Here is a 57,671-nt window from a genome sequence, read left to right as displayed (position 1 = left end):
ATCCCTTTTTTACGCTATATCTCATCAATCTTTATGCTGCACTCACTCACATATAATTCATTCAGAATTAAAGATAAATCATCTAGCCGCCCATATATCTCCATCGATTTCTTAAAGTCCTCATCTTTACCCTGTGCCAATGAAACATAAACCGGATTTCTTTTTCCCACTGACCTGAAAATATTAATCAATTCTGCTCTTTCGGATTTATTTAAATGAGCAAGGTTAAATTCAAGTGATTTTGTTACTGGCCTATAATCAACTACACTGTCTCCGGCCTCAGTCCTTGTAACCTCCGAACGGTCATCTAAAGAAGAAACAACTCCAATTGACGCGCCATAATTAGTTTGAATCGATTTACCCGCAACTAATCTTGAAATTTCAATGAATCCATCAGGATTAGTTGATGAATCAATGGTTATGTTAATATCATGCACTTGATGATTAGGTGTTTGAATTGAAAAATAATTTCCCCCACCATAAGCAAAAGATGAACTATTATTGGTATCAAAACCTTCAGGAGGATCGAACACTTGCCCAACGGTAACAGGTGGGAATGATTGTTGCAATTTTCCTGTGGCTAATTGACCTATATTATTATAACCCCATGCCCATAAAGTATTAGCGGTTTTAGTGGCCATACTATTATTAGCACCAGCAGCAACTCTATTCCAATCTGTTCCTGGTATTTGTATCGGAGATGATCTATGCTGCGCTAAATTATTCCCTAATTGCCCTTCCGTGCCCTTACCCCATGCCCATAATGTACCATCGGTTCTAGTTGCTAATGAATGGAAACTGCCAGCAGAAATTTTATCCCAATCTGTTCCTGGTATTTGTACTGGAGACGATCTTGGTATAGTATTATTTTGTCCTAGTACTCCAGTACCTCCAGCACCCCATGCCCATAGAGTCCCATCAGTTTTGGTTGCTAATACAAAAGAATTTTTTAATGATATCTTATTCCAGTTTGTACCTGGTATTTGTATCGGAGATGATCTATCAATAGTATCATTCTGTCCTAAACTTCCCGTAATATTATTACCCCATGCCCATAGAGTACCATCGGTTTTTGTTGCAACAACGGAAGAAATAGTCCCAACAGCAGCATCCCTCCAAGCATTACCTAGAATTTGAATAGGAGATGATCTATCTATAGTATTACTTTGTCCTAATTGACCAGAAGCATTACTACCCCATGTCCATAAAGTACCATCTGTTCTGGTTGCAATAGAATTACCTAGTCCTGCAGATATTTTATCCCAAGTAGTACCTGGAATTTGAACTGGGGATGATTGCGGAATTCCGCCTATACCATATCCTAATCTACCTGCACCACCATTTCCCCAACTCCATAATGTGCCATCAGTTTTTACAGCATGTACATGTTGATAACCAGCGCTAACGGCACACCAATTAGTTCCAGGAATCTGCACAGGAGATGATCTATCAATAGTATCATTCTGCCCTAGTTGACCAAATTCATTACACCCCCATGCCCATAAAGTGCCATCGGTTTTTATAGCAACCGAGTATGCATTAGTTTCGTTGCCGATATCAAAGGCACACCAATTTGTACCTGGAATTTGAATAGGAGATGATCTGCTTTCCAAGTCACCAGGCACAATATAATCTAGTTGGATACTGGTATTTGCATCAAAATTATTTAAAGCGAATCCAACAAAATCATTATCTATTGCCTGATCGAATGACACGGTAATACTTGCATTACTAGTGTTATTTGATCTCCAGGTGGATGATTTTCTATCACTCTTTAAATTTGAAACTGGATAATCGACAGCCTCACTATCAACAATTACATTAGCCGTTTTAACTTTATCCTTACCCAATATCAGCATTTCTTCTCGCCTCGATTTCAACTCTAATTGGATTTACAACAGTCTCCCAACAATAATTTTTAAATGTCTCTACCATTGCCATAATCTCAGCATTGGATTCAAAATTGGCAAGGCCGGTTTCAATATCAAGTGTATATTGTTCGTAGTTTTGATTGGGTAATTCTTCAAAATTTCCATTGACATTATTTCCTACGCCAACCTCAATTATTATTCTTTTGCTTGGGCTATATAGCATTGTTACAATTTCTTCTTTTTTGCCAAAATGAAAAGTTTTATCCCTCACTTTTTTCTCCTTATTATTATGATGTGATACTATTATTTATTCTTTCCAATCTCTCCACCTTGGAACTTAATTGCTGAACAGCTCTAACCAATGGGGCGGTCATTGCCATATAATCCACTCCCCAATATCCATTTGGATTTAGATAATGTAAGCAATCGTCATTTCCTTCTACCAACCCCTTCATATCCTGGGCTATAAATCCATGATATAAAATATCGGGATTGTCTTTCTTCCTGAATGTAACCGGATTTAATTTGTTGATAAAATCCAACCCTAATCTTTCGGGTGAAATATCAAATTTAAGTCTTTTATCGGAAACTGAATAAATGGTTATATTTGATCCACCGCCACTTGTCGAAACACCAGATACCGAACTTAGGACATTGAAGTTACTTGATGATACAGTTGCAGTTCCAGAATGAGAGCCAATGGTTCTACAAAATGAAGTAGAGTGGTAACCATCTACCATATCGGCGTTAAGATTAGACACTAGTGAGGTATCGGTAATCGTCATTTTTCCAATAACGCCTAATGCAGTACCGCTTCCGGTATGAATGGCAGTTACACCTCGACCAGAACCAGAAGCCGTTCCGGTCACACCATTGGCAGCACTTGATCCGCTACCAAGTACAGCAGCATAACCGGATGAAGATGCACCAGCCCATAATCCAAAGCCACCCGATGCACTTGTGGGATTAGCTACTAAGGAGGCATTTTGTCCTTCAGTTAATCCCATTCCTTTAAACGCACCCCTTCCGGTAATCTCAATATTAGAACTTCCCGAGATAGTGCCAGCGGTAACAGTTCCTAAATTAGCGGCAATGGCTGATAAGGTGGAAACGTTGATTTTATCGGCGGTAATTGAATTGGCGGCAATCCTGGCTGCAGCTAAAGTGCCAACAGTTATTTCGCCAGCATTAATTGTTCCCCCCTTGCGCCAAGTTCCATCGATCTTGAACCACATAGTATTAGTGGATGAATTATAGTGTGCATCCCCATCATTTCCACCTGTTGGGTTACTTGTGGATGTGCTGAAATAATTAGATGTTGCCGTTGCAGGTGGGCCATTATCAACTTGTAAGTAATCTATATTATATTCAGGTGGAATGGTTACTTGATTTTTCCTTGTAACCTCACTGTCCAAATAGATATCACGTGGATTTATTGTTGCAGCCATTTAAATTAACACCTCCAGGTTAACGTTACCATTCCCCAAATTAATTTGAATCCCAACCACCTGACCTGTTTTCCCACTATCTAACCCAAATCTATTTGTTGTTATTGTTACAAAATCCCCTAAGTTCATTGTCATAAATTTAGGGGTAACAGTTAGGGATAAAATGAATCTAGGGGTGGAATAGATGGAAAGGTAATGATCCGCCAAATCTTGAGCATCCGATTCTTGTAATAATAAAGTGGGGATTGCTTCAACCTCTACCAATTGCTTATAGTTAGATTTAACTGTTGCGTTTTCAGCCTTAACTTCTAGCCATTCTTTAGCCAATAAATCTTTATGGGCTGCAGGTATTCTAGTATCGAGTACCGGCTGAACAGTCCAATTTTTGCAATATTGAACTTTGAAACTACCCTGAACTTTTATTTTCTGGGCGACAGATAAAGAACCGGCAATAATATCTTTACTTGTGATTTCAGTAGGGGTTCCTGTTGGGGTTAATGTTACCTTATGCAGTTGTAATTTACCCAGTCTATTAACCATCAATTGAGCGCCAACAGATTGTGCGATTTGATTGCATACGTTTAAAACAGTATCGGATAAATCGATATAGATACCTAGTGGTTGGGGATTGGCTAAATCAAAAGCATTAAAATTTGATGAATCGATATCCCCACCAGAAAATCTTAAATCACTGTGACCATATGTAGTTACAATTCTATTGATTATATTGGCTGCTGTTGTATTCCAGTTTGTGGGCTTATCCCCTTGAACGCTACAGGTAACTTGCCCAAATGGATCTTGAGTAAGTACAAAAGTACCCGTTGTGTTATTGGCGGTAAATCCAACCGGAACTCCATTGTCCCTAACTTCAATAACTCCCTCAGTTGCCCCTTGATGATATTGATATTTTAAAGTTGCCTCATCGGCCAACAAAGGAGATATGTTAAAAACCTCCCCAAAACATAACGGCAACAATGAATCCTTATTATTACCGCTGCCCCCTAAGTAATTCTCAGTTAAAGGGAATTCTAATCGTTGTAATTTATCCCTAACTTTAATGTTTAAAACATCCCTTGATTTGGAATCAATATCATCGGTGACACCGTCCAGCACCAATTCAAAATCTACTTTATCAAATCTAACGTCACCAACATAAACTTTAACGGAACGATTAGCCCATATGTAATCTAAATAAGAATCGATTGAACCATCGGCATTCATCAATTCGATATCGCCAACGGTAAATCCACTTCTACCATCCAGTGATAATCTTTCTGTCATTGATATAGAATCACCAATTACAATTGGGTTATAACCAGGGTACGGTCTACTTGATAAATTTAAAGTTTTTTCTGCCCCATCCTTAACATCGACATCAACTAAAACACACTTATATGTAGAATCGGATTCTATCCAATCTTGGAATGACATTATCTTCCCCCCGCAATTTTGTAACGTGTATTAACCCAAACTTGATTTTTTACACTTTGCATTGTGCTGTTTATAATTCTTTCCGCATTATCGATATTGGATTGAACAGTTGTTCTTATTGATGCATCTGTCTGCCTATTTTGTTCTCTTCGCAATTCCTTAACTTCCTGAATTAATTCTTTGATTAAACCTGATACTGATTCAGGAATGACTGCTTCCCCTTTATGCAACATGGCTATTCCGTCTTTCGGTACAAAATCAGTTCCTGACTTAAACATGGCTAGATTATTCTTTCTAACCCAGTCTTCAATCTCCTGAACACTCCATCCCATTGCATAAGCTAATCTTTGACGGCTAATTCCATTTGATACTGCAGCATCATAAACGGCCATTAAGTTACCGGAATTGGCATTCACAAATTCCCTAATTTGACTATCCGATATATAACTTCCTGATCTAATATTGGTTAGGTCTTTTTGGGTAACGCCTGGAACAGCAGATATAATTTGACTATCAGAAACCCCTTTACTTTTTGCCCAATCTAATTTTTGACTGTTGGATAAATTAGGATCATTGGCTACCGCTTTGATCTGCTCATTGGTTATATTTTGATTGCCAGTTGTGGCAGCCATTACTTCGATTAAATCCCTAATGGCATCCTCTACCGACTTGACACTGTCATTTACATCAAGTAGACCTGATACTTGTTCTTTTAAAACCTTAAGTTGCTCATCTGCATAATCAACTTGCTCTTGAGCATAACCCTCTGCTTCTTCTAGTATTTTTCTTACCAGATTAAAATCAGATACATAGGTAGCACTCGAAGCATTGTAAACTTGAGATGCCTTGAGGAATTCCTCCGCAACCCTTGGCAATTCTTCAAAGGCTTTTTGATCGCCTGATCTCATCCCTAAAACGGCTCGATTAAATGCAATTCTAGCTTCATCTAGTTTTTGGGCAGGGGTTAATGGAGACAAAGCCCCTTGTCCTAGTGATTGCCTAAATTGAGATAAGTTATTGATAATCTGTTTGAATGAATCCCTAATAGCAGTTAATGAGGATGATCGGGAATCATAAGCCTGTTGAAGATCATTCTTTAAATCGTCAATATTTTTAACGGCTTGGGCGAATCCATCAGTTAAGCCTTCGGTCGATTCATTAACGGATTCAATCGAATCATGTACTTTATCAAATAAAGGAGCTAAAACTAGAAGCTCGGCGAATAGTTCTTGTGATATTCCGTTTGCATTACCATATGATTGGACTAGGGCGGTAAACTCTTGCCTTGTCATTTTGGCATTCAATCCTAGCCTATTTAATTCTTCGGTTAACTTTTCTTGATCTCTAGCTGCTCTAACGGATGCATCAAGGAATTCAGATTCAAAATGATTTGCAAGATTACTGAAATTTTCTATTCCACCAAATAACTTGAGGAACGTTTCTTGAAAACCGAAACCAGCATTCTTGACTAAATCCCTTCCTTCCTGTAAGGATTTACCTAGTATGACAGTTGCATCTACTAGGGTGATAAATTCACCTGTTAATCTTTGGAAAGTTTGGAATAGGGATTCGCCGGATTTATTGAATTGTTCGACACTTGGCAAGACTAGCCTAGTCATTGATTCGCCAAAGGAATTGAACAACTCTGTTATTTGTTGTTGCGCTTTTTCTTGATCATTATGATCAATTCTAATATTAAAACCTTCTCTGAATGCATCTAGGGCGGATGCATCAATCTGTAATTCTTTTGTGAAAGTTCTGATCGAATTCGAGAAACCGAGAAGAGTATTGTCAAGTAACTCCTTTAATTCTTGATCAATTTCAGTTGAGATGAACTTAGATTTATTCGATGTGAATAATCCACCCTTAGACTTAAATTTATCTCTTATAGTGGCATCAACCGAATCAGCATCAACCTCCCCGATAAAGTTTCTGGCATTGAGTTTATAGGGGCCTCTACCAAATAGAGCATTTAGGCTACCGCCAATAATCCCACCTAAAGGCCCACCTAAAACAGTACCGATAGCAGATGTGATAGTGCTATTCATTCCAAATAGCTTCTTATCGCCGCCTATCTCTTTGCCTAAGTAAAAGCCAATGGCATTTGCTAGAAGTGGGCCTGCAACAGTTGCAAATTGAGTACCCATTAATGCAGCTTGACTGGAGACACCTGGAACTGTACCGCCACCCATACCGGAGATAAATGCCCCAATAGAACTTGATCCTGGAATAAAATTACTTAAGGTGGAGCCAGTGCTAAAAATTGATGATAATTGATTAAAAAAACCACCAGAACCACTAGAACTTTTACCCTTAAATAAATTCTCAAATCCACCTAATAATTTACTGGATGCTATCTCAGCCGCCATTCTGTAAAGGGTAGACCCTAATGACTTAACTAATCCCTTTAGTCCTTTGTCGAATGGATTAAAAAGGAAATCTGCAAATGCAGTTTGCATATTTCTTGCTGCTTGGACTACATACTGGTTAGAATCCCTTAGTGTATCTTTCGTGCCTTTACCGAGTTTTGACCATTCTACAGTTGCATTAGTGGCTGCCTGTTTCCACTGTTCAAAACTCAATAATCCATTGTCATGTAATCGTTTTAACTCTGTCAATTCATCTTGTAATTTGTCGAGTGGAGTTTTTAGAGATTCGATTACCTGTTGTGACTTTTTAAGTTCCTCATTCCATATTCTTGCGCCTTCGGTTTCCTCAATTTGCTTGTCATGCAATGCTTCAAGGTGGGCAATGTATTCTTTTGATTGTTCGGATAATCCGAGTTTAGCCGCTTGAAGTTTAGTCAATTCAAGTTTCGTCAAACCCGCTTGCTCGGCTTCTTGTTTTAATTGGGCAATGAATTTTTCAGATTCTGAAATTTCAGGCTTTCTGGATTTTCCACCAGTAGGCTTACCTCCACCAGTACCACCGCCAGTTTTAGGGGGAGTGATTACTTCTTGCGTTGCTTGTTTCGTTTCCTTGGCTGATTGCTTGAGCTTATCTAATTCTTCTTTGGCCGTTTCAATTTGATAAAGAAGAAAATCCTCTTCTTTTTTATTGAATAATATTTTTTCGCCAAATATAGGGATATTCTTTTTATCCCTTAACGAGTTTAATTTATTTGTTAAATCATCGATTTTTTTAACTTGACTATCTATTTCGGATACTTTAGCGCCACCACCAAATACACTAGCTAGGACATTAGCTGCTTGAGTGCCCCACTTGACAGTTGTAGTTAAAAACTCAATCAAACCAGTTTCGGCAATGGCAATTTTCAAATCGAACATTGCATTATTCAAGCGGTTTAATTGAGCGTTTAAACCTTGAGAATTTGCAATTGCTTGATCGCCAAATGTTTTTGTGATTTCAGATGCAAGGGCAGGTAACAATTGATGAGCCATTATCTGACCAGAAGATATCATCTTGTTGAGCTCACCGACAGTAAGCCCCATTGCCCTAGCAGCCATCTGCATTGCGCCTGGGATCACCTCGCCCAATTGGCCCGAAAGTTCTTCTAGTGAAACTTTTCCTTTAGAAACAATTTGTTGCAGTGCTAATAATGCTCGGCCAGTATCATCAGAGCTAAGACCCAATGCACCCGCAGCTTGAGCAACAGCAACAAATAAATCTTGAGTAGCTTTTCCTTCTAATGCGGTTCCCCTTGCGGCCGCGGCCAATCTAGAATATTGCTCAGATGAAGTTTTTAAATCGATCCCTAACTGGGATGTAACAGTTTTTAAAAATTCAAAAGATTTAGTTGCATCGCGAACCGACCCCGTGCCAACCGTTAAAGCAGAAAAAACTCTATCTAGTTGAATACTTGCATCTGCAATAGATTTAACTGTCGATACAGAAAATAAACCCGCAAGGCCAAAACCAAGGGTTGATTTTAAATTTGAAAATCCAGATTGAAGTGATCTCTCTAACTTAGTAACAGAATTATTAGTCTGTTCTATGTTATTGATTACAGACTTAAATGCTGATTGCGTTAGATCATTTCCGACTATGTCTATTTGAGCTTTCGTTGCCATACTTTCTTCTTATTGTTTTTATTATTTTTGTTGGCTTTATTGTTGGGACATTTCTGCCTTCTGCTTTTCCAACCTGTAATCCCTTATCATCAATAACAGATGAATCATTTCTTCAACTTGTTCCACTCTATAATATGCAAATGGTATATCTAGTTTTGATGCGTCGAATCCCCCACCTAAAAAGTTCCAAATTTCAACCGCTTGGATGATTTCAGGTGGGGGGACATAATTTTTAGTATTGATTTTTTTTGTCTTTAGTTGCCCGATTTCTTGCCACGCGATGAACTCTTCAAAGGCTTTCCCAATTCATTTTTCTTATTCTGTTTTTCAATGCATTTTTGTGTGAATGCGTTTAGGGCTAGAGTTGCAAGTTCAATGTCATTGGCAATGAAAATATCGAATAGCTCAGAGCTGAAAGGCACTTCAACTTCTGGGTTGCCATCTGAAAGGAAGTGGGATTCATTCATCCCCGCCCAATTGAGGATTTGTTTTCTCGCCAAATCTTGGGGCGTTAGGTCGGTTTCAAGATTGGCTAGGATGAATTCTAGTGTGGGCAACTCGAAAGTAAACGTTATTCCTTGATGCTCAAGAGTAACTTCGCGTTCTTTCTGGATTCTTTGGATTAAAGATAAGCTCATGTTTTTCCTTATAAATTATGATGCGATCTAATTATTTATATGGATTTTTTGTTTGAAAAAATTTTAAAAAATCAAGGGTAAAAAATAAGTGGAGTTATAATTCTGCAAATTAATAAAGGAGAAAAATGAATACGACATATTATGTTTATGCGGTAAGTCATAAAGTAACGGGGAAATGGTATATCGGATCAAGGACTGCTAAGGGATCACATCCAGAAGAACTGTTTAGGCCGATAGAAAAATATATTGAAGGTAAAAGTAAAGGACATAGAAAGGGTTATTTCACTTCATCACGATTGGTAAGGAAAAATATAAAACTTGATGGGGGGATTAAAAACTTTAAGGTTGAGAGTGTAAAAATTTTTGACACTAAAGATAAAGCACTATTTTGTGAAGCATTACTTCATAAATTATTTGATATTGAAAATGATAAGGATTACTTGAATAAACACAATCAAGGTTCAAAATTTACTACTGCAGGAATAACTCCTTCTGCTGAGACACGAAAAAAAATGAGTTTGGCTAAAAAAGGAATGTCTGAAGAAACACGTAAAAAAATGAGTTTGGCTAGGAGAGGAAAAAAATCTCCACGGTATGGAAAGAAATTGTCTGAAGAGACCAAGAAAAAATTGAGTTTGGCTAGGAGAGGAAAATATGCTGGAGAAAATCATCCACGGTATGGAAAGAAATTGTCTGAACAGACCAAGAAAAAAATTAGTGAGACAAATAAAGGGAAGTATGCTGTAGAAAATCATCCACGGTACGGAAAGAAACATTCTGAAGAGACCAAGAGAAAAATGAGTTTGGCTAATAAAGGAGAAAATCATCCAAATTATGGAAAGAAACATTCTGAAGAGACCAAGAGAAAATTGAGTTTGGCTAGGAGAGGAATTCCTGATCGAATAATCACTTGCCCTCATTGCAATAAAACAGGAGGGGTTTCTAATATGAAACGGTATCATTTTGACAATTGCAAATTTAAACCAAGTAGAATATGAAAAAGGGGATTAAGTTTCCCTAATCCCCTCATAGTTAAGAATTAATCTTAATTAAAATTGATTTAAAGCTCGTACCAAAACTCCGGCGATTGTAAGGATATCCTTACTTCACCAGTGGCTACCTCGTTGGCACCCCCAGAAACCCCGCGGCCGCCAACAATATATCCATTTACTAACATGGCGGTATCATTCGGAAACTCAAATGCTACAGGGCGTAAAGTTCTAGTTTTAGCCGCTTTACGGATTTCAACAGTAGCCGGATCAAATGGATCGGTATAAACGCTCATGCTAACAACTGGCGCAGCATCAACTCCGAAGAGGGTAGTCTGCTGTTCGTCGTGAATGGTTAGAATTTGTTGCTCTTGTGGCGTCGGTTCTGCAAATTGTAGATTTGTTGCCGTTGTCATCGGGATCCATGTTGCAACCCTCGAAACATTACCAGAACTGACCCAATCATCCCATTTGCTAGAATCAATCTCAACGGTTACATTTGCTGCGGTTCGCGATTTGACTTTGGCAATCACATTTCTAGCTTGCGGACTACCAACAATTGTGGAGTCCAAAACTATAATATCGTCTGTCGTAAAATTATTCGTACACTCGATAACAGTGTTCGTATTTCCCTTCGTTATTCCAGTTATTGGTGCTGTATTGCTCAGCTCTGATCCTATTTTTGCTGCAACTCTAAGCATTAAAAATGCCATTTGTATTACTCCTTTATTATTTTTATTATTTTTTAACTTATTTAAATCTCTAAATCCGGCTCACTTGCCAATGAATGAAACGTCACGCTAAATAGCATAGTTGCATTGATTATCAATTGGTCAGCTTCATCGTTCTTGGAAATTTCACATTCAACGCAATAACTATTCCCATCCAATTTTGGGTGAGTGACAATTGCCTTTTCTACCTTATTCATTAAATCGTCGATGACATTGTCAACCCCTTCAAATCCCTTATGCTTCAATTCAACCGTTACAAAATAAGTTCTTCTTAATAACCCATTTATTGTTGCTGGTTCATTTTGAACTTTTGGAATTTCTAGGATGGCGCAAGGTAATTCATTCTCACTTACGTTCTTGAATCTGGAATAAAAGCATCTTATGCCAGCGTCAACAATTGCATCCTTGACAATCTTACTTAACTGAGTCCGTATGTTTTCCATTTTCTTTCTAGTAATAAAATAGTGATACCTGTTCCATCTGGTTGACTGTCTGCTATTTGGTAGGTATCACCATTTGGAAAAATCAATTCGGTTCCGTTCTCAAGTTCCAATAATTCCACATCGGAACTTTTAACGGTCAAGTTAGCCACTTGTGAACTTATACCATCTGCATCTACATATTGGTTGGAGAATATACCCCTAAGAGTTACTCCCCCAACCTCCACATCAACACCAAAATCGATGAAATATAGATTTAGATTTTCTAACATTAATCTTCGGTTAGCGTTACATCTGCAGGTGCTTGTTTCGTTTCCACCAAGTAGAAAGCATCGCCCACCGCATTGGCCATTGAAGCCACATCAACCCTAATACAGTCATATCCATTTTCATGGTCAAGATTGAACAATGGAACTTCAATAACATATTGAAGCAATTGGGTATTTGTGGTATTAGTCAAGAAATGATTATCACTTGCCGTTGCTGAAACTAATACTTCGGTATTAGCTACATCCTCGTTTTTGTAGTAACTGGTGAACGGCAATACTTTTTCACCAGCAGCTAAAACATTAGAAGATTGATAAAGTGCAACATTACCAGCGGTTACAGTACTCCCGTTTTTGATATTCAAAACAACCGATACTTTTTCAACGTTACGAAGGCTAATGTATTTACCGTCTCCGGCAGTACTCGTTAAGGCTGCAGGTGGGCAAGCGGAAATTACCTTGATTTTTTCTGACAATTTCATTATAGTTTAATCTCCCCTAATATTAGCTGCGTTCAGCGATAGTAACAAAAAACGATCTGGTGTTACCGTTTTTAGGTTGAACAGGGGCATCCAACAAAGGAGCACCATCCAATCTATAGGTCAATCTGAATGCATTGACACCTTGATCAAACCACAAATGAGCGGATTGTGCAGACTGTAAACCACCTTTGCTGATTGCATAGTAATATGACATATTAGCAAGAATGATATCACCTGCATCTCCAAGGGCTGAACAAGAATCACTAAGGATAATTGGGCGTCCTAATAGAGTACCTTGTGGGCTTATTTTAAAGTTGTCATGCCAAACTGCTCTATCACCAATCGTTAAAGTAACGATTTCACCGAATACTTCAGGATGCATAATCCAAACTAGATTCCCATTTTGAGTAATCAAACGGGACATCATTTTAGTTAGATTTTTTGCAACAACGGTATCGGCTGCTTGTGTTCCTTCTTTCGCAATAGCAATCGTTCCTGCGGATTGCAATATACCTACAGGTTTCACACCGCCACCAGTACCATTAATGACAGCATCATTAACGCTATAGGTAACTGCTCTACCCATTGCTTCACTGATATGTGTGCCCATTGCTGTACTATCTTCTAGCAATTCATCCGATGCGGGGCACAGTGCAACTAACTTGTTAACTTTAAGGTTAAGTTTACCTAAGTTAGCTTTAGATTGAGTTGCAGCAACACCTTCATCAGTCCAGGCGGCTGTCACACCTCCAAGATGAGGAAGATTTTTATCATATGAAAATGTCATTGAATTGCCACTAACTGGTACATTATGAGCTTCATTGATGAGTGATTGTTCATTTTGAGCAACCGTTGCAATCTGAGCTGCGAATTCCTCAGGGATAGCAAAACCACCATCCGCACCCGATGCAGTGTTAGCAAAGGTAGAAAGGGCATCACGTTTTAAATCACCGCTCAAAGGCAATCCACGGCTAAGGGTGAAAACTGCTTTAGTAAATTCAGTGAAATTTCTGAATCCACGTTTAGGATCATTTTCAATATTTTCAGTAACTTGGGCTGCATAGCCAAAGGATACTTGTGGTGTTGCTGATCTCATTTTGGATAGAATATCGGATTGAAATGAAGATATATCCGTTCCCGATTCGATTGCTTGAGTTGCCAAATTACGCACACCGTCAAGATGATTAAAGTCTTCAGCTAGTTTGTTGATTGCGGCTACTCGTTTTCTCTCGTTATTGATGAGGATGTTAATACCCTCATGATTTGATTCTGGATTTAATTCCATTTGTCTTTTTTCCTTATTGTTATTATTGTTATTATTTAATTCTGGTTTGGGCGAATCCTCCGACCTCCCAATTCCAACTTGTAAATCAGCCGGAACGCCGACGAATGAAACTTCGTATGGCATCCATGAAACTGACCTATAAGTATCAGCGGTTTCCTTTATAGCCTTTCTTACTATATAACCCACTGATACCGCTGGAAAAACAGAGCCTAAAATATTTCTCCAAATATTCTCAGACTTGTCATTTTTCCCAATTCTTATTTTTGCCCTACCTTTTCTTGACTCTGGATCTATCCAAGCATGGATGATCTCACCTACTAGATTGTCAACTGTTAAATCATGCTCAATAAATATTTTTCCCTGACTATTCAATCTGGATAAATCTACACTCTCGGGTGAGTGGTCTAAGATTTCGTAATAATCCCCCATCCAGACTGGGGATTCAGATGAAAATGACAATTCAATTTCTCTAATATCATCTTTTTCATCTGTAACTTCAAAATCTATAACATCCAGATTTCTAAAGTGTTTTTCTTCTTTTGTTATTATTGTTTTTTCGTCCATTTCTTGTTATTCTTATAATGGGGTAATTTATACCCTAATTATTTATATATTTGATTATATTACTATTCTTCCCCACCATCATCTGCGGGAATACTTACGTTTTCAATTTTTAATCCTAATTTTTCACACTCGTTAGCAAAGCGATTCAAATCTTGCAGTATATAATTCAAATCCATTCCTTGTTCAGCCGCAATATCATATGGGGAAGCTAATTTACTATTAAATAAAAGTATTTTAGCTTCAGCGTCTTTTTTAGGATCAACCCAACTCCATCTCCTACCCAAGAAAGCATGGCGCATAAATTTCTCTTTTTTGGCTATTGGTAATGATTTGCCATCTTCTAGTGTCAGTTTATTTTTCAGTAATGCGGATGTAATAAAATTATTGAATATTGGCTCCATCAACTGAGCGATAAAAACTTGTTGCAGCGTCATCCAGTGATCTCGTTCCTCCACAATGAAAGAACGTATTGAAGAATAAGAAACCCCATCAGCATCATTGCATAATAAGTTATATGATATGCCCAAACCTGATGCAATCCACCTTGAGATTGATCTTACGAAATCATTAAAATTTTGATGGGGGTAATCTGGATCGAAACTTTTAAAATCATATCCAGGAGGTAAAACTCCAAATTCACCAGCAACAGCCTGTTGAATGAATTCTCCACTTTCTTCATCTTCTTCTGCAAGGGGAGACAAATCACCTGTTGGGGTTGTATAAAATCCCATCTTGGATGCGCCAACAGCAGATGCCACCAATGCAAATTCAATATACTTTTTCAGTATATGAATTCTGGTCATTACCGCTGCCGCCCAAGGAATTCCCCTTACTTGCTCGGGGTATTCTTGTACATAGATGTGTGATATTTCACTTGCGGAAACTCTTATTGTTGGGGATGCTGGTAGGCATTTATCTTTATAAAGATGATATGCAATTGGTCGTCCCCATGAGTCTATTTCCACACCAGATAAAATAGCATTTTGATTATTGTGGGCTTCTCTATCTATAAAGGCTAATCGATTAGCCGATATCAACTGAACTTGATACCCATAAGTTGATTCATTAAATATATGACGAATTAATACTTCACCATCTCGGGCAACTGACCTTACCACTAATCTTGATAGTTCAGGTAATGACAATCTGCCTGTTACCTCGGGCTTGCTTGACCATTTATCAAAATGGGATTCAATGGCATCATTTGCAATATGGTCTATCCCAACACTATCTTTTACTTTACTCTGAAGCTGAAACCCTTGGCTGCCAACAACATTACGTTCTACTGTATCTAGCCATTTTTTAATTAATGGATCATTTTGGGCTAGGTCGTTTGACCTCGATCTTAAAGTTAGTAAATCGCATTTGATGTCGTCATTTATTGATGTAACCAATGCAGACCAGGAAGCGGTTAATCGATTCAGCCTTGCAGCATCAAACGCCCTTTTATTCTTTTTGGGCGGATTTGATGGAAGTGTTACCACATTATCATTATTCAAATTTTCATTATTTTCATTTTCAACTGTGGTTTCTAGTTTTCTTTTTTTTGCCATATCTTAAAGATAAGTTAGGATTCTTTTGGGCGTGGATTTACCAGCTTGTTTTCTCGTATCTAAATCAGCATGATACTTTACCCAGTTATAGAATTTAATGAATTCATCATAGCTTTTAAAACTCATGCGTCGATCATTAATAGTATAGTCTTGAGTAAAAGCCTGTGCACCATGATTGAGCATCGCTTCATCAAGCTTGATTAGCAATTGCTGATAAGTGGTTAATTCTTCCGCCATATTCTTTTATTATTGTTTTGTTATCAATTATTTATATGTTATTTTTAGTAATTAAAACCCCAATGATCCCATGAATCCCCCACGCCTTACCCTTGGAGTTTTTCTTACTTTAGGCTTAGGTAAAATTTCTTCAACTTCTATTTCTTCAATTTCTTCAACTTTTTCATCTATGACTTCAGCATCAACAACTTCATCTAATCCCATTTTTAATCTAGCTCGCTCAAACTCATGATCACTTAGCCTATCTAGTTGCAAATAGTAGGCTGCAGCCAAATTATAAACGCATAAGTCAAGCGGCTCGTTAGCTGCCTTGGGGTCTTTTTTAACCCAAGTGAATGTTTTTCTTCCCCTATGCATCCTCATTTCTCTATATTCAGCAACTACTCCTTCAAAAAATTCAACTGGTAAATGCCTCGAAAAATGAATGACACCATACCCTTTTTTATTGGCTAATCGGGAATAGATAAAATCTTTGGCTAAATTTGGAGAAATTAAAATTAATCTCAAACCTTTCTTGGCAAATCTACCGTTGTAATTTATGTCCACCATAGTGGATTTTTGAATGATTGAACTTCCTTGACTAGATGCACCTTTAATTGCATATATATGGTGGGCCTTATTTCTACGGCAAAAATCATAAACGTCTTGTGTATAGTGACCGCCTGAATCGATGAATGTGCAGGATATTTTCAGGCTCTTACCGGATGCATGAGGAATCGATCTCAAAAGGTACTCTTTCAACCTTGATTGTGTAGTGGAGTCGGCTGGTGATCCGTGGATAATATGATAGTCAACTACATAAGATTCTAGATTTTTCGACCATCCAACAATTGAAACTTCAAACCTATTATCTTGTGTATCAACAGATGCAGTAACGAATGTGGCTTCATTGGGGACTATGCCTAGTGGATAATCTTCTGATCTATCAATTAGGGCTTGACTTGATAAGGTATCGGCTGCTTGATGCCATGGGCGAGCCAATCTTGTGTTATAGAAAACCTGCATTAAGGTATAATCGGCTTTAGTGTCGATCAATACTTTAGCGTTAAGCCATTCATTATAAAGTGCTGTCCATGGAAAACCGCCATATGGCTGAAACATCGAAGATAAATGAAAGCTCTCTGTTTCCCCATCGTTCGATTTCGGATCTGACCATAGACCGTTTTTAAACATTAGGGGCTTGTCATGCTCATAATGTAAACCGCCACATGATGAACAGGGATAGAACGCCTCCCCTTTTTCATCAATCTTCAAATTTTCAAAAATCAATTCTTGTTGATATTGACAGTGAACACATTCTGCTAGGGCTACTCTTTGCGTTCCTTGATAATAAAGTTCGGAAATTTTGCATTCGTCCTTAACGGTCGGGCTTGAAAAATAATAACTTTTTGCATCTCTAAATGTCGTCTGCCTCCCCTCCACCAACTTGATTATATTGCCCTCATCCCCAACATTATCGATATATCTTGACACTTCATCACATATCGCATACTTAGCAGGCAACTCTGAAAGGTTAGAAGCTGAACCTGATGAACCTAGGAATAAGCCTCCCCCTTGAAAATTTTTAATGCTTGCGTTATTGATTTCGGTTTTACTATTTGGAGAAACAAATAAATCTTTAATTCTTGGGGTAGCTGCAATTACTTTATTGATTCTGTTGATGATTCTTTTATGTAACGTTCCAGTTGGCTGCAACATCAATATGTTAGATGGGTGTTGAGCTACGATATAACATAACCAATTCAGGGATAATTGTGTTTTCCAAACTTGGGATGCAGCCATTACAACTACTCTTCTGGTGGGGGATGAAACATCTAAATGTCGCATTACATCCCTTACATGGGGCGTATAGGATGAATTGTATTTTCCATGATGAGCTGCCCCTGTCGATTTTGGAATGATGCAATGCGTATCGCAAAATTCCTGAAAGTTTAAATCTGGATCGGGTGAAATTCCATCCACTAAAGCGTTTATGGCGGATTGATATCCATCATATATAACTAGCGGTGGTGGAATATTTTTTAGTCGTGTTAGTAGCTTCAAATTTTAGCCTCTAACTCTTCCACAAATTCCCTTAATTGTTCCTCAATGGATTTTTTTAAAATTTTAGTTATTTCTTGGGCGTTGGAATTATTGGATAATTCTGGGGCTAGCTTGACGGATAATGCCAGTAATCTATCTCGTAAAGTTCTTGATGCCTCAAAAATGGCCTTAGCTGTTTCCTCCCTGACTATTAAATGTTTAGTTGCGAGTGATAGTTCAATCTCAGCCATTTGAGCTAATGCGGCTTCCTTCTTTGCCTTGGCTATGATTAGCTCATCCATTGCATTGTATGCTTCTACGTCATTGTCATTTATTACTCTTGGTATTCTTTTAGTGGAATCAGCCATATAATTTTTATTGTTGATGTGATTTACAATTGTCGAAGTGCCAACGTTGCATATTAGAAACTCCACCAGTTTTATTACAATGTGGGCAAGTTATAATTTGCTGCGGTTTTCCTTTATGAGACTCACTCATTTTTTTTCTGGTTTCATCGGACATATTTTTCTTTGCCAAACTCATTTTTCTTCGTGTTTCATCGGAAAGTTGTTTTCCTTTATGAGACTCACTAATTTTTCTTCGTGTTTCATCGGAAAGTTTTTTCCCTTTCTGAGACTCACTAATTTTTCTTCGGGTTTCATCTGAATGTTTCTTTCCATACAATGGATGATTTTCTCCAACAAACTTTCCCTTATGAGAATCCCTCATTTTCTTACGTGTTTCTTCAGAATGCGTTCTTCCTACATGATTGAACTTTTCACCCGCATTTATTTGATTTAAATATTCATTATCGTTCTTCAAGTCAAATAATCGATGAAGTAAAGCTTCACACAACAATACTTTTTCTTTAGTGTCAAAAATTTTTACACTTTCAACTTTAAAGTTTTTTATTCCACCATCTAACTTTATAAGCCGTTTAACATATTTTGATGAAGTGAAATATCCCTTTCTATACCCTTTACTTTTCCCTTCAATATATTTTTCTCTCGTTCTGAATAATTCTTCTGGGTGACATCCATTTGCAATTCTTGACCCGATGTACCATTTCCCCGTTACTTTATGGCTTATAGCGTATACATAATATGTCGTTTTCATTTCTTCATCTGTTATTTAAAAAAATAATATAACTTAGTTTTTCTTTTTCACCCTTGAATTTTTAAGGTATTTTTACTCAAAACTCTTTTTGAATAATGTTCCAATCTAGATAAAAAATTTATTTTGATGGCTTCTACAGCAGTATCCATGACTCTTCTTGCTTTCATCATCGCGGGTATATTGATAGTCGACACAGCTTTTATTTTTTCACTGTGTTTAGTTTGCCCCCTGCGACTTGCCATATACTGACCCTTAATTCTTTTAAATACAGTCCTACCTTTATTACCAATGAACACACGTTTTCCCATTGGCCTAACACCGCCACTTCTTTTTATTTTGACATGCAACTGATTTTGTGTTCCTGCTTTTTTTCTTTTCCTTCCTTGAGCCAGTGAAACTTTTCTCTCTACAAATCGAATCATATTTAAACTTGGTCTTCGAGTTGTAGACGTAATACTGGCTTTCCACTTTATCCCACCATTTAAAATTGAAGATTTGGATGGTTCAACTCTTACTTTGAAAGTCTGTGCGATTTCTGGTCTTGACAAATTATAATTTTGGCCGATTGATCTGATGAGTTGCGTCTTGCCCACATTAGCCGCATCCTTTAATGCTGGTCGAATGATCTGTTCTTGGATCTTATCTGGCATCTTTTTTAAATCTTTGATCAAATCTGGAAATGAATTTTTGATGGAAATTTGCATTTTTATTATTCTTGTTTTTCAGTAACTCATTGATATTTATATGAAAAAGTTAATACCGGATTTTGATTTAGGAGCAAAATTTTGGGACTCTGAAGCACCGCAGGGGCCAAAATTTGCCATAGTACCTAAGACTCATTCTCATTTAGATTCTTAATTGAAATGGTAGTCCACCTTGATCCAACCTAGTCCCAACTCTATCCAACCTTGATCCACCTTGTCCACCTTATCCATTCATTATACAATTTCATATAATGTTTATTCTGGATAGGGCACTGGGGGAACGCTTGTATCCTCTCCTGTCACCGCTGGTTCCGGCTCAATCTCAACTAGAAAATATCGAATAGTTGCACCATTGAATATCAGCTCTACCTTATCCTGGTAATCAAGTGATTGGATATTGATTTCGTCAACATAATTCTGCAACTGGGCAACTAATAAATCTGCTGCCTCCCCTATTGCATATTTGATATTATCCTTGGTTAATCGATATTGCGATGAAGCCACATGGGGATAATACTCCTCCACTTCTTCACCTCGTGCAATCCTAAATCCTATCATTGCTTATCCTTCCCTTCCCTTAGCTTATCCAGGAGATACCTTAGTTTCTTCTTGTCCCTTGCTTGTTGGTAGATGATTATCAGGGTTGCTATTACATATATGATGATTAGATATTCCATTTCTTCTATCCTTCCTTATCCTTTAATCCCTTTAAGTGATCTCTAATAAAAATCATATCCTCACCCGTGGCACAACCAGATTTAACTCTTTCTTGCACCTGCTTAAATTGATGTCGGTACAATTCTTTTATCAATTCTTTAAATTCCTTTTCTTGTTCCACCTTCAACTCCACCCTTACCATATATTAATGTTGTGGTCATATATTTCCGCTTCCAAGTCATCCAGGATGTTGATGATTTCTTCCACTGTTAAATCTTCTAAATCTAGCCAATCGGTATCGACATGATCGTCGATTATTTCATCCACTAAGGATTGATTATTCTTTAAAAAATCATTGACTTGATCGTCAAATTGATTATTCTCTATTTTTGTCCTAATCGCTCTAAATGCATCCAAACTTATTACTTGCCCCATATCTTCTCCTACCAAAAAATAAAGACATATAGATATTTATATGAAAACGATTTTTAAGTGGAGAAGATGAAATGACTAATGAAGTTATTGAAATTAATGAAATAGAAATTAAAGGTAGGAAACAACCACCTTATATAAGGGATGAAGATGGGGTTTTATGGTGTCATGTGATGGAAGTAGCTGAATTGTTGGGTATCAGTAGAAACTCGGTGAAAAAAACTTGTGGAGTTTGGGTAGCCCAAAGGGATTTTAAGGTGAGGAAAAATTGGGGGAGTTATTATAAACACGATGATATCATTGATTTCATTGATGCTTACTTATCCCCAATGGTGGATGCAAAAGACAAATATACGATTACTGATTGGGTTAGGGCGGATGAAGGTATAACTCGAAAAATGGCTGGTTTAATAGTTGTTGAAGTTTTAGTTGAGGGTATAAAAAGGGGGGATGATGTTGTTAAAATGTTGATTGATGGTGTGGCTGTCATTGACAAAATAAGGGATCACAATATGAAATTCAAAGGGTGATTTAGGTGGTTGTTGGTGGTTGGGGGACTGGAATTAAATTAGTCCCCTTTTTATTTGTGGTTTTGGATGAGACGATATTTAATTTTTTTTGAAAAGCGTCTTGTTTACCTTGGGATTGCCTTGAGGATTGATCGGGAATTGAAATGGAATTGTGCCAAACAGAAAAAGCGAATAATGGGGTGGTTATATTACTTTAAAGGGTTAAATGTTTGTCCTGACCCTTTAAAGTAATATAAGTCTTTGATTATTAATGGGAAAAAAAAAACCGCTAATTTTTACCGACCTATTATATATATAAACCCCCCCTTTTTCGAGCGGTTTTTTTTTTCCCAAATTAAATCAATAACTTACGTTAATTGTTCCTTGATTGTTCCTTGATTGAACCTTGAGGAAATATAACCCCCCATTATTCGCTTTTCCGGTTTGGCACAATTCCATTTCAATTCTATTTCAATTCTAATTCAATTCCATTTCTACAGTTCCTTTCCCGTCCAATCCAACCATAGATAATCATCTATACATCATTAATGATCCATAAGAAAATTTAATGATTCGATCTAAAATCATAACCTATTGATTTTTCACTATATCATTTTTCTATATGAAAAAAAGTGATAAAGAATGCTTTCTATATAAGAAATTCTTCTAAGGAAAAATGAAAATAAAATATAAATAAAATATGAAGGAATAATATTTTATTTTTGAATCACAAATATTTTAAAAAAACAAGGGGTATTTTAAAAAAGTAACTTATACTTAAAGTATAAATAGATTTGTAAACGCTTAAAACATGGCTTGGATGATATACATTGGGGAATGTGAATGCATTAATAATTTCTCCTTTTAATTTTTAATGCGCCTCATCCAAGCCATTCCCCGATTAAGCGGTAAACTTTAAAAGGAATATTAATGGCACAAATAGAAAAAATGATTGATGAACACATTGACCGATTTAATCAAGAAAAATTAAAATCCACCCTAAACCCCTCCAGATTTACCAACAACCCATTATTTGATTTATGCCCTGAGAGTGTAACACCCAATGATACTCCATCTATCGTAACTGGATATGATCCGTCTCCGATGGGGTGTGGTAAAACAACTTTAACACTCCAAAAAATACAACACTTACACTATGCTCCTATCCTTGAGGATGAACCTTTTGACCCTAAAGTTTTATTAGTTGCGCCCACTTTAGAGCTTGCAATTGAGATTGAAAAGAAAGCTAAAAAATTAAAAATTCCAACGGCTGTTATTTTTAGCGATCATCAATATAATGGTGTGCCTGTTAAAAACGTTAGAACTACTTTAACCGAACTCATTAATAAAGGCACATTGCCAACCCTTACCGTAGTATCCACAATCCATTATTTCATGATGGATGAAGGTAGAAAGTCTTTTTTTACTCATACCTTTATCGACGATCTAAGCGATATCGATGATAGTGTTACATTTAATTTAACTTCCAATTTCCCCATTTTGAAAAAATATATTGAAGTGGTGGAAAGTGAAGAATACCCACTTGATTATAAAGCGATCTTTAAGCATTGCTCAAACTTAAGACATGATGATTATATTGAAGAGAATTTAAATGTTATGCACCAGGTATATAACTCTTTTGATTGGGTGGTGGATAGGGAAAAATGGGATGAACTGGAATGTCAAGACCTTGACGATAAAAAGAAATATAAATTAACCTTTCATCGTCAACCCAGAAAGACTATATTTGCCCCCAACACCACCATTCTACGCTCGGAATTCGATAAATCAAACGCATATATTAGAATGCGCCGATTGGGCTTTCATCTCCGAAAGATAAGAGTGACTGCTGAAAGTATCAACCCCCCAAAAAACGATATACCATTTACTATCTATATAGTACCTTTTTCTAAGGGTAACGCCCCGATTTCCAACAATTGGCTGGTTGCGCCTAATGAGACGACAGGCAAACCCCCGATTGAATACTTGAAAAAATGGATTTCGGAAAATATGGAAGGGGCGATTGTAACCATCCAAAGCAGTAATGAAAAATATCTACCCGATAACGTAGATAAAATTTCGATTAAAAACGCTGGCTTAAATTCGTATTCTGACCGGACTAAAATAGCTTGCGCCCATGCTTACCGTCATGATTTTGAGCATGAATATTTTTATCGAAAAAACGGGATTAGTCCATTGACCGCTATAGGTTTTCAAAGATTGGATGCTGACTTGCAAACCCTAGGCCGTTCTGCTCTTCGCAATTTACAACCTAATATGGAGTTATATTTATTTGTCCTAGATACTTATGCGGCTGAGGCTGTTAGGGCATATGTCGTCAACAATTACCCTAAAGGTAATGTGGTGATTCTTCATGATTTGACTGATTTTACTAGAAATTTACCAGAAGCTGAAACTGTCGATAATTTCGAGCAAAGATATAGGGATGGAACACTCCCCCATTTTTGTCATCAAAATTTGCAAAAATATTGGGACAAATCAGAAGCCTTCAGTTTCAAAATGCTGCGGGATATCAAAGCCCAGGCCAAGGATAAACAAGAACATAAAAAATATATTAAGGAAAAAGATAAAGAAAGGGATGACATTAGAAACCCTATATTGATTGAGGAATTAAAGCAAGCCAGAAGAGATAAAAAACTTGAAGAAATAAGGGAATTGAAAACAGACTATACCTTTCAAGGTTACGCTACAAAATTCGACACTGAAGGTATTGATATTCCTTATATACCTCATCATGGCCTATTTGAAACTTTTAAGGCTTTAACTGTGCAAGTCGAAAATAAAGACCATGCCCCTTCATTTTGTGCATTTAGTACCAGTGGAACGGGGAGGAAAAAGGAAGATATGATTTCCTCCACCTTCATTGTTTTGGATATCGACAATACTGAAGAAAATAAAGCTAATGGAGTGTTTATTCCAATCGATCCTTATTTAGATTACTTCAATAAAAACAAGCATGTAGGAGCAATATATACAACCCATTCTGGCGGTTTAAGAGTGATATTAAGCTTAAAAAATGGGCAACAAATGGATGCAGACTTATATCGTCAAGTAGCAAAAAAATATGCTGAAATGGTGCAAGCGGAATTTCCAGAATATAAAGTGGATTTGGCCTCATTGAATCCGTCCCAAATATATTATGCCCCATCCTATAAAATGGAAAATGTTAAGAAATTTAAACTTAAAAGAATTGGCCGGACTGATAGGGATGGGGGAATCGATATTGATCAATTCATAGCCGATGATTATGTGCCAGAAATTGAAGTTAAAAAATATAATCCAACACCAGTTAGAAATAACAACATTGGAATGATAGTAGATGAGTTAATGAGCGGAAAATATTCAGATTTATTTACCAAGGATGACACTGGACATAGTAATTTTTGGAAAACGGTTAGAGTGTTATTTTTGAATGGGTATACGCCTGAACGGATCCACTCCATGCATTGGTCTTTTGCGGGATTTGAAAGAAAGCTCCAAAAAATCAAAGAGATATGTAACCAAAATCATTTTGTTAGCGTTGGCTGGTTGGTCAATATAATGAAAAATAAAAATCCTAACTTGTTTAAACCTAAAAATAATGGGGGATAAATGATTGATTTTAAAATAGAAAATAATGAGAACTCTTTAGACGCGCTAGAATCGATTATTTTTAAATTGCTTGTAATAACATTACTGATTGAAAATATCGCCCCTAATCGTCTCTTAAAAGATCAAATAGAAAATGAGGAAAATTTAGGCGAGAATACAACCCCATATGTTTATTGTATAAGTCATAAAATAACTGGCAAGATGTATATAGGTTGTCGCACTAGGAAGGGTTGTCATCCTTCTGAGTTACTCAGGCCAAAAGAAAAATATATCAAGGGAAAAAGTAAAGGGATAAAATATGGCTATTGGTCAAGTTCAAAATTAGTAAAGGAACTAGTTAAATTAGATAAGGGTTATCATAATTTTAGGATAGAAGAAATAATACCATGGGAAAATACTAAACAAGCATTATTGTGTGAATCGTTATTACAAAAATTTTTTGACTTGGAAAATGACGAGGATTATCTCAACAAGAAAAATGAATATCATGATAAGAATAGATGGCCTGCAGGCCAAACAAAAGAAAATAAGAAAACTAAATCAAAAAACAAGAAATATAAATCTAAGTTTGCCTCTGAAGAAGAAAAGGTTATACATCAAAAAAGACTAAACAGAGAAAGAGTTAAAAAGTATAGAAGCAAAAGATATATAAGAAGCAATAAGCAACCTATATTAAATCAAACTACAACGAATATTAACCCTCGCTCAGTTTTTGTATCTGAAGCAGAAAGAATCGAACATCAAAAAAGATTAAGACAAGAAAGAAACAGAAGATATTATATAAACAAAAAACAAGCAGAAAAAACAAGTTATTGATTTTATTGATGAATTGGAGAATGAAACCGTGATTGGTGATATTAAGTTAGATATTGAAAATGAATATATTCATCTGGATGTTATTGATATTAAAGAAGAAAATAGCGGGAACTCTTTAGACGCGCTAGAATCAATTGAAAAAAATGGCCATACTAAACCATTGCCAGAAAAAAATAACGCCTTAAATCGAATCTCAAAAGGTCAAAATTTTAGGGATGAAAAATTAAATGAAAAATTACCACCAGATTTTAATCTTAAAGAGTTTTTAGCCTCGATTAAAGACGATGAAGGGGATAGTCATTCTATCCCCGAGAAATATAAACACCTTAAACATCAAGGTATTAATGGGGGGATTGAAGATCCATATGATCCTTTTGCAGTACCAGATGTTGGCATAGGAAAGGTAAGGGATTTACCGCAGAAAGAATATAATCCAAATGATAAAAAATTGTCATTGGCGGAATTGTTGGAGCATGAAGATTAAAATTTTATAAGGAGAAAAATGGAAGAATTAAGTCTAGATTACTTATTAACGGAATCCACCTTAACAGGTAAGCCGATTATGCAAATCATATTGGAGAAAAGAAATCAAGAAATAATTTTAAAAAATGAACAAGAAGAAATGAATCATAATTTGACAATTGAGGATAGGCGAGCAATGAGATTAGCAGGAGCTTGCGCCACTAAAACAATCGGATATAGTAAGTCATCTTTGTGCCATAGGGCAAAAATTAAAAATTAAATTTAATGAAAAAATCTTGCATATAAATAAATTTATAACAATAAAAATATATTCTTCTCCTTTTACCCGTACCCCTTCCCCCCCAACTGGAAGGGGTTTTTTATATGCAGCCAATCCGTAAAATTTGGCGACCATTAGCCGCCTTAACATATCTCGTCATAAATGTATTCGATTTCATAATTTTCCCAATCTTCTGGTCAATTCTTCAATTGAATAACTCGGGTGACATTACCCACCAGTGGCAACCTATAACCCTACATTCAGGTGGGCTATTTCATGTTGCTTTCGGGGCGATACTTGGGGCAACAGCTTACGGTAGAAGCCGCGAAAAAATAGCACAGATAGAACGCCCAAATCCTAATTACTCCCCCCATCAAGATTAATCCTCCATCCCCTCCCTTTTTCCTTTATATGCCATATAAATAATTAGGCAAATAAAGGAGAAGAAAAATGAAATTCAAAGCTTTGCCAAACCGAGAAAAACTAAAAGAATTATTAGATTACGATAAAGGAACAGGCGCTTTGACCTGGAAAGGAACGGGTGAAATCGCCACATATGAATTCAGCGATTATCAAGGTGACACCAGAAAAAATGTGGTTATCGATTCAATCGCCTACGCATCCACCAGAATCATATGGACATTGTTATTTGGGCCAATACCTCCTGATCACGTAGTTGATCATATCGACGGCGATACCGAAAACGAAAAACTTGACAATTTAAGATTAGTTTCAATTGGCGAAAATTTAAGGAATCAAAAGAAAAGAATAAACAATAAAACTGGCATTCCTGGAATAAGTATATACAAGGGAAAATTTCGAGTTGACATCTGCATAAGGGGCAAACAGCAATATATTGGCAGATTCGATGATTTAGAATCGGCCTTTAATGCAAGGTACGAGGCCGGAAAAAAACTAGGCTATACCGATCGACATTTATGCTTGGAAGAATTTGAAGAAATGATGAAGGTAGGGATGAATAAAACAATACCCCTTTGTTGATTTTTGGCAACAAAAAACATATAAATACTTGTACAGATTAACTATTTTTTAAAAAGCCATATATGTCAAAGTCATCTTATTTTGAATCAAAACTTCTCGGGTTAGTATTTCATGGAAATGCTATTCCACTAATTGCCGAAAACCATAACACGCCAACGGGCAATTTATACTTGTCACTCCATACTGCTTCAACAGGTGAAGGTGGAAATCAAACAGCCAATGAGGCTACCTATACCGGATATGCAAGGGTAGCAGTTACCCGAGATCCAACTGGTTGGAATATTTCGGGCAATGTAGCCTCCCCTGCTGTTGCAATTGAATTTGCAGAATGTCAAGCTGGAGGTGATACGATTACCCATGCTGCTATCGGTGATTTACCATCAGGTGCAGGTAACGTTCTGTTTCATGGGGCTTTATCTCCAAATTTAACTATTACAACTGGGGTTATCCCAAGAATCAAAACCACCTCAACTATTACAGAAGCATAATTTATGCTGCATAATCGTTGTCCCAAGTCTGCTAACGCTTACTCAAATGTCAATACTTTTTGGGCATGGGGGAGAAATAGCGATGGCAAATAGTGATCTATCCGCATTAAGTAACAGTCAATTTGATTTTGACACTGGGCTATTAACTCAATCATCATTTGATATTAATGGGGTAACAATATTTGACTTTGACGGTAGTGTATTTTTCCGCGCAACCCAAATTCCATCAAGTAGGGTTTATCCAATCGAATCTAGGTATTGGCACTATGGAGTGGAAAAAAGAGATTACATTTATCCAATAGAATAATAACAATAATAGGAATAGGAATTATTATCAATGTCACAAGCAACCAGAAAGTGGGAGAAAGACCCAGATGCATCTCTTTATTATGTATTTGATTTTGCACAAAAAACAAATAAAACAGGGTATGGCGAGGACTATTTAATTCAGGGTGAACAGCTATCAAGTTTTGAGATTGAAACTCATCCAGATTTAGTAATCGATGAGTCCTCCTTAACCGCCGATAACACTCAATTATTATTACTGGTGAGCGGGGGATATTCAGGAAATACCTATAACATAACATGCAGAATAAATACGACCTTCGGGCAAACCGATGATTTTACTAAGCAAATTGTGATTAGAGAAAAATAATGGATAAGCCCCCCTGTCCATTATCTCCCGTAGACGTCAACGACAGAGATTGGAAAATTAAAATGATAGAAGACGATATTGTTTCAATTAAAAGTGAAATTGCCAAGAATAATGTCATGTTGGAAGAAGTTCATGAAAAGATTGTGAAAGGGGGAACTTTCCTTAACGGATTCAAATATGGCGGAATCACCATGCTAACAGTGGTTATCATTTTCTTCCTCGGGTTAATTTCTCTTTTAACAGGTAAAATTTCATTTTCAGACTTTTTAAAAATAGTAGGGTGAAATTTTATCATAATCTAGTCCCTAATTTCCTTGCAAAATCAATACATTCATCAATATAATCCGCCCATTTTTGCATCATGACTCTCCTCTCATCTAGCATATGCGTCCTTTCATATGCTCTACCTAGTGGGTTTGTTGTCTTGTGTCCCAATTGCATTTCGATTAAATAATTCGGGATTTTCAAGTTTTCTTCTAATACAGTTCTGGCAACCGCCCTGAATCCATGCGGCACATGTACATCCTTATAGCCGATAGTGTACATGTATCCTTTTAACGTATTGATAGATATATGTTTTCTTCTATTACTTCTGTGGGGAAAAACATATTCACTTGATATATCTTTTTCCTTTAACATCAATAATATATTGATGGCTTGATCGGCTAATGGTGTAACAATTTTAGTGTCGGTTTTCGTTGATGTGAACCGCCAGACCTTTTCTTGTAAGTCAATATCCACCCATTTCATTTGGCATAATTCCATTGGGCGGCAAAATATCATGGCAAGCATGTATAAAGCTTTTTTTGTCATATCAGCCCCATTTTTATATTCTTTAATATCAATTAGCAATTGCCCGATCGCCATTTTCCGTTTTCTAAAATTATGGTATTTGTCGATAATGCACGGATGATGATTGTTTTTAGCAACTGGCAAGGCTTCGTTTATTCCTTCGATTGGTGAGTATTTTATTATGCCAATGATTTTTGCATACCGGAAGACCGACTGGATCAAGGATAAAACCCGTCTTGCTACTTGGGGCGAATCGACCTTTCTGCACAATGCGATAACTTCTTGAGTGTCGATATCTTGAATTTTTTTATTGCCCAATTTAGGGAGAATATGAAGCTCCAATCTCCTTTTCAAATCGTTTCTGGTTTTCTCGCCAATATTTTTATGTTGCAGCCATTCTTGGGCAATCGACGAGAAAAAGTTCCCGCCTTTAGCTTCTATCTTTTCTTTTTTCCTTTCTTTAGATGGGTCAATCCCTTGAGCCAGTAGTCTTAATACATCATCTCGTTTCGCTCTGGCATCGAAGATACTTACATGTGGATACTTCCCCAAAGATAGAATTTTTTGCGTGCCATTGAAGGAGAATCTGCACCTCCAAAGTTTAGCTGTCCTCGTCAATAGCAAGTGTAAATTTGGCGAATCTGTTAACATTTCGTCTTTGTCATTCCATTTTAACTCTTTGATTTTTTTATCGGTCAACATCTCAAATAGTCCTTTTTTAGTATATAAATTTGACACCAGAAAATATATACTATACCATATACTAAAAGTAAGCAATAAAGACGTTATTTAGTACATTTTGAGAGACAATAAACTCTAAATATACTATATAAATCAATTACTTATTTTTTTTAAACGCTACCCCTGAAGGGTTGTCAGACGCGTCAGCGGCAGTTCGCCATGACCAAAATCCGGGTCGGCAGATGTCCAGTTTAATACGCCTTGCAAGCAGCCTTGAATCGTCAACGTGACTGAGCCCCATATCTTTGAGGAAGCAGCGCCATCATTCCAATGGGCTGGAGGACGCCCCCCCGTGAACGTAAGCAACTCGGATTTGATCTGGTTTCCTTCAACCACACCTTCACCTATCAGCCAGAGTGGCGCCCCGTTACGAGAATAGGTATACCAGCTTACCAGCGCACGTCCGTTATTAAGTATTTCTAGCTGCACACCATGCGCCGGTTGATCAGGGTTGAACCAGAAACCACTCAGCCCAGCCCGGATACTGGGCAGATTCACAGGAATAGGCTGCGCTGCGACATTCATGCTCATCAGCAAATAAGTACTTATGATAAGAGCGGAGGATAGATAAAATTTCAACATGGAGTACTCCTTTTCTGTGCCTGAAAGCAACGTATCAAACTGAATACATAGGGTTAAAATATGCTACTCAAAAAACGCTCAGCTTGACCCAGTTATCCTTATGGTCATAGATCACTCGGCAAGGCCGCTGTCGGTTGCACCTCGGCAAGCCGCACGGCACGACGTAGTTGCCACGCAAATGTCATCCGATTGAAAGCCCAGAATGGTGAAAGAGGCAATCCCGCTTCTCTCAATGAATGGGCAGCATATTGATGGCAGGTATGAAATAGGTGGTAAGCTTGCCTAGCAGTGAAAAACTGTGCCTCCCCGGAACTCGCAACCGCTTCATGATTTTGTATGGTAGCAGCCAAATGGCGACGCAACCGACGATAACCTTGCTCACTCAACTTGAAGACAAAGAGATCGGAAGGTGGCTGCGGCGTACGCTCCGCCCATAGCCGATCGAATTGCCCGACCTCGACCACGCCTTCGGTTGGCCATAAGAGCGCTCGCACGGCACCGGTCACACCTCTGCGCCCTTCCAAATACCAAGCACGCTCCGCATAACCCCACTCTTCATAGTATGTCGGTTGAGTCCCTATACTTGAATGATCACGAAGCGTGGACAGTTGTGAAGGCGGATGCGCCTGCTGCTCGGCCCATTCGGTTTTTTTCTTATCCAAAGGAAAAGCGATCATCGCGTGCCAAGTATCGAGCGAAACATAAATTGTGCGTATATGAGTATCGGCAGCAGGTGGCCACAGTTTCTCAACAGGCAACGCACAAGCCGAGAGCAATACCATCAAAGGAAATACTGCAATAGCGCAGACAAAACGTCTCATTGCAATAAATGATCTATCTATCAAGGACATAAAATAGGCTATCGCATTCATTTCACATAATTTTCTCAAAATTTTCCAGTTGAAGCCAGGATGATAAATCGCTTGCGTAGCCAACAACACTAAGCTAAACCAGTACCTGCACCTTGATTTAATTGCCAAAAATTGAGAGGGTTTCTTCATATTCTGTTACGCTGTCAGCACGGTGCATCGCTCAGGAGAACTCACATGCGTCTTAAAATTACCCTAGACCACTGTATAACCCCAATCATCAAGTATATGCTAGGTCTGTTACTTTTATCCGGTTGTGCCAGTTTTCAAATCACGATACCCGATTCCGACCCCATCCAGCTTCACGGCCAACAGGAAGAATATGCCAAAGAAACCATGCATGCGTTCTTTTGGGGTCTTATACTCGATCCTCAGATATTGTCCGCAGAATGCAAGGGTCAGGGAATAAACGATGTCGTTATCGATCGCACACTGATTCATGATTTAGCAGGGGTTGTCACCCTCGGCATTTGGATACCAACAAAAGTTCGCTACCGCTGCAAGGCACCGACAACCCGAGGCGGTTTGCTGCCTGTCATGCCTGCGAATAGCGAATAAAATACTCACCGATAAAAGGATGAAAAATGGCTACTCCACGTCGTTTCTTCAGACCGAAAACCACTCCTGAAACAGGGCGTCATGATGCCTATCGGCAAAAACTCGAAGGAGAATACGCATTTGACCCAGATACAGGCAATCTATCCCCCTTCGAAACCTATAACGCAGCAACCCAAGAATTGCAAGCCATCCTCCGGGACTGCAAGGAAAAAGGTAAATCGTTGCGCGCCCGCGGCAGCCTATGGTCACTCAGCAAGGTTGCAGTTACCGATGGATACCTGATCGATACCAAGGCCCTCCGGTTGGCATTCGAAGTGCCTAAAGCCCTTACCAACCCGTCATACCCTGGTGATAGCCACCTCCTTCGCTTTGTTGAATGCGGTAATTCAGTTGCTGCACTCAATGATTACTTATTCTCGGCAGGTCTTTCCATCAAAGGATGCGGGTCCAACAATGGCCAGACTGTTGCCGGTGCGATCTCCACCGGCACACATGGCGGTGGCTACCGATTTGGTGCGATGCAAGATATGGTTGTCGGGCTACATCTGATTACGGGTGCAGATAAACACGTCTATCTGGAACGCAACGCTATGCCCGTCATGCAGCCAGCATTCGCGCAGAGCATCGGCGCTGATTTGATAAGGGATGATACGTTGTTCAATGCAGCATTGGTAAGTTTCGGCTCATTCGGAATCATCCACGGCATGATGATCGAGACGCGTGCATTGTTTGCACTGAATGCCGTCCGTTTTAGATTTCCTTACCGAGAGTCGCTCAAATCGGCGATCACCACGTGCGATCCGCAACAAATTCCCTTACCGGCCACAGCCCAAGCTATGCCTCAAAGCCAACCTTACCACTTCGAAGTTTTTTTTAATCCTAATGAAGGGACACCCCCTGAAGATGCAATCGTACTCTTGATGTTTGAAGCACCCTACGACGCAAACAGCTATATACCCCCTAGTTGGCATGGTGGCGAATCAGGTTTGAGTGCATCAGGCCTCAATGTCATGGGCGCACTGGTCGGGAAAATACCCGATCCTCTCAACCGACTGGCCGTCCCATTTCTTAATGATCAAGTCAAAGAGGAATTCTCTCCTTATTTCAAACACGGCATCATACGCGACTTATTCAGGGGTGAGAAAACCTTGGGGAAAACACTTGCCTGCGGTGTAGGTATGCCGGTTCCACGCGCAATAGAAGCTATCGATATTGCATTTAACGTTTATCAGGACGCCAAGGTGATCCTACCAGTGATTCTCTCGTTTCGTTTTGTAAAAGGCACCCAGGCATTGCTCGGGTTTACGCGCTTCGACCCGACAGCGGTGCTTGAAATGGATGCTGTCAACACGCCACAGACACGTGCTTACTTCAGTCAAGTACTGCATGCGTTGGATAAAGCAGGCATCCCTTTTACCTTGCACTGGGGCAAATACAATGATTTTCTGACTGCTGAGGGGCTTCGTGCATGTTATGGTGAAACCGCAATCGATCAGTGGGTTTCGAGCCGAGAGACATTGCTCGATGATCCAGCCGTGCGACAGATGTTTACCAATACATTTGTAGCTAGATTGGGGCTCGCTACTTAGCTCTTTGATCAATATGGAGGAATTACCTAATGTTTGCTGCTAAATCTCTTCTTGTTATCGGTATTTTTTACCTTTGCTCAATACTACCTGTCACCCTCCATGCTGAAACAAGCCAAAACGGCACTTGGACGACTGCAGCACCCGCGCCTACGCAACGAACAGAAGTAGCCGCCGCAGCGCTTGAAGGCAAAGTTTATGTGGTTGGGGGTTTTAGTAAACCCTCTCTCCAAAATGCACTAAAATTTGCCATTAGCAGTGATATGGAAGTTTACGATCCCACTACCAATACATGGTCAATCGATACACCGCTTCCAGAAGGACGGCACCACGCAGGTATCGCTTCTCTCGATGGATTCTTGTATGTAATTGGTGGTTTTACCAAGGCCTTCTTATCCATATGGCATGCTGTCCCTACCGTTTATCAATATAACCCTTCTTCGAAAACATGGCGCGAAATGGCACCTATGCCGACAGCGCGTGGAGCACTCGGGGTTGCCGTTTATCAGAATCGAATCTATGCCATCGGTGGATACGATGGCAAACATAATTCCGCAGCCGTGGAGATCTTTGATCCAGAAAAAAATACGTGGACAACTGCGGCCCCAATGCCAACCCCACGGGACCATTTGGCTGCAGCAACAGTAAATTCTCGTATTTACGCCATCGGCGGCCGACCTGAGTTGGACTATCATCAGAACATGAGTACAGTCGAGGAGTATGATCCCCATACCAATCAATGGCAGCCGCGTTCGGACATGCCCACCGCACGAAGCGGCATCACCGCTAGCGTGATCGGCGATCGGATTTATGTTTTAGGCGGAGAATCCGGAGAAGGTACATTTGCTACGAATGAGGCCTACACCCCTGCTAATGATCGTTGGCAAGTTATGGCACCCATGCCGACAGCTCGCCATGGGCTCGGTTCCGCAGTCGTCAATGAACGCTTGTATGTAATCGGTGGCGGGCCAACACCAGGTGGTTCATTCAGCCAAGTAAACGAAGTTTTTACACCACCTAAAAGTGCCACTCTAAAGGAATAAAAGACGATTTGGAGCTATTTTAGTGATCTCTGTCAGAAAATATAGCCAATTTACTCGAATTTCACCCTACGGGAGCTTACTTTTGCCGTAGTATAATGCCTCAATCAAAAAAGCTTATTTGTTAGATTTTGGAGAGATGAATGGATATATTAACCGTAGTGTTTAGTTTTATTGCTGGTGCTGCAATAGGTGTTGTAATCGCACATTCATGGAATACACACGTAGCTCAAGAAGCAATCTCAAAATTAAAAAATCTATTTGATCGATTGTGGCAGGAACACACCCCACTTCTGAGCGAAATTAAACGGGATATGGATAACCCAGACTACCAATTCCAGAGAGAATTCTATGTCATCAAGAAAAATCAGCGTTTCAGCCTAAGTCTTCCTAGGCCTTGTCTTGTTTATTACCTTGACGAACACAACGATTTAGAAAATCAGTTAAGAAATTTAGAAGCGCATGGCTTCGTCATTAATGTGACCGACCCCAACAAAGATAAGTTTGCTAGATATGTACTCAGTGAAAAATTTGTTGAGTTGCTGCGCAACAAGCAAGTCTAAAATTCAGTAAATACTCCACTGCCTACCCATCAGTGGAGTATGCTTGTTGAAACTATCTTTGTTTCACTATTTATATTTACTTCGGATATCGATATCCATAAAGCTGTTTAGGAAGAAGCGACTCTAAAACACTAAAAATAGTGGTAGTAATATTTTATTTAGCTAATTGTTTTTCCCGAATTTCTTCGAGAGTTTTACAATCAATACAGAGTGAGGCAGTGGGACGTGCTTCCAGTCGTTTCAAGCCGATCTCGACACCGCAATTCTCACAATACCCATATTCCCCGGCATCTATTTTTGCAAGCGTTTCATCGATTTTTTTGATGAGTTTGCGCTCACGATCCCGGTTACGCAACTCTAGCGTCATATCAGATTCCTGGCTCGCTCTGTCATTTGGATCGGCAAAAACAGTCGCTTCCTCTTGCATCATATGGACCGCCCGATCAATATCCTGCCCTAGCCCGATTCTGAGATCCTCTAGAATCTTACGAAAATAAGCGAGCTGCTCATCGCTCATGTAAGGCTCATCTTTTTTTGGTTTGTAAGAAACAACTGATTTACGTAAATCTTGTTGCATTCTGAATGCTCCCGTCTTTAATTCCTAGCGATAGTCAAACTAGCAGGAATAACAGAAAAAATAATTTATAGCAAGTATGCCCTATAAGACCACTGAAATCCTTAGATTGCTGATTGATAGAACAGATTGAGTGGCGCCTCATTATATACAGAAACAATCTGGATTTTTGCTGATTTTTATATGAAAGATGTCTATTCACGGCTGTTTCATCAAATCAATGCAGCAGGCCCAGTAAGCTCTAAAACGGAAGCTAAAATAATCTCATTTGATCAGAAATCAGCTATCAGAAAAGAGAGTGCTGATTATATCGCTTGGGTGACGATAACGAAACTTCACTGCTTATTTTTATAAATACTCCTTTCATTCTCGGCAAAAAGCAGGGGGTTGATAAAATCATCTAAGGCGCATCGATGTTCATTATTCCCTATCCAATTATCCCCCAATATACCTTGTTGAATCTCACTGCGGAATCTGATTTAACTCTGCTTTATCACCCGCCTATACACGTTTTCAACGCATTCTGTCATATGAATTGGCACTAACTTAGTTGTTGGATGCAATTGCTGGAATACGCGAAAAACTTGATCGGCAAATGCTTGACCGATTTCCTTGACACCATCGAAATCCAGGATTACTACTTTAAATTGATCAAAACGCATGGTTAGCCGTTTACCTTGCGAACGTGATACCAACTGCTCTCCTTCGTGCTGAGCTAGCCTTACGGGCACAATCGTTTTGGCGAATGCCGGTTCGCCTGCAACCGCAAATTGATCGAACACAGACTGCAAATTACGTGTGCTATTATTTACCAGCCGCATCAATATTTTTGTACCAGGTCCGCCTTTAATACCCTCCAGCAGCATATCAACCCCCATATCACAATGCATGAAATTGAGCTTGTCGCAGTAAATATTGAAATCGTCCATAACTTTGGATACGAAGAAGATGCCATCCCCAGTATGATGGACTGGATCCGTTGTTAATTTTCCTTTTGCTATTTCCAGGATAGCATCGCGAGGATCAAATAAATTGAGTGCGCGTTGGATCTTTGAGAAAATACCTTCGCCATTGTCCACCACATAAACTGTCGTATTCAGTGCATCTCGCAACAATACCACCATCACTTCCTTTGCTTGTGAATGATCAATGGCGTTATTCACGATTTCGGTCGTCGCATAATGCCAAATATCACGTACGTTGGCAGGCAAATCCTGTACAGAGGGAGCGATGACTTCACGCCAAACTCTATCTTCGTGCAAATTGCTTCGTGCGTAGATACGGCGTAAATGCACGAGCGGTACCAGTTGATAACATATTCCACGACCTGCCCCTGACGCAGTGATAACACCTTCACGTTTCAACTTGGTAAGCCAGGCACTGGCAGATTGGCGCGTTACATGATGCAAGTCAGCTAATCGCGCTGCGACATTGGATTTATCCTGGGCGATGGCCGCAAGAACGGTATGACGAATATCTGGAGTCATGGTATATACAGAATAAATGTAAAGAGAATGAAAAATAATTGTAAAGCAAACAAACCGAATCGTAAAGAAATCAATAAACTATCTTCCTTTTCTATGACATCTTTCTATCGACAATTTGCACAAAATAAAACCAGCATTCGATCAAATCGCACTGTTTTTCTAAAATAATCAGGTACACTACAGTAATAAAAATAGTTATCTGTTCACAAGTTTAGCTATGAATGACTCTGTTATTGATTTGATACGTCACGGTGAACCAGTAGGCGGTCGTCGTTATCGAGGTCACAATATTGATGATCCACTCAGCGAAAAAGGCTGGGCACAAATGTGGAAAGCAGTGGGAGAATATAAAGTATGGCAACAGATTGTCACCTCCCCTCTTCAGCGCTGCCAGGCATTTGCATATGCATTGGGGAAACATCACAATATCCCGGTCACTACCGAGCCAAGGTTTAAAGAAGTTGGTTTCGGCTCGTGGGAAGGCATGAGTCACGATGAAATCCAAATCGATCGATCGGACGAATATCAGGCTTTTTTGAGAGACCCGGTCCATCACCGACCACAAGGCGCAGAGAATCTCGATGATTTTATCAATCGAGTCAGCGCTGCTTATGCCGAAACCATTGAACGCTACCAATCTAAGCACTGCCTGATCGTTACCCATGCAGGCGTAATTCGCGCTGTCATCGCAAAAATCGTTCAAGCAGCGCCGACGGGTCTCTATCGCATCAAAATTAATAATGGCGGTATAACGCGTATTCGCCACACGGCCATGGGTGGAATACTCGAATTATTGAATGGAAGATTATCGGACTGAAAAACAACGAAAATAATGATTGCGTTATCGTACTTAAGTCCCTGCCTGGATAAATACGATTGATCGAATCGGAAGATCGATGGAATTACTATCCTTGAGCTTAAGCAATATCGATAAAATTTTCGTAGTAATATAACTTCAGTCATTTTGACTAGCACGAGTGATCAGTTTTTAGCGTGCATCTATAAAGGAGCTACCATGAAACATCACAAATACCTCATTGTGGGCGGTGGGATGGCTGCCGACTCAGCTATTCACGGTATCCGCAAAATCGACCCAAGTGGTGCTATCGCCGTCATCTGTGAAGAATTACATCCTCCCTATGATCGCCCCCCTCTCTCCAAATCATTATGGAAAGACGCCCAATTTGAATCGATTTGGCGCAGCCAGCATAACCTTGATATTGCTATACATATAGGTAAAAAAATAGTCAATCTTGACCCGGCAAGAAAAACCGCAACCGATAACGCTGGGAATAGCTATACCTATGAAAAACTTTTACTTGCAACTGGTGGATCAGTTCGACGATTGTCCAATGCAGACGAAAATGTAATCTATTTTAGAACGGTGGACGATTACCGGAATTTACGCCAATTATGCGAACATGGTTCAGATTTCGTAGTCATCGGCGGTGGCTTCATAGGCTCAGAGATCGCTGCTGCGCTTGCCATGAATAATAAGCGCGTTACCATGCTATTTCCTGAATCGGGGATTGGCGCACGCGTTTATCCTCGACCACTGTCAGAATACTTGAATAGCTACTATCAGGAGAAAGGCATCACCCTCCATGCTGCTGACACTGTTAGATCTATACAGAGATCGGGTAAAAAGTTTGTTGTAACTACTGAAAACGGTAAAGTAATATCTGTCGATGGCGTCGTAGCAGGATTGGGTATCCAACCCAACACTGACCTTGCCGCACAAGCTGGTCTAGAAATAGATAATGGCATTGTCGTCGACGAATTGCTGCGTACGAGTAACCCTGATATTTTTGCAGCAGGTGATGTGGCAAATTTCTATAGTACACTCCTGGAGAAACGCATGCGTGTTGAACATGAGGACAACGCAAATACCATGGGAGAGATTGCTGGCATGAATATGGCTGGTCAAAAGCATCCCTACCACCATCAACCTTTTTTCTACTCTGACTTATTCGATTTAGGATATGAAGCCATTGGCGAGCTCGATACTAACCTCGAAATTGTTGAAGATTGGCAAGAACCCTTCCGCACAGGGGTGGTTTACTATTTGCGGGAGCGTCGGGTACGTGGCGTGCTTCTGTGGAATACCTGGAATAAACTTGAAGCTGCCACTGAGTTGATTGCTGAAAAAAATGAACATACCCCTGCAACATTGCTTGGTCGTATCAGAAATTAAACGCGCGTCATTAGACCGAGGCAGACATTCATGGTTAACAGCTAACGGCTGTTAGCTATCTTAAAATTGTGGCGTGTAATTTTTTTAGGTAATCAAACGATCGCCCGTATTCGGATCGAATAAATGCAACTTATCAATATTAAACCCAAGGGTTACCGTATCCCCTTTTTTGACGATAGTAGAGGTAGCATCCAATCGGGCGATCACCTCGAGCATATCACCCTGCTTTTTTTCTAGGCCAACATCCCGCACTAATATCGACATATCTGGCCAGAAATCAATCTTCAACCGAATATAAACGAGCAATTCGGCACCTAGCCACTCGACTCTATCTACTTGAGCATCAAACGCAATCAGCTGCTCACTCCGATCATTTTCATTCGATAACACGTAAAAATCTTCAGGACGGATCCCAACGATCACATAGTCCAATGGCTTAGAGAAATCAGTATGCCCAGGGATTGCTGTTTGTAGACCAAGTGGCTCAAAACATAATTGATCGTCTTTGATACGTGCAGGAAAAAAATTCATGGCAGGTGAACCCATAAAGCCCGCGACGAACAGATTGCATGGCTGTTGGTATAACTCAAAAGGTGTGCCGATTTGTTGAATAACCCCTTTATTTAAGATGGCCAGGCGATCGCCCAATGTCATGGCTTCGGTTTGATCGTGGGTAACATAGAGAGTGGTCGTCCCCAAACGCTTATGTAAGCGAGCAAGTTCGATGCGCATTTGATTCCGTAATCGAGCATCGAGATTGGATAATGGCTCGTCAAGCAAGAAAACCTCGGGATTACGTACAATTGCTCGCCCTATGGCCACACGCTGACGCTGGCCGCCCGATAAAATACGCGGTTTACTGTCGAGTAAAAGGCTCAGTTCCAAGATCGCAGCAGTTTCCTCTACACGCCTAATTATTTCAGGCTTAGGGACTTTTGCCATGATTAACGGAAACGCGATATTCTCCCGTACGCTCATATGTGGATAGAGCGCATAGCTCTGAAAAACCAGCGCCATGTTGCGGTCCTTCGGGTCCAAATGATTAATCATTTGGCCATTGACGCGAATCTCACCGCTGCTGGTTTCTTCCAAGCCGACGATCATGTGGAGAAGGGTCGATTTGCCACAGCCAGAAGGCCCTACCAAAATAAAAAATTCACCATCAGCAATAGTAAAGCTCGCATCTTTTATCGCTACAGTTCCGTCAGAAAACTGCTTAGTAACCTTATCCAGTTCGACGCTTGCCATATGTCGGCGACTTTCAACCTTTCACTGCACCCGAGGTGAGGCCAGCGACGATGCGTCGTTGAAAAATTAGCACCATGATCATGACTGGCAAAGTAATGACCACAGAGGCTGCCGCAATAGAACCAATGGGTAATTCAAAACGGGAACTCCCTGTAAAAAATGCAATGGCAGCAGGTACCGTTCGCGCATTATTGGTAGAGGTCAGTGAAATGGCAAATAAAAAATCGTTCCAAGCAAATATAAATACCAGTATTGCTGTTGTAAAAACAGCCGGCGCAGCAAGTGGGACCATTACCCATATAAAGCTTTGTAGTGGTGTTGCCCCATCGATACGGGCTGCCTTATCGAGATCCCAGGGAATTTCGCGAAAAAAGGCAGCTAATATCCATATTGCCAGCGGCAAAGTAAAAGTCATATAGGGCAGGATGAGACCCAGCCAAGTATCGAATAGCCCCGTTGCACGCCATAAGTTGAATAACGGCCCGATAATGGCGATCGGTGGAAACATGGCGGTAGCCAACACACAAGCAAGAAGCAGCCGTTGACCGGGAAACGTCAATCGGACAATAGCGTAGGCAGCGAACATTCCAACGATGACAGCCAGAAAAGTGGAGATAGCCGCTATTGCTAACGAATTCCATAATGCTGCAGGGAACTGCACATCCAAAAATATAGCTTGGTAATGTTCGAAGCTAATCGTTTGAGGAAAAAAGTGCCGATCATTCAGATCGCCACTTCGCTTCAATGACAAAGACACGATCCATAATACCGGCACGATGGCATAAGCTATCACAATGAGGTTGCCTGTTCCCCAGAAAATTCGCTCCATGATCCTGTTCCTATTCATGAATCGATCTCCCCTCGTCTGCCGGTCGGTGTGCCAAAGCCTTTGATAAACACAATCGAAATGATGAGTACACCGACAAAGATCAGCACAGATACCGCTGAACCCAAACCCAGATTGAGACTTACCAAAAGTGTGTTATAGCCCACCATGGAGACGGTTTCGGTATTCTGCGCACCGCGAGTCAGTATAAATACCGTATCAAAAATACGAAATGCATCTAGCGTGCGAAACAAGACTGCCACCAGGATAACGGGTTTCATGGTGGGCACGACAATTTTTATAAAACGTTGCCAGGCATTCGCACCGTCTACGCGTGCAGCTTGAATCAATTCGTGAGGAACCAGTGTTAAACCTGCCATCAGCAGCAACGCCATAAATGGCGTTGTTTTCCAAACTTCGGTCAGGATAATCACGAGAAAAGCAGACCCGCGTTGCGTCAGCCAAGCCTGCTCCCTATCCAGCAGCGCATCGATAAAGCCGGTGGTGGGATCAAAAGCGAATTTCCAGGCCATGGCTGCTACGACCGTAATCATCGCATACGGAATAAGCATCGCGGCCCGTACAGCACGTCGCCAGAACAGCGTATGGTGCATGATCAATGCGAGGATAAACCCTAACAGCAATTCAATGGAAACTGAGCCAATGGTAAGAATGAGCGTGTTGCCCAATGCCTGCCACCATACTTCCGAGGTTAGAATACTGACATAATTATCCAGACCAACAAAAACGCGCTGCTCGGGGAAACGCAAATCATAGCGAAATAGCGATAACCACACCGCATATAAGATTGGGTAGACGATAACACCAATCAGCACTGTTACTGCCGGTGCACATAACAACCAAGCTAATCGCCGTTCGTTGCGCTGCCGTAGATTCAAAGCAAACCCTCTGAGTTGAGCGCGCGCGTGATAGCATCGCGTAGCCGAACAACATCTCTTTGAGGATCTATCGCACGCATCGGATGCAAAATGCGGCTGATGGCCAAAGAGACATCATTGTAGAGCGGTGTTTGCGGACGGAGTACAGCATCGCGCAAGGTACTGTGCAACACATCGGCAAAAGGAAAAATCTCACGTACCTTGGGATCATCGTACAACGCCGCAATGGTGGGCGGCAATCCGCCCAATTCGGCAGCCCTCTGTTGGTGCCGTACTGAAGCAATACATGCCGCGGCTTGGAAAGCTAACTCAGGATGGAGCGAATATGCACTCACTGCGAGGTTGATTCCGCCAATTGCAAAGCGACTAGGCTTGCCCTCAATTACCGCAGGCCAGCGCGCCCAGCCTATGTGTTCGGCTATTTCTGGGGTGTTTTCCTGAGCACTCGGCCAGACAAACGTATAGTTAACCATAAAACTGGCATTGCCGGATTCGAACGCAAGGCGCGTCTGATCCTCACGCGCAGTAGCCAGATTCCTGTCTGCTGCAACCGAATTAGCTAAGCGTGCCATGACAGAAAGAGCGAATAGAGTTGGCTCTTGTGCTAGCGAAATTCGTGTACCACTCTCATCCAGCACAGAACCTCCCGCCGAGGCTAGCAATGAAATAAAGAATACCGTCAACCCTTCATAGCGTTCGCCTTGCGCCTGAATAATTCCGGTCTTGCCCAGTGTTTCAGCGAGATGAATCATTTCATCCCAGGTCTCAGGAGCAGTATTGATTCTGTCGGTGCGATACCACAGTAACTGAGCATTGGTGGTAAAAGGCGCGCCCCATAACTGATTTTGATAAGTTGCACTTTGTAACGGTGCTGCAAGACGGCCTGCTTTTGCTTGTTCGGCTACATGACCAGTCCAGGGTAAAATCCATTTTGCTTGCGCAAATTCTGCTGTCCAAATCACATCCATACCTATGATATCAATAGCCGTATCTCCCGCAGCCAGCCTGCGCACCAACTGTTCTCGCTGTTGATCGGTATCGGCAGGTAGCGGAATCAGTTCTACTTGATAAGCCCCTTGTGAAGCTTCCGAGCACTGTCGAGCCGCCATGGAAAATGCACCGGATGGTTCATTGAAAACATACCAATTAAGCAAGGGTATAGCCTCACCCTTCTGGCGGCTGCAACCACTCGATAACATGCCCCCTATGATCGCCAAAACTAAAATTAATCGAACCTTGGTCAACAATTTCATTCTCCAGGGTAATTGTAACGAGAATCGCTAGCCAAATTTTTTTGTTAATTTGATCTCAATAACTTGATTATTTTTATATGATAGAGGAAGAATGCGTTGGTAATGGTAAATTATTTCAATTGGAATTTTATGAGGTAACCTTAAGACTAGGCTGATAAAATTAGCATAAGATAGTAATAAGTTTTCCTGACTACGTTTTAAAAGGGATTAGATAAAATGCTTACAAAATATATTGACTATCAGGATGGGGATACTCAATTAGAAGGTTATCTTGCTTATATTGAGGCAGATAGTCCTAGACCGGCTGTTTTGATTGCACATGATTGGAGTGGACGACGCGAATTTGCGTGCAAAGCGGCTGAACGCGTAGCGGCAATGGGGTACGCGGGATTTGCGTTGGACATGTATGGCAAAGGTATTGTAGGTCGCGATGGCGACACTGAGGGAAATGCAGCATTGATGAGTCCTTTTGTGAGCGATCGGGCCTTGCTGAGGCGCAGAATTAATGCCGCTTTGCATACAGTGCGCGGCTTGTCACAAGTGGATGCAACCAAAATCGCTGCTATGGGTTACTGCTTCGGTGGCATGTGCGTACTGGAGCTTGCTCGATCTGGCGCCAATATCAAAGGCGTCATCAGTATCCATGGCCTTTTTATGCCCGGCAATGTACCTAATGAGCGAATTACCGCAAAAGTACTTTGCTTACACGGCCATGACGATCCCATGGTCCCCCCTGAACAGGTATTGGCTTTTGAAAAGGAAATGACTGAGGGTGGAGTCGATTGGCAAATACATATTTATGGTGGCACCATGCATGCCTTTACTAATCCGGCAGCAAACAATCCAAGCTTTGGGACAGTCTACAACGAAGTTGCCGCCAAACGGGCCTATCAATCCATTGCTAACTTTTTGGCAGAGCTTTTCCAATAAAGTATGTGATCTCTAATACCAACAAAAGTATACGCTGTCGAATGGCTTGAACCAGCAAACAAGCCTTTCCAAATGGTAACGAGTGTTCGTGATATACATTAACTACGTGCGGCATACCCTTAATTGCCAGTGAAAGGAGAAGAGTTAAGGTTAAAAATAGTCTAGAAGCTTTCATTCTCACGCAAATATCGCCATTGACCCTTCGGTAAATTACCCAGCTTGATCCTGCCTATGCGGACACGCTTGAGGCCGATCACATTAAGTCCGACTAATTCACACATTCGGCGAATCTGGCGCTTTTTACCTTCTCGCAGAATGAAGCGTAGCTGATCCTGGTTCTGCCATGATACGTGCGCGGGCTTGAGCGGACTGCCATCAAGGGTTAAGCCATGATTGAGCAATCCTAGCCCCCTACTATCCAGTTTACCCTCCACACGTACCAGGTACTCCTTTTCAATTTGAGAATCTGTACCGATCAGTTGCTTGGCGATGCGACCGTCCTGTGTAAGCACAAGCAAGCCAGAAGAATCGATATCTAGCCGTCCTGCGGGCGCTATCCCACGCAACTGGGCTGAAGAAAACTGTAACGGTGCGGAATCATTCTTGTCGCGAGCAGCCGCGGTAATAAGCGTCACTGCAGCCTGATAGCCGTGTTCTGCTTGGCCAGAAACATAACCGATCGGCTTGTGCAATAAAATGGTGACACGCTGATTTTGCCGAGCTTGCGCTCGCTTATCGAGTGCGATGCATTGGTTGGCATAAATCTTAACACCAAGTTCAGAAATTTTAACACCATCGACGTATACCCAACCGCGTTCGATAAAATCATCCGCTTCGCGCCTGGAGCATAACCCGCGTTCAGACATGATTTTGGAAAGCCTTATTTTTTCCACAGCACCTCTTGGAACATTGATGCGCTACTTTCTCGGGTTTTTCTTACTGAAGTAACTAAGGAGCATGACCGAGGAAGGGCTTTGCGCGGTTTTAAACGTGCTGTTTTACTCTGGTAGTGTAAAAAATTGCGCATACCACCTCCACACTTTTTTTGCAGAAAAACAGTGTTTCACTCCTGGACATACCTTAAAAATTCTCGTATCGATTGATATCAAACACTCCTGCTTTCAAAGGCTGCTCCGATTTCTGCCAGGCTGTGATGTCGTGTAGGATTTCCCAGAATTGGGGGTGCGTACGTCGAATCCCCCATGTCTTAACAATTTGTTCGAAATCTTCCGGCTTCCCAGCAACACGTAACATTGACACAAAATTTTCCATCTGAGTAACAGGAACGTCAAAGATAAAGTTAGGATAACTGCCCGTAATTCCGGGGTAGACTGTAAGATTATCCTTCTTAGGTTGATAACGCAGCTCTTCCCCCAACATAAAGGCGACATTGCTATGCGCCCGATTCCGCAACACCGTATAAACGGTACGCCCCTCTTCCTCATGCGTGACCCGGATGAAGGTTACTTCAGGAAGCTGCATTATGCCAATAATTTCAGTGGCAGGACGAGCTGCAATACTCGCTAGCGCCTGATCAGATTGCTGAATCCAGAGAGGCCGATCAACTCGGCTACAGTTTTTTTCTTGGCAACGATTTAACGGGTCGAGTGCCATCGCATTAATTAAGTGGAAGCGATCGAGGATACGCGACATCAGTTCTTGTTTCGGCTTTTCCGTGATAAAACGTTCAGCCGCTGGCGATTCATCATCGATATCTTGGTAAACGATACCAAACTTTAATTTCCCCAGATCCTGGTACCAGTCATCTAACAAGGTTTTACGGTGGCCGGCAGGTATCAAGCGCAGAAAATTATGCTCGGAGCCATTGCGTATGAGGTCGAAATAAAGCCGCGTCAGCAATTGATGAGCAACATTACCAAATACATCGAAATTGACCACTAACTCATAATAAGTCCTTTCCAATAACGGATAATCTATCCACCATATGGTCTGTGGAATATCACCCACGAGCCCTTTCACAACTGACGCACTGTTGTGATGACGGAAAATGGTCAATAGCGCATTTTGATTTTGGCCATCTCCGTCCCAAATATGGGTGAGCGAAGCACCACTTGGTTGTCGCAATACATACTGCTTCTGACGTTTTGCCAAATAATCGTTACGGCGTCCAAGATACCGCATCCAGTTGTCGCCTGCTTTTAGCAGGTCGTCGTTCTGCCCGGGCAATCCGAGCATAGGTGTGACTTCCTCCCGATAAGCCTCATCTGTAACGTAAAGGTCAGATTCAGGTGCTTGAAACAATGTCCAGAAGTGGTCGCGGATCACATCGGTTGCAATCTGGCCACGGCATACTGGGCCATGAATGAAGGTGCGTACGAAATATTCCGCTTCATCCAGCATAAATTGATAGCGTGCGTAAGCCGGTATTGCAGCAAATGTCACAAATGGATTGGCACGCTCGGTATAGGTATAGCCTGGCAACTCACCTACAGGCCAGTATTCGCTGAAAAACAATTCGTCGATCCGCTGTTGCTTTGCCCGATCCAGAGGGTAGGTAATGCGCCGCTTATGTACGATACTACCTATAACCGGCCGCAATCGATAAAAGAATGGCCCACCCGGATCATCATTTGGGCTAACGGTTGCAATCGGATTAATAGCTTTACCTGGAGGGGTTGATGAGCGCAACAATTCGAAAAAACGCAGCTCACCCTCCTGATCTGGAAAGTATAAATACGCTAGAAACAAATGTTCAAATAACCAGCGTGCAACCAACCGACCTCGTTTATCTTCCCGATTAAATAGCGATTCCCATGCACCAATAGCCTGTTTCTCGCCCTCGGTAAGGATAATAGTTTCCTTTGGAACCATTGCGCCTTGTTCCAGCCAGCCAGCCATAAGCGCATATTCCAGATCACTCAGTCCAGTGGTGGCAAAAGGCATCCCTTTGAGTGGATTTTCCCGAGCATAATCCGGAAATCCATCGCTGGAAACACAATGATTTTTATGCGTAATACCCAATTCAATTGAATCCGGCAGTTTACTGTTCGGTGGGAAAGGATGCTGCTTTGCCAACCTAAGCATGCTTAACATGAGGGGAAGTGACTGTTCATTTTCAGCGTGAAGCACCGAAAAGAATCCCCTCTCCCGCCAGCCATCTATCGTCAATTCATCGATACCTAATCGGGTGGGCGACATGGCCTCAGTACGTACACCATCATATATTTCTTCATGAATCGCGCCACGCAACAATCCCTCGGTATTTTCCAGTTTGAGCTGGCAAGGAGCGTCGAAGCAGCTGTGACAAGCAAGACATTTGGACTCAAGGATAGGCTGAATTTCTTTTGTATAGGATACCCGTTGCTTGACTGGTGCAGGCAGAACAGAAGCCGGTATTGGGTTGCTATCCGATATCGAACCACTCATAATCAGAAACAAAAATAACAAAGAAAGGAGACCAAACAGATACAACAACGGACGTAACACACGCATCGGCTAAACTCTGCTTTTTTCAAATGAGCAAAAATTCTACAGCATGGTCAGTTTTATCGGAAGCACAGTATTGTCTTTGTAGAGAGCTCGTAATAAGTATTACGGCCTCCTGCAAGACCGGATATCATAGATAGCTTTCCAAATTAACAGCTTAGAACTGTCTTTTCTGATTGAAGTTTGAGCTTACGACTTGGAAGAATAATCCTTCGGGGGAAGGGGCTGCGGGAAGAACTAATGAAATAAACAGAACTGCTCTACACTGTTCTCCCTCACAGTTCATTGTCTGGCGAATTTGTCGCTAAAGACGATAGTAATACGCCAAATCAGACGTAATCAAATACAAACCATTAATATAAACCGTACCATGTTTAATAAGCTTCACAGCCACCGCATGAATACGATCGGCATGTTTTTTATATGTATACATTGCTATTTCGCGAGTATCCTCAGTATTCTGAAAATAATCATTGATAGCTTCTTGGGTAATCCCACAATAAAATCGTAACGAACCACAGGATGCAACAAACATAATAATGCTATCGTGGGTGCAATTGGCTGGAATCCACTCAGGTTCAGAAAACCTCCATTCAGAGTATAAAATCGTTTCATCCATATCCACTCGTTGTTTATGATTTTTATTTTTATTTACTTCATATCGGAAAAAAATGACTAAGCTTGAATAAAATTTGCGCCATCCAAGTCTATCTTGCAGCACATCTAGCGCCGCATTAGATAAACTATTATTCATCAATTTAATGCATGGCTAATGAACGATTACACGAACAATTTAGCTATATTTAAATAATCATTGATGATGCCTTGAATAATCGATAACTTAAGAGAGGGTGCCATTAGAACTGAACCCGATCGAAATGGCTATACACGGTGATTTTTCTTCAGCAGGTAAAAAAGATTTGGCTGGTAAGATGCTGGTAAAGATAATGTCTTACAGCAAGGTATGAGGCATTTATATTTCAGTTTTGCAGAATACTGGGGCAAAAGCGAAACACCCCTGTTATCCCAAGCATTGCATTATTACTTCAAATATATTTCGATGTTAAAGCTGTATTAATTAATTTCAATGTTTATCTAGCAAAGGACTACCGCCAGAAAAGTATTCATTTGAATCGTTTCTAACGGCTACGGTGTCGATCCGCTGCCTTGCAACATCTCGATAGCATGCTGGCGGGTAGTGTCCGTTATTTTCATCCCACCCAACATACGCGCAATTTCTTCGACACGTTCTTGCTCGGTTAATAAACGAATTGCACTCACCACACCGCCAATATTCGATTGTGCTGCCTTGGAAACCTGCCAATGCTGCTCTCCCATCGAAGCAACCTGGGCTAAATGAGTAATACAAAATACCTGTCTGGTTTTCCCTAATTGCCTGAGAAGTTTTCCGACAATTTCTGCGACGCGGCCACCGATACCTGCATCCACTTCATCAAATATCAAGGTTGGTGCTGTACCCACCTGGCTGGTAATGACTTGTATCGCAAGGCTGATGCGTGATAATTCGCCACCTGACGCAACTTTGGCTAGCGGCCGGGTTGGTAAATTTTTATGTGTTGAAACCTTAAACTCAACTTGTTCGAGTCCATGCATACCACCCTGTGCGCCGTCAGGATCAACAGGATTTAAAACGATATCAAAACACCCTCCCGCCATGGCCAGTGTCTGCATTGCTTCCGTTACCTGCTGAGCAAGTTTCGCTGCAGCTTCTCTTCTTTTGCTGCTGAGCTTGTTGGCAAGTTTGTCATAAGCATGCTTGGCTGCTGATACGGCTTCAGTGAGGCCAATCCCATCGGTATCATTACTGAGCGTCTGTAATCGCTGAGTCAGCTCCAGCAGCAATTCTGGTAACGCCTCCGGCAGGATACGATATTTTCTAGCCAATGCATGGATGGCTGTGATTCGTTCCTCCACAACATGCAAGCTTTGCGGATCGAGGTCTAGGGATTGCTGATAGTGCTTCAATTCGTACACGGCTTCCTGCAATTGCACTTGAGCTGACTCAAGCAAATCATAAGGCGATTTGAGATCATGATCTATATCGAGTGACTGATGCAAACGGGCCAGTACCATACGCAATTGCTCCAGCACCGCCAATTCGTTTTCCGACAATACGGCCAAACTGGATTCGATGGTTTCCAGCAAACTGGCCATGTGCGTCAAGCGATTGTGGTCGGTTTGTAATTGTTGCCATTCTTCAGGAGAAAAATTCAAGGTGGAAATTTCTTGAATTTGCCAATCTAATTGCGCGCGTTCCTGCAAAAATTGCGCACTATTTTGCTGCCAAATCACTAACTGTTGATACAGTTGTTGCCACCGCTGATAAGCTGCAGCGACCTCCTTGACCAATTTTTCGTTGCCTGCGTACCCATCTAGTAGCTGACGCTGAGTATCGTTACGCAATAACGATTGGTGGGCATGTTGCCCATGAATGTCTACCAGATATTCGCCTGCAGCACGCAGCTGTTGCAATGTCACACTGTGACCATTGATAAAGCTGCGAGAGCGACCATTGATGTCGACGATACGGCGAATGAGGCATGCGTTCGGATCACCCTGCAAATCCTGTTCCTGCAGCCAATTCTGCATCACTGGCAATGCACTGATATCGAACTCTGCAATGATTTCAGCACGCTCACAGCGATGACGGATCTGCCCTATTTCACCACGCCCACCCAAAGCCAACATTAGAGCATCAATCAAAATGGATTTTCCAGCACCCGTCTCACCGGTCAAAACTGTAAAACCTGATTTGAAAGTCAGTTCAGCCAGATCGACAATCACAAAATCACGAATAGTCAAATGGACTAGCATTGCCGCCTATCAATGATTCTTTTGGGGAATACCACTCCACCCTAGCTTTTCCCGCAACATACGGTAAAAGCTATGATCGACTGAATGCAACAATTTAACCGTCTCGGAAAAACGCCGCACGACAATTTTGTCATGCTCCCCCAAGTCAAACCAGGAATGACTGTCTGCATAGATTTTAGTTTCGGTCGTGTAACGTACTTTAATCTCAATCGAGGCATCCGGCGCAACCACGATGGGGCGGTTACTTAAGGTATGCGGACAAACCGGCACCAGTTCGATCAAATCCAGACCAGGGTGAAGAATGGGACCACCTGCAGAAAGCGCATACGCTGTCGAACCGGTGGGTGTTGCCACAATCAGCCCATCGGAACGCAGCGAATAGACATATTCATTGTTGATTCCCACTTCGAATTCAATCATCCCGCTGCTGATTCCTCGATGCACGACCACGTCATTGAAAGCTAACGCCCTAAATACACAGATTTCATTTCGTAGCACCTCGGCTGACAAGAGCATTCGCTGTTCTGTCACGAATTGTCCATCCAGCATTGCACCAAGTGTTTCTATCATAGTATCGACCGTCAAATCAGTTAAAAAACCAAGCCGACCTTGATTGACCCCCACCAAAGGCACGTTAAACGGCGCAAGAATCCGCGCAATATTGAGCATCGTTCCATCTCCACCCAAAACGACTGCAAGATCGGCTTGTGCCCCGATTTCCTCCAATGTCAGTACTGGATAGTCAATTTTGCCGATATGCGCGGCAGTCAATTGGTCCAGCACGACCTCAAAGTCGCGGCTGATCAAATAATTCGCTAAACTCAATAACGGGGCGAGGATATCTGGATTCTTATGCTTGCCGATCAAGGCAATTTTTTTGAAAAAAGCGCTCATTGAAACAAAATATGATTTGAAATATCAAATGTCCTTAGAAAAATTTGCAATACCAACGCAGCATAGCTGAAAGGCAAAAAATCTGAAAGGTAAAATATTACTCAGTTAGTCATTGGAAGCGCGATAAACCGCGCATGATGATTTTTCTCGATAGTAATCTATTGACGGGATAAGACAGAATTTTATCTTACAACATCCTCTTCCAGTAGGATTGAATCGTGTAGAATAAACAGATGCTTAACGAACGTACCAAAATTTTGCTCAAGACTCTGGTTGAACGCTATATTCATGATGGCGAGCCAGTTGGTTCCCGTTCGCTTTCGAAATTTTCAGGTTTGGACCTCAGCCCTGCCACGATTCGTAATGTCATGGTCGACCTTGAAGAAATGGGCTATGTCACAAGCCCTCATACATCAGCAGGAAGGATTCCGACAGCGTTAGGCTACCGTTTTTTTGTCGATAGCTTGCTGGTAGTCAAATCGTTGGATAGCAAAGAAGTCTCTCTTCTGGAAAATCAGATGCATCCCGATAACCCATCAAGGCTCATCAATGTCGCATCACAACTGCTTTCGGAATTGACTCGGTTTGCAGGCGTAGTCATCACACCTAAACGTTCCGGCGGTGCCGTCTTCCGTTACATTGAGTTTATGGCGTTGTCCGAAAAACGTATTCTGCTCATCATGGTTACGCCAGAAGGCGACGTGCAGAATCGCATTATTTTTACTGAAACAGCGTACAGTCAATCAGATTTGATTGAAGCAAGCAACTTTTTCAATCAGCACTACGCAGGCTGCACAATAGAAGAAATTCGCAGCCGGCTTCAAAATGAATTGAAGCAATTACGTTCCGACATGACCAAACTCATGAATACGGCGATTGAAGTAAGCAGTGATGTCATCCGGGAAAGTAGTGAAGCAGTCATACTTGCTGGCGAGCATAAACTTCTCGACGTCAAAGATCTCTCCGATAATCTAGCCAATCTCAAAGAATTATTTGAATTATTTGAGCGCAAAACTAAACTGCTTAGGCTGATGGAATTAAGTCGTCAGGCGCATGGCGTAAAAATTTTCATAGGTGGAGAATCTGATGTCGCTGTCTTGAACGAAGTCAGCGTCGTCACCGCCCCCTATGAAATCGAAGGAGAAGTCGTTGGGACAGTCGGTGTCATCGGCCCAAGGCGCATGGCTTATGAACGTGTGATTCCTATCGTCGACATTACCGCCAAATTGCTTACCAGCGGACTATCACAAAATTAATCAACAATTCGTAAACTGTGTCTATGCGAAGCCACATAGGTATAAATTAAATGACCCTGTCTCCAGAACCCGCTTATCAGCACGGCACACTCAGTAAAATAGGTGTGTTATTGATCAATCTGGGAACACCCGACGCCCCTACGGCTAAAGCGCTACGGCCTTACCTAAAACAATTTCTCAGCGATCCGCGTGTAATAGAAATTCCCCGGTGGATTTGGTGGTTTATCCTGAATGGCGTTATTCTCAATACACGTCCTAGGAAATCAGCAGAGAAATATGCGCAAATCTGGATGCCAGAGGGCTCTCCACTAAAAGTCCATACCGAACATCAAACCAAATTACTGGCACGCACTTTGGAGGAACGTATCAAGCCCGCTCCTGTTGTTGAATATGCCATGAATATTGGCAATCCCTCAATCGCCGATATTTTGCATCGTATGAAAGATCGAGGTTGCGACCGTATCTTAGCATTTCCATTGTTTCCACAATACGCGGCCAGCAGCACAGGATCAGCCATGGACAGCCTTTTCTCTGAGTTGAAGAAAATGCGTAATATCCCAGCTATCCGAACGGTTAAGCATTTTCATGATCACCCAGGCTATATAGCCGCCCTGACACAAAATATCCAAGACTACTGGGCGGCCAATGGCAAACCCGATAAGCTCATTATCAGTTTCCATGGTGTACCCCGCAAAACGCTCGACAAAGGCGATCCCTATCACTGCGAATGCCAGAAAACTGGCAGACTGCTAGCAGAAGCGCTAGAACTCGATACTGAACAATACCAAGTCTGCTTTCAGTCCCGCTTCGGTAATGCGAAATGGTTAACACCTTATACTGCCGTGGTACTCAAGGAACTTGGCAAATTGAAAACACAGCGTGTCGATGTCGTATGCCCAGGGTTTGTCGCCGATTGCCTAGAAACACTGGAAGAAATTGCGATCGAAGGAAGAAAAACCTTTATAGAGGCGGGTGGCCAGGAATTTCATTTCATTCCTTGCCTCAATGAACATAAAGACTGGATCAAAGCGTTGAGCGATATGGTCTACACCCATCTGCAAGGGTGGCTGGAATCAGAATATACCGAAGAAGAGGCCGAACAATCACGCAAACTGGCACTCGAAATGGGCGCAATTGACTAAACTATCAGAAATAAACAATCATTCATTTGATTATAGCGCTCCCCTAAGAGGCGTAAGATTCGGTAAGAAAAATCAGTTTAGAAGCAGTTGCTCGATCGTAAGCCGATAAATTTCTGATAACCGCTCTATATCCGCTACCTCGACATACTCGTTGAGTTTATGAATAGTTGCGTTGCATGGCCCAAATTCAACTACCTGAGAGCAAATATCGGCGATAAAACGGCCATCCGACGTACCGCCTGTAGTAGAAAGCTCTGGTTCGATGGCAGTCACCGTTTTAATCGCCATGCCAAGCGCATCAGCAAGCTTTCCTCTGGGTGTAAGATAGGGCTTACCAGACAGCGACCATTGCAAATCATAATCAAGCCCATGCCGATCGAGGATGTCATGAAGGCGCTGCTTGAGCGACTCGACTGTGCTTGCGGTCGAAAAACGGAAGTTAAACAGTAGATTGACTTCACCAGGTATAACATTGGTCACACCGGTTCCACCATGAATATTTGATATATGCCAGGTCGTCGGTGGAAAATACTCATCCCCTCGGTCCCATTCGGTTTGTGCAAGTTCTGCGATAGCCGGTGCAGCCAGGTGAATGGGATTCTTGGCGAGATGCGGATAAGCGATATGTCCTTGTATCCCCCTGATTGTCAGATTTCCTGATAAAGAACCTCGACGTCCATTTTTGATGGTATCGCCGAGTTTCTCACTACAGGTGGGTTCTCCGACGATGCAGTAATCGATCGAATCTCCACGCGCTTTAAGTGTTTCCACTACCTTGACGGTACCCTCTACCGCTGCACCCTCTTCGTCTGATGTGATCAGCAAGGCAATCGATCCCTGGTGCTGAGGATGTGCCTGAATAAATCGCTCTATAGCCGTAACACAAGCTGCGATTGAAGTTTTCATATCGGCTGCTCCACGCCCGTAAAGTCTGCCATTCCGTATCGTGGGAATAAAGGGATCACTCACCCATTGTGCCAACGGGCCTGTCGGAACGACATCGGTATGCCCGGCAAAACAAACAATTGGCCGTGTACTACCTCTACGTGCCCATAAGTTATCCACTTCGCCATGGCGCATACTTTCAATGCTAAACCCGATTCTTTTGAGTCGATCGATCAAGATCGCCTGACATCCATCATCAACAGGCGTTAGAGAACGGCGAGCAATCAGCGTTTGAGCCAGCGCCAACGTGTCAACAGACATAATATTTTTCCTTATTTTTTGGTTAACTTAACAACATCTACCAGAATCATGCATATCCCTGCCGACCAGGTTTCAAGAAGGAGGCACTAAATGACGCAAGGCATTGCGGCCGCGTTCCCCGAGAAAAAAATCCTTGATGAAAGGGTGATCGATCCGGATAATTTCCTGCAGTTGACCTAATCCAACGAGACGTTGGTCGGCCAGTACTGCGATGCGCGAAGATATCGCAGCCAAGGTATCCAGATCATGTGTGACCATTACGATCGTGAGAGTAAGTTCTTGACGGAGTGTTTGAATTAGCTCGACAAAACTTTCGCTCAGCCCCGGATCGAGACCAGCGGTAGGCTCATCCAAAAATAACAGCTCCGGGTCCAGCGCTAGCGCACGCGCCAATGCGACCCGCTTGATCATTCCACCTGATAATTCAGCAGGCCGTTTGTTAGCATGCTGCGGATCGACATCGACCATATCCAATTTCAGCATTACCAAATCACGTATCATCTCGTCATCCAGGCAATGCAACTCTCGCATGGGTAATGCAATGTTGTCGTAGACAGTCAATGCACTAAAAAGCGCTCCTTGCTGGAACAATACACCAGAACGATTGCGTAAGCTTCTCAACAATTCGAGATTACAGTCGTAGCGGGAGTAGCCAAAAATCTTTATATTCCCTTGTACAGGTGTTTCCAGTCCTAGCATTTGCCGCAACAAGGTCGTTTTACCGCTGCCCGACCCCCCTACCAATGTCAACACCTCGCCACGATAAACGCTTAGACTGATATCTTGGTGAATTTCGTGGCTACCAAAGCGCGTATATAGACCCTCAATCTCGATCACACGATCTTCGCCCATATCATTCATTATCTCGGAATCTTGAGACCTACGTTTGAAAAAACCACCGCGAAAATTGCATCGATCAGAATGACAGCTGTAATGGACGTGACAACAGAATTGGTTGTGCCTTCTCCCAGGCTTTCGGTATTGGGTTTGATACGCAAACCAAAATGACAGGCAATCAAAGCGATGGTCATTCCACAGACAACACCTTTACCTAACCCTATCCATAAATTCGCGACAGGTACGGCATCCGGCAGGCTGCTTAATGCGTAATTAAAATTAAGTCCAATCTGCAAATCGGCTGCTAAGATACCACCCAGCAGAGCCACTGCGCTCGTCCAAAGCACCACCAGTGGCATTGCAATCCCCAGTGCAATAATTTTGGGTAACACTAAACGTAAACTATGGGGAATCCCCATTACGGTAAGTGCATCCAATTCTTCAGTAACGCGCATGACACCAAGCTGAGCGGTCATTGAAGATCCTGATCGCCCCGCCACCAGTATCGCTGCAAGCATCGGACCTAACTCCCGAATGATACTCATTCCCAGAATATTGATGATAAAGACATCGGCACCGAAAGTATGGAGTTGTTCAGAAGTCAGGTAACTCAGAACAATCCCGATAAGAAAACCCACCAATGCGGTAATTCCGAGCGCCTGTGCTCCCGTTCTAAACAAGTTAGCGGAAATCTCTCGAAATGGGATCTGTCTCGGGTGTCTGATCAAATACAGAATATCCAGCAAAACCTGTCCAGAAAGCGTAATGATGCCGAGCAAATGATCCCAAAACAAAAAAAAGCGTCTGCCAAGTGTCAGGACAGGCCAGAGAAGATCGCGACGCTCAGATTTAGGTGCCGGATGAGCTTTTTCTAAATGAACAAACAATTTTTCCTGATCGGGACGTATCGACAATCGAGATGGATATTGTTTTCCCCACGCGCGCCAAATCAGAACCGCGCCAGCATGATCCATTTGCTGAATGTTAGTCAAATCCCAGTGAAGCTCGGACTGCGTAGCAAAATATTTTAGCCGGCTAGCTACTTTTAGCAATTCTTGATCCAGAGCGATCAAAGTGTAATGGCCAGTCAGTTTGATACTCGAAGCACCATTTGAGGTACTCAATTGATACCAAGGTGAGATTTCTTCACTAAGACGATTGGCTGACATGGTTATAGATGTACGCCCAAAA

General features: G+C 41.2%; 57 protein-coding genes. 20 read left to right on the top strand and 37 right to left on the bottom strand.

The features are described from left to right. Positions 1-14: 14 nt before the first annotated feature. From C8R30_RS00840 to C8R30_RS00815, 6 genes are all read right to left on the bottom strand, one after another. Entirely contained in the window at positions 15-1,859 is a 1,845-nt protein-coding gene (locus tag C8R30_RS00840) for an RCC1 domain-containing protein (RefSeq protein ID WP_107789302.1), read from the bottom strand. After that, entirely contained in the window at positions 1,843-2,142 is a 300-nt protein-coding gene (locus tag C8R30_RS00835; protein WP_107789301.1) for a hypothetical protein, read from the bottom strand. Before C8R30_RS00835 ends, C8R30_RS00840 begins: the two co-directional genes overlap by 17 nt. Before the next feature lie 16 nt (positions 2,143-2,158). Further along, the gene (locus C8R30_RS00830; RefSeq protein WP_107789300.1) at positions 2,159-3,319 is read right to left on the bottom strand and encodes a tail fiber domain-containing protein; all 1,161 of its coding nucleotides are present in this window, start codon (positions 3,317-3,319) and stop codon (positions 2,159-2,161) included. After that, on the bottom strand, positions 3,320-4,750 hold the full coding sequence (locus C8R30_RS00825) for a hypothetical protein (protein ID WP_107789299.1): 1,431 nt from the start codon (positions 4,748-4,750) through the stop codon (positions 3,320-3,322). Further along, positions 4,750-8,781, bottom strand: a complete 4,032-nt coding sequence (locus C8R30_RS00820) for a tape measure protein (RefSeq protein ID WP_107789298.1) — start codon at positions 8,779-8,781, stop codon at positions 4,750-4,752. The genes C8R30_RS00825 and C8R30_RS00820 overlap by 1 nt, the downstream gene beginning before the upstream one ends. A gap of 254 nt (positions 8,782-9,035) precedes the next feature. Further along, positions 9,036-9,419, bottom strand: a complete 384-nt coding sequence (locus C8R30_RS00815) for a hypothetical protein (protein WP_107789297.1) — start codon at positions 9,417-9,419, stop codon at positions 9,036-9,038. Positions 9,420-9,544: 125 nt separating this feature from the next. On the opposite strand from C8R30_RS00815, the gene C8R30_RS00810 reads away from it, so the two are divergent. Continuing rightward, positions 9,545-10,417 carry an NUMOD3 domain-containing DNA-binding protein gene (locus C8R30_RS00810; protein WP_107789296.1) on the top strand — a complete coding sequence of 291 codons (873 nt, stop codon included), beginning with the start codon at positions 9,545-9,547 and terminating at the stop codon, positions 10,415-10,417. A 62-nt stretch (positions 10,418-10,479) separates the two neighbouring features. On the opposite strand, the gene C8R30_RS00805 is transcribed toward C8R30_RS00810, so the two are convergent. The 14 genes from C8R30_RS00805 to C8R30_RS00745 form a co-directional block, all read right to left on the bottom strand. Next, complete coding sequence (locus C8R30_RS00805) at positions 10,480-11,121, bottom strand: phage tail tube protein (RefSeq protein ID WP_107789295.1); 642 nt, start codon at positions 11,119-11,121, stop codon at positions 10,480-10,482. Between the two features lie 41 nt (positions 11,122-11,162). After that, entirely contained in the window at positions 11,163-11,582 is a 420-nt protein-coding gene (locus C8R30_RS00800; RefSeq protein ID WP_107789294.1) for a hypothetical protein, read from the bottom strand. Continuing rightward, positions 11,558-11,851 carry a head-tail joining protein gene (locus tag C8R30_RS00795; protein ID WP_107789293.1) on the bottom strand — a complete coding sequence of 98 codons (294 nt, stop codon included), beginning with the start codon at positions 11,849-11,851 and terminating at the stop codon, positions 11,558-11,560. The genes C8R30_RS00800 and C8R30_RS00795 overlap by 25 nt, the downstream gene beginning before the upstream one ends. Beyond that, the gene (locus C8R30_RS00790; RefSeq protein ID WP_107789292.1) at positions 11,851-12,327 is read right to left on the bottom strand and encodes a hypothetical protein; all 477 of its coding nucleotides are present in this window, start codon (positions 12,325-12,327) and stop codon (positions 11,851-11,853) included. Before C8R30_RS00790 ends, C8R30_RS00795 begins: the two co-directional genes overlap by 1 nt. Positions 12,328-12,349: 22 nt before the next feature. Next, positions 12,350-14,176 carry a phage major capsid protein gene (locus C8R30_RS00785; protein WP_107789291.1) on the bottom strand — a complete coding sequence of 609 codons (1,827 nt, stop codon included), beginning with the start codon at positions 14,174-14,176 and terminating at the stop codon, positions 12,350-12,352. Between the two features lie 62 nt (positions 14,177-14,238). After that, positions 14,239-15,729 carry a phage portal protein gene (locus C8R30_RS00780; protein WP_107789290.1) on the bottom strand — a complete coding sequence of 497 codons (1,491 nt, stop codon included), beginning with the start codon at positions 15,727-15,729 and terminating at the stop codon, positions 14,239-14,241. Positions 15,730-15,732: 3 nt separating this feature from the next. Then, complete coding sequence (locus C8R30_RS00775) at positions 15,733-15,966, bottom strand: hypothetical protein (protein ID WP_107789289.1); 234 nt, start codon at positions 15,964-15,966, stop codon at positions 15,733-15,735. A 51-nt stretch (positions 15,967-16,017) separates the two neighbouring features. Further along, positions 16,018-18,009: a phage terminase large subunit family protein gene (locus C8R30_RS00770; protein ID WP_107789288.1), complete on the bottom strand. Its 1,992-nt coding sequence runs from the start codon at positions 18,007-18,009 to the stop codon at positions 16,018-16,020. Then, positions 18,006-18,356: a hypothetical protein gene (locus C8R30_RS00765; protein WP_107789287.1), complete on the bottom strand. Its 351-nt coding sequence runs from the start codon at positions 18,354-18,356 to the stop codon at positions 18,006-18,008. The genes C8R30_RS00770 and C8R30_RS00765 overlap by 4 nt, the downstream gene beginning before the upstream one ends. 7 nt (positions 18,357-18,363) lie before the next feature. After that, positions 18,364-19,104: an NUMOD3 domain-containing DNA-binding protein gene (locus C8R30_RS00760; RefSeq protein WP_107789286.1), complete on the bottom strand. Its 741-nt coding sequence runs from the start codon at positions 19,102-19,104 to the stop codon at positions 18,364-18,366. A gap of 47 nt (positions 19,105-19,151) precedes the next feature. Beyond that, a complete protein-coding gene (locus C8R30_RS00755) occupies positions 19,152-19,808 on the bottom strand; it encodes a hypothetical protein (protein ID WP_107789285.1) in 657 nt (218 codons plus the stop codon). Positions 19,809-20,063: 255 nt separating this feature from the next. Next, the gene (locus tag C8R30_RS00750; protein WP_107789284.1) at positions 20,064-20,366 is read right to left on the bottom strand and encodes a hypothetical protein; all 303 of its coding nucleotides are present in this window, start codon (positions 20,364-20,366) and stop codon (positions 20,064-20,066) included. A 124-nt stretch (positions 20,367-20,490) separates the two neighbouring features. Beyond that, positions 20,491-20,646 (bottom strand): hypothetical protein, encoded by a 156-nt coding sequence (locus tag C8R30_RS15765; RefSeq protein WP_181258673.1) that lies wholly within the window; start codon positions 20,644-20,646, stop codon positions 20,491-20,493. Between the two features lie 14 nt (positions 20,647-20,660). After that, positions 20,661-20,900 (bottom strand): hypothetical protein, encoded by a 240-nt coding sequence (locus C8R30_RS00745; protein WP_107789283.1) that lies wholly within the window; start codon positions 20,898-20,900, stop codon positions 20,661-20,663. 71 nt (positions 20,901-20,971) lie between these two features. Here C8R30_RS00745 and C8R30_RS00740 point away from each other — a divergent pair, with 71 nt between their 5' ends. The 10 genes from C8R30_RS00740 (at position 20,972) to C8R30_RS00695 (ending at position 29,005) form a co-directional block, all read left to right on the top strand. Further along, positions 20,972-21,427, top strand: a complete 456-nt coding sequence (locus tag C8R30_RS00740; protein WP_107789282.1) for a MerR family transcriptional regulator — start codon at positions 20,972-20,974, stop codon at positions 21,425-21,427. A gap of 909 nt (positions 21,428-22,336) precedes the next feature. Further along, positions 22,337-25,018, top strand: a complete 2,682-nt coding sequence (locus tag C8R30_RS00735; RefSeq protein WP_107789281.1) for a DEAD/DEAH box helicase family protein — start codon at positions 22,337-22,339, stop codon at positions 25,016-25,018. After that, complete coding sequence (locus C8R30_RS00730; RefSeq protein ID WP_107789280.1) at positions 25,019-25,834, top strand: hypothetical protein; 816 nt, start codon at positions 25,019-25,021, stop codon at positions 25,832-25,834. It abuts the gene before it with no gap. Between the two features lie 28 nt (positions 25,835-25,862). Next, the gene (locus tag C8R30_RS00725; protein WP_146162663.1) at positions 25,863-26,318 is read left to right on the top strand and encodes a hypothetical protein; all 456 of its coding nucleotides are present in this window, start codon (positions 25,863-25,865) and stop codon (positions 26,316-26,318) included. An 18-nt stretch (positions 26,319-26,336) separates the two neighbouring features. Next, positions 26,337-26,576 carry a hypothetical protein gene (locus tag C8R30_RS00720; RefSeq protein WP_107789278.1) on the top strand — a complete coding sequence of 80 codons (240 nt, stop codon included), beginning with the start codon at positions 26,337-26,339 and terminating at the stop codon, positions 26,574-26,576. Positions 26,577-27,026: 450 nt separating this feature from the next. Then, positions 27,027-27,578: an HNH endonuclease gene (locus C8R30_RS00710; RefSeq protein ID WP_107789276.1), complete on the top strand. Its 552-nt coding sequence runs from the start codon at positions 27,027-27,029 to the stop codon at positions 27,576-27,578. A 62-nt stretch (positions 27,579-27,640) separates the two neighbouring features. Beyond that, positions 27,641-28,066 carry a phage tail fiber protein gene (locus tag C8R30_RS00705; RefSeq protein WP_107789275.1) on the top strand — a complete coding sequence of 142 codons (426 nt, stop codon included), beginning with the start codon at positions 27,641-27,643 and terminating at the stop codon, positions 28,064-28,066. A gap of 82 nt (positions 28,067-28,148) precedes the next feature. Beyond that, positions 28,149-28,373: a hypothetical protein gene (locus C8R30_RS15695; RefSeq protein ID WP_146162662.1), complete on the top strand. Its 225-nt coding sequence runs from the start codon at positions 28,149-28,151 to the stop codon at positions 28,371-28,373. 30 nt (positions 28,374-28,403) lie between these two features. Then, positions 28,404-28,721 carry a phage fiber-tail adaptor protein gene (locus C8R30_RS00700; protein WP_107789274.1) on the top strand — a complete coding sequence of 106 codons (318 nt, stop codon included), beginning with the start codon at positions 28,404-28,406 and terminating at the stop codon, positions 28,719-28,721. Next, positions 28,721-29,005 carry a hypothetical protein gene (locus C8R30_RS00695; RefSeq protein WP_107789273.1) on the top strand — a complete coding sequence of 95 codons (285 nt, stop codon included), beginning with the start codon at positions 28,721-28,723 and terminating at the stop codon, positions 29,003-29,005. The genes C8R30_RS00700 and C8R30_RS00695 overlap by 1 nt, the downstream gene beginning before the upstream one ends. Positions 29,006-29,012: 7 nt before the next feature. On the opposite strand, the gene C8R30_RS00690 is transcribed toward C8R30_RS00695, so the two are convergent. The 3 genes from C8R30_RS00690 to C8R30_RS00680 all read right to left on the bottom strand — a co-directional run bounded on the left by C8R30_RS00690 (position 29,013) and on the right by C8R30_RS00680 (position 31,657). Then, positions 29,013-30,215, bottom strand: a complete 1,203-nt coding sequence (locus C8R30_RS00690; protein ID WP_107789272.1) for a tyrosine-type recombinase/integrase — start codon at positions 30,213-30,215, stop codon at positions 29,013-29,015. Between the two features lie 156 nt (positions 30,216-30,371). After that, positions 30,372-30,836, bottom strand: coding sequence for a hypothetical protein (locus tag C8R30_RS00685; RefSeq protein WP_107789271.1), 465 nt, complete (start codon positions 30,834-30,836; stop codon positions 30,372-30,374). Positions 30,837-30,940: 104 nt separating this feature from the next. Next, positions 30,941-31,657, bottom strand: a complete 717-nt coding sequence (locus C8R30_RS00680; protein WP_181258672.1) for a DUF2459 domain-containing protein — start codon at positions 31,655-31,657, stop codon at positions 30,941-30,943. A gap of 225 nt (positions 31,658-31,882) precedes the next feature. Between C8R30_RS00680 and C8R30_RS00675 the strand changes: the two genes are divergently transcribed. The 4 genes from C8R30_RS00675 to C8R30_RS00660 all read left to right on the top strand — a co-directional run bounded on the left by C8R30_RS00675 (position 31,883) and on the right by C8R30_RS00660 (position 35,452). After that, on the top strand, positions 31,883-32,263 hold the full coding sequence (locus C8R30_RS00675; protein WP_090666042.1) for a Bor/Iss family lipoprotein: 381 nt from the start codon (positions 31,883-31,885) through the stop codon (positions 32,261-32,263). Positions 32,264-32,289: 26 nt separating this feature from the next. After that, positions 32,290-33,852: an FAD-binding protein gene (locus tag C8R30_RS00670; RefSeq protein WP_107789269.1), complete on the top strand. Its 1,563-nt coding sequence runs from the start codon at positions 32,290-32,292 to the stop codon at positions 33,850-33,852. A gap of 29 nt (positions 33,853-33,881) precedes the next feature. After that, positions 33,882-34,892, top strand: coding sequence for a Kelch repeat-containing protein (locus tag C8R30_RS00665; RefSeq protein WP_090666037.1), 1,011 nt, complete (start codon positions 33,882-33,884; stop codon positions 34,890-34,892). A 140-nt stretch (positions 34,893-35,032) separates the two neighbouring features. Then, positions 35,033-35,452 (top strand): hypothetical protein, encoded by a 420-nt coding sequence (locus C8R30_RS00660; RefSeq protein ID WP_090666036.1) that lies wholly within the window; start codon positions 35,033-35,035, stop codon positions 35,450-35,452. 154 nt (positions 35,453-35,606) lie between these two features. On the opposite strand, the gene dksA is transcribed toward C8R30_RS00660, so the two are convergent. Then, positions 35,607-36,029 (bottom strand): RNA polymerase-binding protein DksA, encoded by a 423-nt coding sequence (dksA, locus tag C8R30_RS00655; RefSeq protein ID WP_090666034.1) that lies wholly within the window; start codon positions 36,027-36,029, stop codon positions 35,607-35,609. A 476-nt stretch (positions 36,030-36,505) separates the two neighbouring features. Beyond that, positions 36,506-37,513 (bottom strand): STAS-like domain-containing protein, encoded by a 1,008-nt coding sequence (locus C8R30_RS00645; RefSeq protein WP_107789267.1) that lies wholly within the window; start codon positions 37,511-37,513, stop codon positions 36,506-36,508. 217 nt (positions 37,514-37,730) lie between these two features. On the opposite strand from C8R30_RS00645, the gene C8R30_RS00640 reads away from it, so the two are divergent. Beyond that, entirely contained in the window at positions 37,731-38,330 is a 600-nt protein-coding gene (locus C8R30_RS00640; RefSeq protein WP_090666029.1) for a histidine phosphatase family protein, read from the top strand. A gap of 198 nt (positions 38,331-38,528) precedes the next feature. Further along, positions 38,529-39,707, top strand: coding sequence for an NAD(P)/FAD-dependent oxidoreductase (locus tag C8R30_RS00635; RefSeq protein WP_107789266.1), 1,179 nt, complete (start codon positions 38,529-38,531; stop codon positions 39,705-39,707). 84 nt (positions 39,708-39,791) lie between these two features. On the opposite strand, the gene C8R30_RS00630 is transcribed toward C8R30_RS00635, so the two are convergent. From C8R30_RS00630 to C8R30_RS00615, 4 genes are read right to left on the bottom strand one after another with little or no spacing between them, the layout of a single operon-like run. Further along, positions 39,792-40,955 (bottom strand): ABC transporter ATP-binding protein, encoded by a 1,164-nt coding sequence (locus C8R30_RS00630; RefSeq protein ID WP_107783652.1) that lies wholly within the window; start codon positions 40,953-40,955, stop codon positions 39,792-39,794. Positions 40,956-40,968: 13 nt separating this feature from the next. Beyond that, positions 40,969-41,784 (bottom strand): carbohydrate ABC transporter permease, encoded by an 816-nt coding sequence (locus C8R30_RS00625; RefSeq protein ID WP_204799221.1) that lies wholly within the window; start codon positions 41,782-41,784, stop codon positions 40,969-40,971. Between the two features lie 14 nt (positions 41,785-41,798). Further along, positions 41,799-42,680 (bottom strand): carbohydrate ABC transporter permease, encoded by an 882-nt coding sequence (locus C8R30_RS00620; RefSeq protein ID WP_090666022.1) that lies wholly within the window; start codon positions 42,678-42,680, stop codon positions 41,799-41,801. Continuing rightward, positions 42,677-43,927, bottom strand: a complete 1,251-nt coding sequence (locus C8R30_RS00615) for an ABC transporter substrate-binding protein (protein WP_204799223.1) — start codon at positions 43,925-43,927, stop codon at positions 42,677-42,679. Before C8R30_RS00615 ends, C8R30_RS00620 begins: the two co-directional genes overlap by 4 nt. Positions 43,928-44,149: 222 nt before the next feature. Here C8R30_RS00615 and C8R30_RS00610 point away from each other — a divergent pair, with 222 nt between their 5' ends. Then, a complete protein-coding gene (locus C8R30_RS00610) occupies positions 44,150-44,863 on the top strand; it encodes a dienelactone hydrolase family protein (protein ID WP_090666018.1) in 714 nt (237 codons plus the stop codon). 161 nt (positions 44,864-45,024) lie between these two features. Here the strand turns inward: C8R30_RS00610 and C8R30_RS00605 are convergent, their stop codons facing one another. From C8R30_RS00605 to C8R30_RS00585, 5 genes are all read right to left on the bottom strand, one after another. Further along, positions 45,025-45,729 (bottom strand): pseudouridine synthase, encoded by a 705-nt coding sequence (locus C8R30_RS00605; RefSeq protein WP_244887956.1) that lies wholly within the window; start codon positions 45,727-45,729, stop codon positions 45,025-45,027. A gap of 214 nt (positions 45,730-45,943) precedes the next feature. Further along, positions 45,944-48,316 carry a fatty acid cis/trans isomerase gene (locus C8R30_RS00600; RefSeq protein ID WP_107789264.1) on the bottom strand — a complete coding sequence of 791 codons (2,373 nt, stop codon included), beginning with the start codon at positions 48,314-48,316 and terminating at the stop codon, positions 45,944-45,946. A 298-nt stretch (positions 48,317-48,614) separates the two neighbouring features. After that, positions 48,615-49,064: a DUF1488 family protein gene (locus C8R30_RS00595; protein ID WP_090666012.1), complete on the bottom strand. Its 450-nt coding sequence runs from the start codon at positions 49,062-49,064 to the stop codon at positions 48,615-48,617. 392 nt (positions 49,065-49,456) lie between these two features. Next, positions 49,457-51,145, bottom strand: coding sequence for a DNA repair protein RecN (gene recN, locus C8R30_RS00590; protein WP_107789263.1), 1,689 nt, complete (start codon positions 51,143-51,145; stop codon positions 49,457-49,459). A 9-nt stretch (positions 51,146-51,154) separates the two neighbouring features. Then, the gene (locus C8R30_RS00585) at positions 51,155-52,039 is read right to left on the bottom strand and encodes an NAD kinase (protein WP_090666008.1); all 885 of its coding nucleotides are present in this window, start codon (positions 52,037-52,039) and stop codon (positions 51,155-51,157) included. Between the two features lie 233 nt (positions 52,040-52,272). On the opposite strand from C8R30_RS00585, the gene hrcA reads away from it, so the two are divergent. Both hrcA and hemH read left to right on the top strand, forming a co-directional pair. Then, entirely contained in the window at positions 52,273-53,295 is a 1,023-nt protein-coding gene (gene hrcA / locus C8R30_RS00580; RefSeq protein WP_107789262.1) for a heat-inducible transcriptional repressor HrcA, read from the top strand. Between the two features lie 50 nt (positions 53,296-53,345). Continuing rightward, positions 53,346-54,437 (top strand): ferrochelatase, encoded by a 1,092-nt coding sequence (gene hemH / locus C8R30_RS00575; protein ID WP_090666003.1) that lies wholly within the window; start codon positions 53,346-53,348, stop codon positions 54,435-54,437. Positions 54,438-54,509: 72 nt separating this feature from the next. Here the strand turns inward: hemH and dapE are convergent, their stop codons facing one another. From dapE to C8R30_RS00560, 3 genes are all read right to left on the bottom strand, one after another. Next, positions 54,510-55,643, bottom strand: a complete 1,134-nt coding sequence (dapE, locus tag C8R30_RS00570) for a succinyl-diaminopimelate desuccinylase (protein ID WP_090666001.1) — start codon at positions 55,641-55,643, stop codon at positions 54,510-54,512. A gap of 72 nt (positions 55,644-55,715) precedes the next feature. Then, positions 55,716-56,504: an ABC transporter ATP-binding protein gene (locus C8R30_RS00565; RefSeq protein ID WP_420812375.1), complete on the bottom strand. Its 789-nt coding sequence runs from the start codon at positions 56,502-56,504 to the stop codon at positions 55,716-55,718. Next, a complete protein-coding gene (locus tag C8R30_RS00560; RefSeq protein WP_090665999.1) occupies positions 56,504-57,649 on the bottom strand; it encodes an MlaE family ABC transporter permease in 1,146 nt (381 codons plus the stop codon). The genes C8R30_RS00565 and C8R30_RS00560 overlap by 1 nt, the downstream gene beginning before the upstream one ends. Between the last annotated feature and the right edge of the window lie 22 nt (positions 57,650-57,671).

Origin of the sequence: Nitrosomonas nitrosa (genome assembly GCF_003051105.1) — a bacterium.
Taxonomy (GTDB): domain Bacteria; phylum Pseudomonadota; class Gammaproteobacteria; order Burkholderiales; family Nitrosomonadaceae; genus Nitrosomonas; species Nitrosomonas nitrosa.
Note: the sequence above shows the minus strand (reverse complement) of the source record. Positions and strands in the feature narration are given on the sequence as shown.

What these genes read in the sequence shown, in the direction of transcription:
- C8R30_RS00610 (WP_090666018.1), top strand. Translation starts at nt 44,150, where the DNA reads ATGCTTACAAAATATATTGACTATCAGGATGGGGATACTCAATTAGAA.
- C8R30_RS00710 (WP_107789276.1), top strand. Translation starts at nt 27,027, where the DNA reads ATGAAATTCAAAGCTTTGCCAAACCGAGAAAAACTAAAAGAATTATTA.
- C8R30_RS00625 (WP_204799221.1), bottom strand. Translation starts at nt 41,784, where the DNA reads ATGGAGCGAATTTTCTGGGGAACAGGCAACCTCATTGTGATAGCTTAT.
- hrcA (WP_107789262.1), top strand. Translation starts at nt 52,273, where the DNA reads ATGCTTAACGAACGTACCAAAATTTTGCTCAAGACTCTGGTTGAACGC.
- C8R30_RS00585 (WP_090666008.1), bottom strand. Translation starts at nt 52,039, where the DNA reads ATGAGCGCTTTTTTCAAAAAAATTGCCTTGATCGGCAAGCATAAGAAT.
- C8R30_RS00595 (WP_090666012.1), bottom strand. Translation starts at nt 49,064, where the DNA reads ATGAATAATAGTTTATCTAATGCGGCGCTAGATGTGCTGCAAGATAGA.
- C8R30_RS00810 (WP_107789296.1), top strand. Translation starts at nt 9,545, where the DNA reads ATGAATACGACATATTATGTTTATGCGGTAAGTCATAAAGTAACGGGG.
- C8R30_RS00665 (WP_090666037.1), top strand. Translation starts at nt 33,882, where the DNA reads ATGTTTGCTGCTAAATCTCTTCTTGTTATCGGTATTTTTTACCTTTGC.
- C8R30_RS00815 (WP_107789297.1), bottom strand. Translation starts at nt 9,419, where the DNA reads ATGAGCTTATCTTTAATCCAAAGAATCCAGAAAGAACGCGAAGTTACT.
- C8R30_RS00765 (WP_107789287.1), bottom strand. Translation starts at nt 18,356, where the DNA reads ATGGCTGATTCCACTAAAAGAATACCAAGAGTAATAAATGACAATGAC.
- C8R30_RS00640 (WP_090666029.1), top strand. Translation starts at nt 37,731, where the DNA reads ATGAATGACTCTGTTATTGATTTGATACGTCACGGTGAACCAGTAGGC.
- C8R30_RS00705 (WP_107789275.1), top strand. Translation starts at nt 27,641, where the DNA reads ATGTCAAAGTCATCTTATTTTGAATCAAAACTTCTCGGGTTAGTATTT.
- C8R30_RS00790 (WP_107789292.1), bottom strand. Translation starts at nt 12,327, where the DNA reads ATGAAATTGTCAGAAAAAATCAAGGTAATTTCCGCTTGCCCACCTGCA.
- C8R30_RS00795 (WP_107789293.1), bottom strand. Translation starts at nt 11,851, where the DNA reads ATGTTAGAAAATCTAAATCTATATTTCATCGATTTTGGTGTTGATGTG.
- dapE (WP_090666001.1), bottom strand. Translation starts at nt 55,643, where the DNA reads ATGTCTGTTGACACGTTGGCGCTGGCTCAAACGCTGATTGCTCGCCGT.
- C8R30_RS00685 (WP_107789271.1), bottom strand. Translation starts at nt 30,836, where the DNA reads ATGTTGAAATTTTATCTATCCTCCGCTCTTATCATAAGTACTTATTTG.
- C8R30_RS00720 (WP_107789278.1), top strand. Translation starts at nt 26,337, where the DNA reads ATGGAAGAATTAAGTCTAGATTACTTATTAACGGAATCCACCTTAACA.
- C8R30_RS00780 (WP_107789290.1), bottom strand. Translation starts at nt 15,729, where the DNA reads ATGGCAAAAAAAAGAAAACTAGAAACCACAGTTGAAAATGAAAATAAT.
- C8R30_RS00735 (WP_107789281.1), top strand. Translation starts at nt 22,337, where the DNA reads ATGGCACAAATAGAAAAAATGATTGATGAACACATTGACCGATTTAAT.
- hemH (WP_090666003.1), top strand. Translation starts at nt 53,346, where the DNA reads ATGACCCTGTCTCCAGAACCCGCTTATCAGCACGGCACACTCAGTAAA.
- C8R30_RS00565 (WP_420812375.1), bottom strand. Translation starts at nt 56,504, where the DNA reads ATGAATGATATGGGCGAAGATCGTGTGATCGAGATTGAGGGTCTATAT.
- C8R30_RS00830 (WP_107789300.1), bottom strand. Translation starts at nt 3,319, where the DNA reads ATGGCTGCAACAATAAATCCACGTGATATCTATTTGGACAGTGAGGTT.
- C8R30_RS15695 (WP_146162662.1), top strand. Translation starts at nt 28,149, where the DNA reads ATGGCAAATAGTGATCTATCCGCATTAAGTAACAGTCAATTTGATTTT.
- C8R30_RS00840 (WP_107789302.1), bottom strand. Translation starts at nt 1,859, where the DNA reads ATGCTGATATTGGGTAAGGATAAAGTTAAAACGGCTAATGTAATTGTT.
- C8R30_RS00660 (WP_090666036.1), top strand. Translation starts at nt 35,033, where the DNA reads ATGGATATATTAACCGTAGTGTTTAGTTTTATTGCTGGTGCTGCAATA.
- C8R30_RS00645 (WP_107789267.1), bottom strand. Translation starts at nt 37,513, where the DNA reads ATGACTCCAGATATTCGTCATACCGTTCTTGCGGCCATCGCCCAGGAT.
- C8R30_RS00800 (WP_107789294.1), bottom strand. Translation starts at nt 11,582, where the DNA reads ATGGAAAACATACGGACTCAGTTAAGTAAGATTGTCAAGGATGCAATT.
- C8R30_RS00805 (WP_107789295.1), bottom strand. Translation starts at nt 11,121, where the DNA reads ATGGCATTTTTAATGCTTAGAGTTGCAGCAAAAATAGGATCAGAGCTG.
- recN (WP_107789263.1), bottom strand. Translation starts at nt 51,145, where the DNA reads ATGCTAGTCCATTTGACTATTCGTGATTTTGTGATTGTCGATCTGGCT.
- C8R30_RS00785 (WP_107789291.1), bottom strand. Translation starts at nt 14,176, where the DNA reads ATGGACGAAAAAACAATAATAACAAAAGAAGAAAAACACTTTAGAAAT.
- C8R30_RS00680 (WP_181258672.1), bottom strand. Translation starts at nt 31,657, where the DNA reads ATGAGACGTTTTGTCTGCGCTATTGCAGTATTTCCTTTGATGGTATTG.
- C8R30_RS00745 (WP_107789283.1), bottom strand. Translation starts at nt 20,900, where the DNA reads ATGGGGCAAGTAATAAGTTTGGATGCATTTAGAGCGATTAGGACAAAA.
- C8R30_RS00635 (WP_107789266.1), top strand. Translation starts at nt 38,529, where the DNA reads ATGAAACATCACAAATACCTCATTGTGGGCGGTGGGATGGCTGCCGAC.
- dksA (WP_090666034.1), bottom strand. Translation starts at nt 36,029, where the DNA reads ATGCAACAAGATTTACGTAAATCAGTTGTTTCTTACAAACCAAAAAAA.
- C8R30_RS00560 (WP_090665999.1), bottom strand. Translation starts at nt 57,649, where the DNA reads ATGTCAGCCAATCGTCTTAGTGAAGAAATCTCACCTTGGTATCAATTG.
- C8R30_RS00755 (WP_107789285.1), bottom strand. Translation starts at nt 19,808, where the DNA reads ATGCAAATTTCCATCAAAAATTCATTTCCAGATTTGATCAAAGATTTA.
- C8R30_RS00750 (WP_107789284.1), bottom strand. Translation starts at nt 20,366, where the DNA reads ATGATAGGATTTAGGATTGCACGAGGTGAAGAAGTGGAGGAGTATTAT.
- C8R30_RS00670 (WP_107789269.1), top strand. Translation starts at nt 32,290, where the DNA reads ATGGCTACTCCACGTCGTTTCTTCAGACCGAAAACCACTCCTGAAACA.
- C8R30_RS00695 (WP_107789273.1), top strand. Translation starts at nt 28,721, where the DNA reads ATGGATAAGCCCCCCTGTCCATTATCTCCCGTAGACGTCAACGACAGA.
- C8R30_RS00675 (WP_090666042.1), top strand. Translation starts at nt 31,883, where the DNA reads ATGCGTCTTAAAATTACCCTAGACCACTGTATAACCCCAATCATCAAG.
- C8R30_RS00605 (WP_244887956.1), bottom strand. Translation starts at nt 45,729, where the DNA reads ATGTCTGAACGCGGGTTATGCTCCAGGCGCGAAGCGGATGATTTTATC.
- C8R30_RS00630 (WP_107783652.1), bottom strand. Translation starts at nt 40,955, where the DNA reads ATGGCAAGCGTCGAACTGGATAAGGTTACTAAGCAGTTTTCTGACGGA.
- C8R30_RS00740 (WP_107789282.1), top strand. Translation starts at nt 20,972, where the DNA reads ATGACTAATGAAGTTATTGAAATTAATGAAATAGAAATTAAAGGTAGG.
- C8R30_RS00820 (WP_107789298.1), bottom strand. Translation starts at nt 8,781, where the DNA reads ATGGCAACGAAAGCTCAAATAGACATAGTCGGAAATGATCTAACGCAA.
- C8R30_RS00600 (WP_107789264.1), bottom strand. Translation starts at nt 48,316, where the DNA reads ATGCGTGTGTTACGTCCGTTGTTGTATCTGTTTGGTCTCCTTTCTTTG.
- C8R30_RS00700 (WP_107789274.1), top strand. Translation starts at nt 28,404, where the DNA reads ATGTCACAAGCAACCAGAAAGTGGGAGAAAGACCCAGATGCATCTCTT.
- C8R30_RS00690 (WP_107789272.1), bottom strand. Translation starts at nt 30,215, where the DNA reads ATGTTGACCGATAAAAAAATCAAAGAGTTAAAATGGAATGACAAAGAC.
- C8R30_RS00760 (WP_107789286.1), bottom strand. Translation starts at nt 19,104, where the DNA reads ATGAAAACGACATATTATGTATACGCTATAAGCCATAAAGTAACGGGG.
- C8R30_RS00730 (WP_107789280.1), top strand. Translation starts at nt 25,019, where the DNA reads ATGATTGATTTTAAAATAGAAAATAATGAGAACTCTTTAGACGCGCTA.
- C8R30_RS00825 (WP_107789299.1), bottom strand. Translation starts at nt 4,750, where the DNA reads ATGTCATTCCAAGATTGGATAGAATCCGATTCTACATATAAGTGTGTT.
- C8R30_RS00775 (WP_107789289.1), bottom strand. Translation starts at nt 15,966, where the DNA reads ATGGCGGAAGAATTAACCACTTATCAGCAATTGCTAATCAAGCTTGAT.